Annotated in this window: 54 protein-coding genes, 1 tRNA gene and 1 pseudogene; 33 read left to right on the forward strand and 23 right to left on the reverse strand. The window is 61.3% G+C overall.

Annotation, left to right across the window (positions count from 1 at the left end; genetic code table 11):
- The 3 genes and pseudogenes from AB4Z24_RS18135 to AB4Z24_RS18145 all read right to left on the reverse strand — a co-directional run.
- Positions 1-272: transposase (locus AB4Z24_RS18135; protein ID WP_441710459.1), on the reverse strand; the 272-nt coding region annotated here is incomplete at its 3' end.
- A gap of 64 nt (positions 273-336) precedes the next feature.
- Positions 337-606: pseudogene (locus tag AB4Z24_RS18140) on the reverse strand (integrase core domain-containing protein); the annotation flags it as partial.
- A 52-nt stretch (positions 607-658) separates the two neighbouring features.
- Entirely contained in the window at positions 659-1,453 is a 795-nt protein-coding gene (locus tag AB4Z24_RS18145) for a CDP-diacylglycerol diphosphatase (protein ID WP_441710460.1), read from the reverse strand.
- Positions 1,454-2,338: 885 nt separating this feature from the next.
- Between AB4Z24_RS18145 and AB4Z24_RS18150 the strand changes: the two genes are divergently transcribed.
- Genes AB4Z24_RS18150 through AB4Z24_RS18165 form a run of 4 tightly spaced genes read left to right on the forward strand, consistent with a single transcriptional unit; the run spans position 2,339 to position 6,543 of the window.
- A complete protein-coding gene (locus tag AB4Z24_RS18150; RefSeq protein ID WP_441710461.1) occupies positions 2,339-2,896 on the forward strand; it encodes a DUF5132 domain-containing protein in 558 nt (185 codons plus the stop codon).
- A 7-nt stretch (positions 2,897-2,903) separates the two neighbouring features.
- Entirely contained in the window at positions 2,904-3,542 is a 639-nt protein-coding gene (locus tag AB4Z24_RS18155; protein WP_441710462.1) for an HMA2 domain-containing protein, read from the forward strand.
- 33 nt (positions 3,543-3,575) lie between these two features.
- Positions 3,576-5,879 carry a heavy metal translocating P-type ATPase gene (locus AB4Z24_RS18160; RefSeq protein ID WP_441710463.1) on the forward strand — a complete coding sequence of 768 codons (2,304 nt, stop codon included), beginning with the start codon at positions 3,576-3,578 and terminating at the stop codon, positions 5,877-5,879.
- Between the two features lie 28 nt (positions 5,880-5,907).
- A complete protein-coding gene (locus tag AB4Z24_RS18165) occupies positions 5,908-6,543 on the forward strand; it encodes an EcsC family protein (protein WP_441710649.1) in 636 nt (211 codons plus the stop codon).
- 21 nt (positions 6,544-6,564) lie between these two features.
- Here the strand turns inward: AB4Z24_RS18165 and AB4Z24_RS18170 are convergent, their stop codons facing one another.
- Both AB4Z24_RS18170 and mamC read right to left on the reverse strand, forming a co-directional pair.
- Positions 6,565-7,254, reverse strand: coding sequence for an exopolysaccharide biosynthesis protein (locus AB4Z24_RS18170; RefSeq protein WP_441710464.1), 690 nt, complete (start codon positions 7,252-7,254; stop codon positions 6,565-6,567).
- Positions 7,255-7,315: 61 nt separating this feature from the next.
- The gene (gene mamC / locus AB4Z24_RS18175; protein ID WP_441710465.1) at positions 7,316-7,756 is read right to left on the reverse strand and encodes a magnetosome protein MamC; all 441 of its coding nucleotides are present in this window, start codon (positions 7,754-7,756) and stop codon (positions 7,316-7,318) included.
- Between the two features lie 343 nt (positions 7,757-8,099).
- Here mamC and AB4Z24_RS18180 point away from each other — a divergent pair, with 343 nt between their 5' ends.
- Both AB4Z24_RS18180 and AB4Z24_RS18185 read left to right on the forward strand, forming a co-directional pair.
- Positions 8,100-8,534, forward strand: coding sequence for a hypothetical protein (locus AB4Z24_RS18180; protein ID WP_441710466.1), 435 nt, complete (start codon positions 8,100-8,102; stop codon positions 8,532-8,534).
- Positions 8,531-8,674 carry a hypothetical protein gene (locus tag AB4Z24_RS18185; protein ID WP_441710467.1) on the forward strand — a complete coding sequence of 48 codons (144 nt, stop codon included), beginning with the start codon at positions 8,531-8,533 and terminating at the stop codon, positions 8,672-8,674. The genes AB4Z24_RS18180 and AB4Z24_RS18185 overlap by 4 nt, the downstream gene beginning before the upstream one ends.
- 37 nt (positions 8,675-8,711) lie before the next feature.
- On the opposite strand, the gene AB4Z24_RS18190 is transcribed toward AB4Z24_RS18185, so the two are convergent.
- The 3 genes from AB4Z24_RS18190 to AB4Z24_RS18200 form a co-directional block, all read right to left on the reverse strand.
- Positions 8,712-9,368, reverse strand: coding sequence for a DUF6134 family protein (locus AB4Z24_RS18190; RefSeq protein ID WP_441710468.1), 657 nt, complete (start codon positions 9,366-9,368; stop codon positions 8,712-8,714).
- A 1,196-nt stretch (positions 9,369-10,564) separates the two neighbouring features.
- Positions 10,565-10,638, reverse strand: a tRNA-Gln gene (locus AB4Z24_RS18195).
- A 180-nt stretch (positions 10,639-10,818) separates the two neighbouring features.
- The gene (locus AB4Z24_RS18200) at positions 10,819-11,553 is read right to left on the reverse strand and encodes a M15 family metallopeptidase (protein ID WP_441710469.1); all 735 of its coding nucleotides are present in this window, start codon (positions 11,551-11,553) and stop codon (positions 10,819-10,821) included.
- 243 nt (positions 11,554-11,796) lie between these two features.
- Between AB4Z24_RS18200 and AB4Z24_RS18205 the strand changes: the two genes are divergently transcribed.
- The 6 genes from AB4Z24_RS18205 to AB4Z24_RS18230 all read left to right on the forward strand — a co-directional run bounded on the left by AB4Z24_RS18205 (position 11,797) and on the right by AB4Z24_RS18230 (position 18,399).
- Positions 11,797-13,128: a Ppx/GppA phosphatase family protein gene (locus AB4Z24_RS18205; protein WP_441710470.1), complete on the forward strand. Its 1,332-nt coding sequence runs from the start codon at positions 11,797-11,799 to the stop codon at positions 13,126-13,128.
- Entirely contained in the window at positions 13,125-13,883 is a 759-nt protein-coding gene (locus tag AB4Z24_RS18210) for an RlmE family RNA methyltransferase (protein WP_441710471.1), read from the forward strand. Before AB4Z24_RS18205 ends, AB4Z24_RS18210 begins: the two co-directional genes overlap by 4 nt.
- A gap of 312 nt (positions 13,884-14,195) precedes the next feature.
- Positions 14,196-15,710, forward strand: a complete 1,515-nt coding sequence (gene guaB / locus AB4Z24_RS18215; protein ID WP_441710472.1) for an IMP dehydrogenase — start codon at positions 14,196-14,198, stop codon at positions 15,708-15,710.
- A 51-nt stretch (positions 15,711-15,761) separates the two neighbouring features.
- The gene (locus AB4Z24_RS18220) at positions 15,762-16,184 is read left to right on the forward strand and encodes an MAPEG family protein (protein ID WP_441710473.1); all 423 of its coding nucleotides are present in this window, start codon (positions 15,762-15,764) and stop codon (positions 16,182-16,184) included.
- Positions 16,185-16,222: 38 nt separating this feature from the next.
- Positions 16,223-17,512, forward strand: a complete 1,290-nt coding sequence (locus tag AB4Z24_RS18225; protein WP_441710474.1) for an RsmB/NOP family class I SAM-dependent RNA methyltransferase — start codon at positions 16,223-16,225, stop codon at positions 17,510-17,512.
- Positions 17,513-17,814: 302 nt separating this feature from the next.
- A complete protein-coding gene (locus AB4Z24_RS18230; protein WP_441710475.1) occupies positions 17,815-18,399 on the forward strand; it encodes an SET domain-containing protein in 585 nt (194 codons plus the stop codon).
- Positions 18,400-18,414: 15 nt separating this feature from the next.
- Here the strand turns inward: AB4Z24_RS18230 and AB4Z24_RS18235 are convergent, their stop codons facing one another.
- The gene (locus tag AB4Z24_RS18235) at positions 18,415-18,810 is read right to left on the reverse strand and encodes an SET domain-containing protein (protein ID WP_441710476.1); all 396 of its coding nucleotides are present in this window, start codon (positions 18,808-18,810) and stop codon (positions 18,415-18,417) included.
- 309 nt (positions 18,811-19,119) lie between these two features.
- On the opposite strand from AB4Z24_RS18235, the gene AB4Z24_RS18240 reads away from it, so the two are divergent.
- The 3 genes from AB4Z24_RS18240 to AB4Z24_RS18250 all read left to right on the forward strand — a co-directional run bounded on the left by AB4Z24_RS18240 (position 19,120) and on the right by AB4Z24_RS18250 (position 22,763).
- Positions 19,120-19,569, forward strand: a complete 450-nt coding sequence (locus tag AB4Z24_RS18240) for a TspO/MBR family protein (protein WP_441710477.1) — start codon at positions 19,120-19,122, stop codon at positions 19,567-19,569.
- A gap of 133 nt (positions 19,570-19,702) precedes the next feature.
- Positions 19,703-21,250 (forward strand): glutamine-hydrolyzing GMP synthase, encoded by a 1,548-nt coding sequence (gene guaA, locus AB4Z24_RS18245; protein ID WP_441710478.1) that lies wholly within the window; start codon positions 19,703-19,705, stop codon positions 21,248-21,250.
- A gap of 295 nt (positions 21,251-21,545) precedes the next feature.
- Positions 21,546-22,763, forward strand: coding sequence for a GGDEF domain-containing protein (locus tag AB4Z24_RS18250; RefSeq protein WP_441710479.1), 1,218 nt, complete (start codon positions 21,546-21,548; stop codon positions 22,761-22,763).
- 10 nt (positions 22,764-22,773) lie between these two features.
- Here the strand turns inward: AB4Z24_RS18250 and AB4Z24_RS18255 are convergent, their stop codons facing one another.
- The 8 genes from AB4Z24_RS18255 to AB4Z24_RS18290 form a co-directional block, all read right to left on the reverse strand.
- Positions 22,774-23,391 carry a DNA-3-methyladenine glycosylase gene (locus tag AB4Z24_RS18255; protein ID WP_441710650.1) on the reverse strand — a complete coding sequence of 206 codons (618 nt, stop codon included), beginning with the start codon at positions 23,389-23,391 and terminating at the stop codon, positions 22,774-22,776.
- 117 nt (positions 23,392-23,508) lie between these two features.
- Complete coding sequence (gene aat / locus AB4Z24_RS18260) at positions 23,509-24,192, reverse strand: leucyl/phenylalanyl-tRNA--protein transferase (protein ID WP_441710651.1); 684 nt, start codon at positions 24,190-24,192, stop codon at positions 23,509-23,511.
- Positions 24,193-24,252: 60 nt separating this feature from the next.
- A complete protein-coding gene (gene accC / locus AB4Z24_RS18265) occupies positions 24,253-25,593 on the reverse strand; it encodes an acetyl-CoA carboxylase biotin carboxylase subunit (protein ID WP_441710480.1) in 1,341 nt (446 codons plus the stop codon).
- A 40-nt stretch (positions 25,594-25,633) separates the two neighbouring features.
- Positions 25,634-26,125 (reverse strand): acetyl-CoA carboxylase biotin carboxyl carrier protein, encoded by a 492-nt coding sequence (gene accB, locus AB4Z24_RS18270; RefSeq protein ID WP_441710481.1) that lies wholly within the window; start codon positions 26,123-26,125, stop codon positions 25,634-25,636.
- Between the two features lie 60 nt (positions 26,126-26,185).
- The gene (gene aroQ, locus AB4Z24_RS18275) at positions 26,186-26,641 is read right to left on the reverse strand and encodes a type II 3-dehydroquinate dehydratase (RefSeq protein WP_441710482.1); all 456 of its coding nucleotides are present in this window, start codon (positions 26,639-26,641) and stop codon (positions 26,186-26,188) included.
- A 164-nt stretch (positions 26,642-26,805) separates the two neighbouring features.
- On the reverse strand, positions 26,806-27,657 hold the full coding sequence (locus tag AB4Z24_RS18280; RefSeq protein ID WP_441710483.1) for a DsbA family protein: 852 nt from the start codon (positions 27,655-27,657) through the stop codon (positions 26,806-26,808).
- Positions 27,658-27,692: 35 nt separating this feature from the next.
- On the reverse strand, positions 27,693-29,102 hold the full coding sequence (locus AB4Z24_RS18285; protein ID WP_441710484.1) for a M48 family metalloprotease: 1,410 nt from the start codon (positions 29,100-29,102) through the stop codon (positions 27,693-27,695).
- Between the two features lie 250 nt (positions 29,103-29,352).
- Complete coding sequence (locus AB4Z24_RS18290) at positions 29,353-32,508, reverse strand: Rne/Rng family ribonuclease (protein WP_441710485.1); 3,156 nt, start codon at positions 32,506-32,508, stop codon at positions 29,353-29,355.
- A 794-nt stretch (positions 32,509-33,302) separates the two neighbouring features.
- On the opposite strand from AB4Z24_RS18290, the gene AB4Z24_RS18295 reads away from it, so the two are divergent.
- From AB4Z24_RS18295 to prfB, 3 genes are all read left to right on the forward strand, one after another.
- On the forward strand, positions 33,303-34,538 hold the full coding sequence (locus AB4Z24_RS18295) for an N-acetylmuramoyl-L-alanine amidase (protein WP_441710486.1): 1,236 nt from the start codon (positions 33,303-33,305) through the stop codon (positions 34,536-34,538).
- A gap of 150 nt (positions 34,539-34,688) precedes the next feature.
- Positions 34,689-37,271, forward strand: a complete 2,583-nt coding sequence (locus AB4Z24_RS18300) for a penicillin-binding protein 1A (RefSeq protein ID WP_441710487.1) — start codon at positions 34,689-34,691, stop codon at positions 37,269-37,271.
- A gap of 127 nt (positions 37,272-37,398) precedes the next feature.
- A protein-coding gene (gene prfB / locus AB4Z24_RS18305) for a peptide chain release factor 2 (RefSeq protein ID WP_441710488.1) occupies positions 37,399-38,533 on the forward strand; the annotation gives its coding sequence in 2 pieces (ribosomal slippage) (positions 37,399-37,467 and positions 37,469-38,533; 1,134 coding nt in all).
- Between the two features lie 145 nt (positions 38,534-38,678).
- Here prfB and AB4Z24_RS18310 read toward each other — a convergent pair.
- Positions 38,679-39,005: a hypothetical protein gene (locus AB4Z24_RS18310; RefSeq protein ID WP_441710489.1), complete on the reverse strand. Its 327-nt coding sequence runs from the start codon at positions 39,003-39,005 to the stop codon at positions 38,679-38,681.
- A 141-nt stretch (positions 39,006-39,146) separates the two neighbouring features.
- Positions 39,147-39,587 (reverse strand): winged helix-turn-helix transcriptional regulator, encoded by a 441-nt coding sequence (locus AB4Z24_RS18315; protein ID WP_441710490.1) that lies wholly within the window; start codon positions 39,585-39,587, stop codon positions 39,147-39,149.
- Between the two features lie 128 nt (positions 39,588-39,715).
- Between AB4Z24_RS18315 and AB4Z24_RS18320 the strand changes: the two genes are divergently transcribed.
- The 5 genes from AB4Z24_RS18320 to AB4Z24_RS18340 all read left to right on the forward strand — a co-directional run bounded on the left by AB4Z24_RS18320 (position 39,716) and on the right by AB4Z24_RS18340 (position 43,779).
- Positions 39,716-40,324 (forward strand): FMN-dependent NADH-azoreductase, encoded by a 609-nt coding sequence (locus AB4Z24_RS18320; protein WP_441710491.1) that lies wholly within the window; start codon positions 39,716-39,718, stop codon positions 40,322-40,324.
- A 126-nt stretch (positions 40,325-40,450) separates the two neighbouring features.
- The gene (locus AB4Z24_RS18325; protein ID WP_441710492.1) at positions 40,451-41,377 is read left to right on the forward strand and encodes a class I SAM-dependent methyltransferase; all 927 of its coding nucleotides are present in this window, start codon (positions 40,451-40,453) and stop codon (positions 41,375-41,377) included.
- Positions 41,374-42,183 carry a TrmH family RNA methyltransferase gene (locus AB4Z24_RS18330; protein ID WP_441710493.1) on the forward strand — a complete coding sequence of 270 codons (810 nt, stop codon included), beginning with the start codon at positions 41,374-41,376 and terminating at the stop codon, positions 42,181-42,183. Before AB4Z24_RS18325 ends, AB4Z24_RS18330 begins: the two co-directional genes overlap by 4 nt.
- Before the next feature lies 1 nt (position 42,184).
- Positions 42,185-43,123, forward strand: coding sequence for a 50S ribosomal protein L11 methyltransferase (locus tag AB4Z24_RS18335; protein ID WP_441710494.1), 939 nt, complete (start codon positions 42,185-42,187; stop codon positions 43,121-43,123).
- 71 nt (positions 43,124-43,194) lie between these two features.
- A complete protein-coding gene (locus AB4Z24_RS18340) occupies positions 43,195-43,779 on the forward strand; it encodes an NnrU family protein (RefSeq protein ID WP_441710495.1) in 585 nt (194 codons plus the stop codon).
- A 19-nt stretch (positions 43,780-43,798) separates the two neighbouring features.
- Here AB4Z24_RS18340 and AB4Z24_RS18345 read toward each other — a convergent pair whose 3' ends face one another.
- The 3 genes from AB4Z24_RS18345 to AB4Z24_RS18355 all read right to left on the reverse strand — a co-directional run bounded on the left by AB4Z24_RS18345 (position 43,799) and on the right by AB4Z24_RS18355 (position 47,488).
- Positions 43,799-44,428, reverse strand: a complete 630-nt coding sequence (locus AB4Z24_RS18345; protein ID WP_441710496.1) for a hypothetical protein — start codon at positions 44,426-44,428, stop codon at positions 43,799-43,801.
- Positions 44,425-45,624, reverse strand: coding sequence for a sialidase family protein (locus tag AB4Z24_RS18350; protein ID WP_441710497.1), 1,200 nt, complete (start codon positions 45,622-45,624; stop codon positions 44,425-44,427). The genes AB4Z24_RS18345 and AB4Z24_RS18350 overlap by 4 nt, the downstream gene beginning before the upstream one ends.
- A 124-nt stretch (positions 45,625-45,748) precedes the next feature.
- Positions 45,749-47,488, reverse strand: coding sequence for a L,D-transpeptidase family protein (locus tag AB4Z24_RS18355; protein ID WP_441710498.1), 1,740 nt, complete (start codon positions 47,486-47,488; stop codon positions 45,749-45,751).
- A gap of 376 nt (positions 47,489-47,864) precedes the next feature.
- On the opposite strand from AB4Z24_RS18355, the gene panB reads away from it, so the two are divergent.
- The 9 genes from panB (at position 47,865) to AB4Z24_RS18400 (ending at position 55,602) form a co-directional block, all read left to right on the forward strand.
- Positions 47,865-48,746, forward strand: a complete 882-nt coding sequence (panB, locus tag AB4Z24_RS18360) for a 3-methyl-2-oxobutanoate hydroxymethyltransferase (RefSeq protein ID WP_441710499.1) — start codon at positions 47,865-47,867, stop codon at positions 48,744-48,746.
- A 155-nt stretch (positions 48,747-48,901) separates the two neighbouring features.
- Positions 48,902-49,669, forward strand: coding sequence for a tetratricopeptide repeat protein (locus AB4Z24_RS18365; protein WP_441710500.1), 768 nt, complete (start codon positions 48,902-48,904; stop codon positions 49,667-49,669).
- A 29-nt stretch (positions 49,670-49,698) separates the two neighbouring features.
- Positions 49,699-51,045, forward strand: a complete 1,347-nt coding sequence (locus AB4Z24_RS18370; protein ID WP_441710501.1) for an outer membrane protein assembly factor BamB family protein — start codon at positions 49,699-49,701, stop codon at positions 51,043-51,045.
- Between the two features lie 88 nt (positions 51,046-51,133).
- Positions 51,134-52,543, forward strand: a complete 1,410-nt coding sequence (gene der, locus AB4Z24_RS18375; protein ID WP_441710502.1) for a ribosome biogenesis GTPase Der — start codon at positions 51,134-51,136, stop codon at positions 52,541-52,543.
- Between the two features lie 140 nt (positions 52,544-52,683).
- Positions 52,684-52,944, forward strand: coding sequence for a hypothetical protein (locus tag AB4Z24_RS18380; RefSeq protein WP_441710503.1), 261 nt, complete (start codon positions 52,684-52,686; stop codon positions 52,942-52,944).
- Positions 52,945-53,139: 195 nt separating this feature from the next.
- A complete protein-coding gene (locus AB4Z24_RS18385; RefSeq protein WP_441710653.1) occupies positions 53,140-53,586 on the forward strand; it encodes a DNA polymerase III subunit chi in 447 nt (148 codons plus the stop codon).
- 57 nt (positions 53,587-53,643) lie between these two features.
- Positions 53,644-54,486 (forward strand): 23S rRNA (adenine(2030)-N(6))-methyltransferase RlmJ, encoded by an 843-nt coding sequence (locus AB4Z24_RS18390; RefSeq protein ID WP_441710504.1) that lies wholly within the window; start codon positions 53,644-53,646, stop codon positions 54,484-54,486.
- A 238-nt stretch (positions 54,487-54,724) separates the two neighbouring features.
- Positions 54,725-54,940: a cold-shock protein gene (locus AB4Z24_RS18395; protein WP_013948788.1), complete on the forward strand. Its 216-nt coding sequence runs from the start codon at positions 54,725-54,727 to the stop codon at positions 54,938-54,940.
- Positions 54,941-55,338: 398 nt separating this feature from the next.
- Positions 55,339-55,602 (forward strand): hypothetical protein, encoded by a 264-nt coding sequence (locus AB4Z24_RS18400; protein ID WP_441710505.1) that lies wholly within the window; start codon positions 55,339-55,341, stop codon positions 55,600-55,602.
- 96 nt (positions 55,603-55,698) lie between these two features.
- Here the strand turns inward: AB4Z24_RS18400 and AB4Z24_RS18405 are convergent, their stop codons facing one another.
- Complete coding sequence (locus tag AB4Z24_RS18405) at positions 55,699-55,977, reverse strand: hypothetical protein (protein WP_441710506.1); 279 nt, start codon at positions 55,975-55,977, stop codon at positions 55,699-55,701.
- A 296-nt stretch (positions 55,978-56,273) separates the two neighbouring features.
- On the opposite strand from AB4Z24_RS18405, the gene AB4Z24_RS18410 reads away from it, so the two are divergent.
- On the forward strand, positions 56,274-56,579 hold the full coding sequence (locus AB4Z24_RS18410) for a hypothetical protein (RefSeq protein WP_441710507.1): 306 nt from the start codon (positions 56,274-56,276) through the stop codon (positions 56,577-56,579).
- Positions 56,580-56,706: the final 127 nt, after the last annotated feature.

Raw genomic sequence — 56,706 nt, forward strand, 5'->3', positions numbered from 1 at the left:
TTTCCCTTGGCAGCCTCGGCCAGGATCAACTTGTCGAGCGTCAGATCCGACACTGCCTTGCGAAGGCGCTGGTTCTCGAGTTCGAGGTCCTTCATCCGCTTGACCTGGTCCATCTGCAAACCGCCGTACTCACGCCGCCAGCGGTAATAYGTGACCTCYGTCACCCCAATCGAYCGAACCGCATCCGGRACCTTGGTSYCTTGCGACACYAGAACGTCCACCTGMCGWAGCTTYGMGACGATCTCTTCYGCCTTGTATCTCTTCCTCGCCATGCCTGTCCTCTTCGGGCAAAAAGCCATACTTCGAGTCAGACCACTTCACTGGGGGTGGATCACCATTGAGGCTCGTATGCGGTCGGTTTTGATTGTAGTCGATCCTCCAGTCTTCGATCCGGGTTGGGGCGTCCGCCATATCAACATCAAGCGAACGCACGGCGGCGACGAAATAGGGCGGCACGCAGACTTCGGGATCGGCGTAATTGGACGGAGCTTCGTTCCCGGCCACCACGAAGGGGAGGAACCGTCCTCGTCGTCGTCCATTGCCTCCGCCTCCTTGGACTGGACACCAAATGTTGCCGGAGCGCGGGCATTTTTCAAGTTGGCGCATCCGAACTGGCGGCACCCTTCAAGCATCAGGCACACCTGCCAAATCGTAAGCATCAGTCCTGCCGTGCGAGCGAACACGCATGGTCGAGCAAGTCTTCGCCGTGACCGACGTCGCCTCGCACGGTGTCGGCAAAATCGACAAGGACGAGAAAACCTGGCGTTGCGTTCGCGAAGCTCTCGCCGACAACGACGATCGTCGTCCGTCCCATATTGTCCCTTGCTTCCCGCAAACCCTCCGCAACGAGCTTGAACGGATTGCGCCCTCCCAGATCCGCCCCGTCGATCCGCAAGACCTTGTAGGGCCTGTCGCTTAGAACGATTGGCTCCGGCATCCAGCCGCTTGCAATGCCCGCCACGCGCTTCGCGAGGACATCGCGAACATCAGGGCGCAGGCAATCGACATGAATATGAGCCTGGTCCTGGCTTCGCGCCCATGCCGAGTTGATCGCGAGCCCAACGCCGTCGCGCGGCAGCTCCTTCCCCAAACGTTCGAAAACGAGCCGGCGCGCATCCCAGGCGGCGCCAAAAAGGTCTGGCGCGTCCCCCGCCCCAAGCGCTGGACTCTCAACGCCGGTGATCGCCCGCGTCGGCATCGCCAGAAATTGCGCTTTGCCGTTCCGGTCCTTCAGAACGGCCGTACCGCGCTCCACGCCTTCCTTGACGTCGAGATCGGCGCAGGGCGCGAAATCATGGCGGCTCTCCCAGTTTCGCAGGCACCGGTCGTGAACAATGTGCCACAGCGCACTGCGATCGCGCGAACCGGTCACAACGTAAACCGCGAAAGCAATGAGACTCGCGGCCATCAGGACCGCGAAGATCGCGAAGCCGTAATGTCTTCTTCTTATCATGCCGCAACCCCGCTTCGCCCGCGCCACTCGAACCGTTCGATGCCCGCACCCCTTAGACATGTCTACAAAACGCATTTGACGCTGGATCATTGGCTGCAGATCTTGTCCAATCGGTACTCCGCGCCAGGCGCTAGGCGGGGACATCGTCGTCGAAAGTAGTCGATCCGTTGAGGATGATACGGCGAGAGAGGGTGGCGTCGGTCATGGGAGGATCCCCGTTTTTTGGCCTCTACCCTTATGGCGCCGCCTCCGACTCGCTCAGATGGCCATGTGTCGATGCAACGCAACCTCGATTACTTCCAGCAGTAGCCCTCTTCACTTCCGAAAAATCGCGATGGCGATTGCTGCCCCAAATTTGGCCGCTGGTGGCGATTTTACATTTTCGGCTACCGGTCGTCGATGTGATGGGACGCAGCGCTCGCGGCGGAAGGCAAAGCAGCGTTGAAGCGCGTCGAACACTTCCCGGCAGATTCCAAGACCGGTTTCATCGACCTCATCAGTCTTCGCAATCTCGTCCCGGAAGCGATCCGGGAAATCGAAGTGCTGCGAAGTAGGCAAGCGCAACGCTCAAGATGGGTCTTGCGGATTAGTCTTTGGCGATGGCGTGGACTTTGGTTGTCGCGGCCCTTCTTGTTCGGTCCTTATCCAGTTGCCGCCGTCTTCATAGATGCGCAGAAAGCCCATGCTCCCCATGCCGGCCTCTATTCCGATGCTTTCGATAAAGGCGTTGAGATGCGCGCCGAGAGGGTCCCAATTGAATACCCATTGCCTTATCAGGCAATCAATGAGCCAACGCGGTATTTTCGGTGCCTACGTACGTGTCATGAGACCTTCACAGTCATCCCTTTCAATGGCGGCATTTCGGTCATCACGCGGAGAGAGAGTATGAGCGTCGAAAGCGTGCCCTACAACGCGTCAGGAGCTGCTCACGGCGATCATCCAAGTGATGAGCACGACAATCTTGACGCGGATGCAGATTTTCCGGCGGCCGAACCTGAATCGGTGATGGCAAGCCTCGTCGCTCTTGGCGTCGTGGGGGTAGGTGTGGCGGTCGTCGAGGCTGCGCTGCTGCCGGCCGTGCTGCTCGGAGCCGCGGCCGTCGCCGCGCCGAAGATCATGCCTCGAGCCTTCTCCCTTCTTGACCCGCTCTTTACCACCGCTGTGCGCGGAGCCTACAAGGTCGGTCAGCGTGCGCGCGAGGCGATGGCGGAGGCTCAGGAACGGGTCAACGACATCGTTGCTGAGGTTGATGCCGAAGCTGCGCAGGCCGCAGAAGGAGAGATGGAGTATCCGCCCCACCACGCCACCCCCGACGCACCGCATCCGGAGCATAACGACGTGCACGGATCACAGGCCCATCAGGCGCCAGCCAATTTTGCAGGCAAGCCTGCAAGCGCCGCTCCAAAGCCGGCACAGGGCGTAGCTCAGCGCACCATGGGCTGAGCTCGGCATGTCCCTACCCGATAGTTCGCGGCCTACGGCGACGTCTTTCCTTCCGCCTCCGAGGCCCAAGAAGCACAAGCTGAAGATTGACATTGCCCATCAAGTCCCTGGCCGAATTCGCATGAAGGTTGGAGGAGGCAAGGGTAATCCGGATCTCTTGAAGGAGGTTGGGGACGTGTTCAACGTACTGCCCGGCATCCAGAGGATCACACTTAATCCGCTGACCGGCAGCGTGGTCATGCATTACGACTCAAAGCAGAATTCCAAAGCCACGGCCCAAAACGGTGCTGAGCGGGGAACCGCAGGCATGGCAACGCCGCCATCCACCGATATTGACGTGCTTGCGAACAAGATCGTGAGCCAGGCGCACTACTTGGCAGAGCACTCGCACGCCGCCAAGGCCGTGGTAGATTTCTTCGCCAACATGGATCGGCAGATCAAGAAGACGAGCCACAACACAGTCGACCTCAAGATCGTCTTCGCGCTCGGTGTTATCGCGGTCACGGTATTCGAGATCGGGGCCACGACAGCAACGCCAATCTGGCTGACTCTTGCCGTGTTCTCCATCAATCATTTCATCGAGATGCACCAACCGCCGTCGGCGCTCATGCCGGTGCGCGCGCCAATTGCCTTTAAGGGCGTGTAGTGGTCGGGGAACAATCTCAGGCTTGTTTGCCTCATGAACTTTGAGATCCGCCACTTCATCCGGGGTCGCGTGCGCATGCGAATCTCGGCACTTTGCCGGAATCGCGGGCTGGCCGAAGCGACCCTTCAATGGGTGAATCGCCAGGAGGGAGTTCACACGGCGCGAATAAACTACACGTGCTCGAGCCTGGTTCTGGAGTATGATCCCGTGCATCAGGAGTCCTTCAAGCTGCTGCTGGGTTACTTGGGCGCACTCAGCCTCAACGATTTGCGGACGCTGGTCGGCACGACTGCACTTGCCTCGCCGCCGAAGAACGATCGGACACAGAAGCCGGACCACATGGCGCTTGAGCCGCAGAAGCCACGTATTCCGCTGCTGCTGCCGACCGTGTCGCTCGCCCTCGCCTTCGTCGCCAATCCGCTTGCCATCGCCGTGAACCTGCCGCTGATGGCGTGGAACGCCTATCCGATCGCGCTCAGGGCCTGGCGAGTGTGGTCGCGCGAGGGCCGCCTCAATGTCGATTTCCTCGATACTTTAGCGGTCGTCGCCTCACTCGCGCTCGGCAATCCAGTGGCTGGAGCGCTCGTCATCTGGCTCGTGAAGCTCGGCGACTGGATCCGTGACTTAACAGCAGCGGGCTCAAAACGCGCGATTGGCGAGCTCCTCGAATTTCGGTCGAAGACGGCCTGGATTCGCGTCAACAGTAGCGTCGTTTCCGTCCCCGCCCGCGACGTGAAGGTGGGCGACGAGGTCGTCGTTTATCCCGGCGAGACTATCCCCGTCGATGGCAAAATTATCGAGGGCAGCGGAGCCATCGACCAGAAGACGATTACGGGCGAGGGGCTGCCGGTCACGCGCGGCCAGGGCGAGGACGTTTTCGCCGCAACGGTCATGCGCGAGGGCCAGATCGTCATTCGCGCCACGCGCGTCGGCTCGGAGACCACCGCGGCGCAAATCGTTCGCCTCATCGATTCCGCGCCCATCGGCGACACCCGCATGCAGAACCATGCGGAAAAGCTGGCCGACGGCCTCGTTACGCCCACGCTCGCCCTGGCGGCGGGAACGGCTGCGCTGTCAGGTGATTTCTCGCGTTTCTTGTCTCTCGTGATCGTCGACTACGGCACCGGCATCCGCGTCTCCGCGCCGACCGCCATGCTGGCCTCGATGACCCGCGCCGCGTGCTCCGGTATCATCGTCAAAAGCGGTGGCCACATGGAGCGCCTTGCCGAGGCCGACACAATCGTCTTCGACAAGACCGGAACTCTGACTGTCGGCGCCCCGGTCGTGCTCGACATCATTCCCTATCAACGCCACTTCGATGGCCGGCATCTCCTCGGAATCGCCGCGGCCGCCGAGAGCCGACTTCGACATCCCGTGGCCGAGGCCCTGCGCGCCAAGGCCAGGGACCTGCAGATCAAACTCCCACCATGCGACGACGCCAAATATAGCCTCGGCCTCGGGATCGAAGGGCAGGTCAATGGAAATTACGTTCACATTGGCAACGAGCGCTTCATACGCATGGCCAACATTTGCGTCGAGTCGACCGCGGCTGACCGCAGGGCGCTCGACGAGCGCGGCTGCTCGAGTCTCTACGTCGCCGTTGATGGTGTAATTGCCGGCCTCGTCGCCTATGCCGACCAGATCCGGCCGGAGACACCCCAAATCATCTGCCGACTCAAGGCGCTCGGCTTCAAGGATCTCATCATGCTGACCGGCGACGGCGCGGTTGTCGCCAATGCTGTCAGTCGGCAGCTAGGGCTCGACCGTTACTTCGCCGATATGCTTCCCGCCGACAAAGCGGATGTCATCCAGTCGCTTCAACGCCAAGGCCGCGTCGTGGCGATGGTCGGCGACGGCATCAACGACTCGCCCGCGTTGAGCTTCGCCGACGTGGGCGTCGCGATGAAGCACGGCGCGGACGTTGCCCATGAGTCAGCCGATGTGGTGCTCATGGAGGACTCGCTGTGGAAGCTCGTCGCCGCAATCGAGATCTCGCGTGACGCGGTCTCTCTCATCAAAGAGAATTATGCGATCGTGGCAGGACTGAATACGCTGGCACTCGGTCTTGCCCTGCCCGGCAGCCTGATCAGCCCGTCTTTGGCTGCGCTCATTAGCAATGGATCGGCGATCCTTGCGAGCCTCAATGGCATGCGTCCCCTCTTGAAGGCGCCCTATGCCCATGATCGAGCCCGATACTCTGTTCCCGCCGGCCGACGTCGCTCTGCTGAGCAAGGCCGTCTCGCTGATCGAACAGCGCAGCTTCGCCGCACTTCTGAGCGAGTACTCGGGAAAATCGGTAGTCGGGGTCTTCAGCCTGCTTCCACCGCCCCTGTCTAAGTCGCTCAATCGCGCCGCGACCCTTGCCATCCAAAGATGTTTTGACATTGCGCTGCAATCCCTTGGCAGGTCCAAGCGCCCCCGCGCCCGGACTCGGCTGTCGACGGCAATGGTCGGCATGTCCGGCGGGATCGGTGGCTTTGTCGGAGTGGCCGCGCTTCCCTTCGAGCTTCCACTAACGACAACACTCTTGCTCTATTCGATTGCCGAGATCGCGCGCGAAGAGGGCGAGGACCTGTCACGGATCGATGCGCGCCTCGCGTGTCTGGAGGTGTTCGCATTGGGCGGCGGCGGCAAACGGATGGATGTCGGCTATTACGCCTCCCGTGCTCTCCTCGGTAGGCTGGCGAGCGAAGCCACGGCCGTTTTCGTGGAGCGTGGTGCAACCCGCGCCGCGGGCCCGCTCATGGGCAGCTTCGTCAGCGAGATTGCGGCCCGCTTCGGCATCGTGGTCTCGGAACGCGCGGTGGCCGGTGCCGTGCCCGTGATCGGCGCACTTGGCGGCGCGGGCCTCAATATGATCCTCGCCACACATTTCCATAACGTCGCCCGCGCACATTTCATCGTGCGGCGGCTCGAGCGAACGTATGGCACCGACCGCGTGAAGAGGCTCTACAAGATCCTTGCTGAGGCACAGGCTGGAGGGCCTCTGCAAGATTCTTAGTTTCACTGACGGCCGATTCACTCAAAGACCGGTGCCGAAGACCATGTTGACGAGCGCCACTGACGCCACGCCCATCAGCGCCGCCGCGACGACGGTGAGCAGCAGTCCCGCGGCAATCAGCAAGCCGTCGTTGCGAACGAGCCCGAGGGCCAGCACGAGGACCGTCAGTGCCAGTGGAGCGTTGGTGCCCGGAACTGGCAGCGCGATCAGGAGGGCCAACAGCAGCACCGCCAAGCCGGCGACCCGGCGCCCGGCTGTCCCCGTCAGTACAACACCGCGTTGACGCGTCAGCCCGTCGATGCGCCGCACGGTCGGTAGCATGGCGCGAGCGACCCGCTTCAAGGCAGACGCCGGAACGCGCCGGTTGAGCAGAGACCTCGGGAGCCACAGCCGGTCGCGGTCGACGATCATTTGCGCGCCGACCATGGCCATGGGAACCGATATCACCAGGCTGAAGCCCGGGATGGGTACCGGCACGACCTCACAAGCCGCGAGCACCGCCAGCGGAATGCCGAACGCCCGGGTCTCAAGCCCGCCAAGCAAATCGCGGACCGAGATGTGTGCGTTATCGCGGTAGCGCAGAAGCCCCTCGAGGAACGCGGTCAGCGAGCCGGGCTCGGCCTTCCGAGCTTGGCTGCGAGCTTGACGCTTGACCAAGCGGGGGGGTGCGCGGAGAACCGAGGGGCCGGGAGTTGCGACAAGCGATGCCATCGTCGGTTTCCTCCATCATCCTCGCAGAGTAGCACGGCCCGGCGCCAGCGCGGCGCTGACATCACGCATCAGCCGCAATGACCGGGCGTCGGGCCGCAAATATCGGACTGGTTACGACAGAACGACGCGCGGTGCGGGGGGCCGTGCTGACGGGCCTCCGTACGGCCGGGCCCGCCATGCGGCGGGTCGGTGCCCTAGCCGGCGCGGCCACCTGCTCGAAGCCGCGGTCCCAGAGATATTTAAGCGTCGAGCCGATGATCAACGTCGCACCAACCGAGACGATCAGCTCGCCCCCGATGGAGCCGACGGCCGCGAACGTGAGTGCCGTCGCCAGTCCGTTCTTGAACCCTTCCTGGCCGATATCGAGCAAGGCGTCTTTCCCTGAAACGGTTCTGCGGCTCACCCGCTCGACGTTCTTGGCAATCGCGTTGGTGGTGCCAACGATTCCCCCGAGAATTCCCATGCCGGGAACTGATTCAGCCAGAAAAGGTCCAAGCTGCACGGAACTTCCTCCACTCGAGACAACGGACGCGCCAACCAGCCAAGCTCTTGAGCATAGCGGAACGAATTCGCCGAGACCGAAGCACGCCGATCATAAACACGCAAGGCGGCTTTCTTGGGGATGTAAGGTTTACGAAGAAGCGGGACTTCAATTGTGCGGTGTCGGCAATGGAGCTGGATCATGGTTCGTGCGTGCCGAACGCGCCGGTGCCCGCTTGTCATAAGCCTGTCATCAACCAATCCATATTTGCTGAAGCCAATGCTTTGATCGCTGATCCGATCACACCCACCGGGGCTGCGCGGCGTCAACGATGTTCGTTATGATGAGCTGATCCGAAGTCGCAATGCACCACATTATGGGCACGATGCGCATCGGCGGACGTGCCCTCAGATACAGCCGGTTCGTTCCCCGGCCTTATAATCTCTGCCGCCAGCTCGGTTTTGCGCCGAGGCTCATGATGCCATCGCGCGCGTTCTACTCCGATGAGAGCCAGGGCTACCTGGTCGTACCGATCGCCCAAGACTTCGGAACCTTCCCGTTCGATCATGGCCGCGTTGGCGGCAAGGTGGCGACCGACCGCCACGCGCCCTTTTCGCACCATGGCGAGGACCTCGTCATCGTCCATGCGAGCCACGTCGGCTACGATCCTGAGCAACGCTGTTTCGGACGCTATCGGCGGTCGCGAATGACCACGGAGGCTGGGGCTCGAGCTGCAGGAAGCTCGCTTCTATTCTGGAGTGGTGCCAGGGCGAGTATGCGCTGGCGCGCGAGAATGTGAGCCTTGAAATACGAGATGGGAAGCCGATTGTCGTCATCGACAATGCGCTGCGGCCGAGCGACAATCCGGACCGCATGGCCTTCGATACCGCTATTTCAACGATGGCCTCTTCGTCGACGGTCGAGCTACCGGAAATCTAGGCTAGGTGTGCGGCAACGCCGAAGTGTTCGGGACCGCTCAGCTTGTGATCAGGAAATAGGTGATGAGCGAGCCGTCGACGGCCTTGGCCTTCAGGCCGACCCAGTTCTCGCACTGATCATACCAAAGATCGATCGGCGTGCGTCCACGCAGAGAATAGCGTCTGGCCACGCGATGACCGCCTGCAACAGTGAGCGGCTCGTCCCGATCATGTGTATGGACGTCGTATTTCAGAAGCGCTCCGTTCTGCGGGTGGAGCATAGGTCCGTTCAATTGGGTAATGTTCCAATGCGTGGCCAAGCTTGCAATACGCGAAAATCGCGTCGGGCGGCAACGTGTGCCTTCAACCAACAGGTCGTTGCCGTCTCGCCTAGCCGACATGCTCTCGCGTGACCCGTTGTTATCAGCTCGCATGTGCGCCTGCGCGAGGCGGCCGTCTGTCCAAATCTCATGCCCGCGCAAGGCGTAACGGAACATTGTCAGCGGACCGAGCTTCACTGCAAACTCTACGGCGACGTCGACGCGCAGACTTCCGTCGCGCGCCGCAAAAGAGAGCTCATGATGGCCGACGTGGCTGCCGTTCCGGAACGCCTTGAAAGCGCGCCGCGAGGCAGGGTGGACGCTTGTTAGTGCTGCTCTCTTCAGAAGCCGGTCCATGGAGCTACTGGCAATCGGTGGGCTGGCTTCGATCGTCAAAGTGGCAAGCCCCATCGAACTGCAAGCCGGTTATTTCGGAGTGCATGTGACACGCCGAGCAAATGCAAAGGAAGTTTCGTAACAGAGAGACGTCAATATTATCTAGTCCCTTGCAGCATGTGGTGCATAGAAACAATGTCGATCTGTATTTGTCGTAAATGAACTTGCTGAGTTCGGCATGCCAAAATGTTGACGACCGCATCCGCTGCCAATCTCATCCTGTGCGGCTTTCTCGACTTCCTAGAGACCCGGCAGTCTCTTGCCGGTCCGTGATCAAAACGATCGATTGTAGTGGTCGGGACATCGCGGCTCACGCCACATTCCGAAAAAGGATAGCAGGATCAAATGTGGGACGGAGCGCGAAGTCACAGATAGCTCTATTGAACTGGGGGAGATCAACGCCGATGTCGCGCGAGTGAAGATCGTCGGAGCGCGCCTTCCCAAAGAAGAGGAGAATATGGTCGGCGCGAATACCCCTCCGAAGACCTGAATCCCTTCGGCCCGACAATTGCGTCCAGCCGCTTCCACCGACGATGGCAGTTTACCCGCTTTCGATGCCTCGCGCCTCAAGCGCGCGGTGCGTGATTACGGCAATGTGCGCGCCCGGAAGTTCTTCGGTGAAGTCCTTAAGGCCGGCATGGCGCCGAATGCAGGCTGACTACTCGATGAGGGCCGGATCGAAGCCTTTTTGTTCCGCGACGATGCGGATCAGGTGAAACTCTGGTGCCGGGAGCCCACTTTGGGCTACTTCAACGAATGGCTGGTCCGAACAATAGAAGGGCGGCGGCTTTCACGCTGGCAGAGCCCTGACCCGAGGTTCGCCGGATTGAGAGCCACAGTCTCCTCGAACCCGCCAGCGCCGTTTCGAAAACGCAAAGCCGGACTCAAGTAACAGCCAAGTCGAGATCCAGTATTTCGATGCTTAAAAAAAATCGCCGATCGGAGCGGTCACGACGTCGTATCGAACTTCCGATAGCTAAGTTCGCAGCTCGCGGCTCCTCCGCTGGTCACGCAGTGAAAGCGGAAAGCGAAGGGTCGTAGAACTGCAAACAAAAAATCTGTCGTACTAAGCAAAGTTCCTCAGCAAATGCGTGGGGTTTTCGACAACGGGCGGGCTTCTGTAAGCGTCGTTTCGACAATGAGCCTATGATGGAAATCTAGGCGTCAGCTTAAGTATTTGAAATATAATGGTAATTTGGCTGGGGGACTAGGATTCGAACCTAGACAGGCAGAGTCAGAGTCTGCAGTCCTACCATTAGACGATCCCCCAAAGCCGGGATCAGGCGGTGCGTTGCCCGCCGGAGCGCGGGTCATAGCAGCAGCCTCCCGTGTCTGCAAGCGCGGCAACCGGGGTCTTCCTGACGCGGTTTCCACTTTTCAACGTCGAGCGCTTCGCTGGCGGATTCAGCCGAATCGGGCCGTGTTGGATTTATCGGCTCCACTGGCGAGATTACTTTGGCGCCGCGAGGAGTTCGGGGCGGTACTCGAAGTGCATCGTATCGTAATGGTACCAGCGGCCGCCCCAGATGAAGCCGTGCTTTTCAAAGATATCGACGATCTCCGGAGGGATCTCGTTTCGGAAGGCATAACCCGAAGCGCTTTTTGCCCACCGCCAATAGTGCGAGCGCCGCGTCGCGATATCGATCGCAATGCCATAGCCATGAGCCGAGCGCTGTTCTGTCCCGGCAATCGGCCGGCACATGTAACCTCCGGCGGACGGAACGAGAAAGACATCGAATTTCGCCGGAAGCGCATCGAGCTCGCGGCTGACGGCTTGCAGATGTTCAGCAGCGCCGTTGAGCCGGGAGATGTGGATCCGTTGCCCGGACTTTGACGGAAGCCACGTGATCGTCGTCAGCGCCGAGGCGAACCCGGGCTTCCTGCAATCGCCATAGATCTTCTTGAAGAACGCATCGTTACGCGCGCGACCCGGATCGAAATCGCGGGCAGGGGGATTGGCCGGCGCGCCTCGCGGATAGGAAAATCGAAACATGTCGCGAATATCGGGGTTGGCAAGCCACGCCTCGAACGACTTTTCTTTTCCATCCGAGATCGGCAGCCGTGAACCGTCCCGGAAGACAATCTCGTTCCCTTCGATGCCGGTGATGAATGCCGGATACGCCGAGCGGAGACGCGCTCCAATCTGATCGCTGCCGAGACCGTCCGCGAAAACTGTGGGCTCCATTAGGCAAATGGCCGCCACAACCAATGCTGCGAGCCTTAGGGCCTTTCTCCTCAACATCGATAAATCGCGCCGGATCGAGCCAGATCGCGCCTCTTCTTTGCAGTGTTAAGCAACCGCCCGCTAGAGCTTTACGACGGGGCGCGACCTGCTACACTTGGGTCAACAGAGGTCCAGATCAAACGGCCTGAGGAGCGCGGCTGCATTGCGGCAAGTTAGCGCTATACCAGGTCCTGGAGAGCGACGTTGAAGCCTGCAAATTCAGATCCTGACCGGTCCGACGGCTCAGGTTCCCCCGACAACTCAAACGACGACTTTAGCCTTGTCTCCGGGCAGGAAGAGTTACCGCTGCCGCCGAACCGCTTCGGCAATGGCGGCGAACGCCGGTTTCGCCAGAGAAGCCCGGCGAGGCCCGGCATTCTGTCGAACCGGTTGACGACATCGTCGAGGCTTGAACGCCCCGCCGAATGGCAGCGTCAGAGTTTTGACGAGCGGAGTTTTTCCGCCGGACCCAATCGTCCGAACGATCAGATCTACGGCGCGCTCGATCTCGGTACCAACAACTGTCGCCTGCTTTTGGCGCGCCCGTCGCGGCGAGGGTTCCAGGTCGTCGATGCATTCTCGCGCATTATTCGTCTCGGCGAAGGCGTCAGCCAGACCGGCCGTCTTTCCGAACTTGCCATGAACCGCACGCTGGATGCGCTCCGGGTCTGCGCCGGAAAGCTGCACCGCCATCATGTTTCGAGGACGCGTCTCGTCGCGACGCAAGCCTGCCGCGTTGCCGCCAACGGATCGTCCTTCGTCGACAAGGTCAAAAACATCTTCGACCTCGATATAGAGATACTGACGCCGAAGACCGAGGCGCATCTCGCCGTTGCGGGCTGCGCGACGCTGATCGACCCCGCAGCCGATTACGTCCTGGTGTTCGATATCGGTGGCGGCTCGTCCGAGATCGTATGGCTTGATATGACGCGCCTCGGCTCCCGGCGTGACGTCTGGACCGGCCGCTCCGACGTCAACGATGCGATCGTCGCCTGGGAGTCGCTTCCCGTCGGCGTCGTGACGCTCGCCGAACACTTCGGCGGCCGCGACGTCAACCCGGCAACCTTCGCGGCGATGTCGAAGGCCGTGACGGAGCTGCTTCTGCCATTTGAAGCCCAGCATCGTTTTCGCGATTTAATGGCCGGAAAGCCGGTCCACTTCCTGGGTACATCCGGAACGGTCACGACCATCGCCGGGGTGATGCTCGGGCTCGAGCGCTACGATCGCAAACGCGTCGATGGAATTTGGTTGAACGTCAGCGACATTGACGATGTAACGTCCAAGCTTCTCGGACAAAGCTACGAGGAACGCATCTCGGAGCCCTGCATTGGCCGCGAGCGAGCCGATCTCGTGCTCGCCGGATGCGCGATCCTGGATGCGATACTGAAATTGTGGCCCGCGGATCGCCTGCGTGTTGCCGACCGCGGACTGAGAGAAGGCATTTTGATGCAATTGATGATGGAAGACGGCGTCTGGCGTGCCGGACGCCGCCGGCGTTCTCGCTCGAAGCGGTCGAACGGCGCTGAACAATCGTGACAAGCAAGGGCAACAATAAGGGCGGCGGCGGCATCCGGAGCAGCCTGAGCGGCGGACAGCGCCAGCTTCGCACGAACGTGAAGACGGCGAGGAAGCGCTCCGCATCGTCTGCGCGCTGGCTCGAACGCCAGTTGAACGATCCCTACGTCGCGGCGTCCAAGCAGCAAGGTCTGCGTTCGCGCGCGGCGTTCAAGCTGCGTGAGATCGATGCGCGCTATCATTTCCTGAAACCGGGGCAGCGCATCATCGACCTCGGTGCGGCGCCGGGCGGCTGGTCGCAGGAGGCGGCGGAGCGCGTCAAGGCAGGCGAGGGCAAAGGCCAGGTCGTCGCCATCGACTATTTGGATTTCGAGCCGATCAAGGGCGTCGAGATCATCAAAATGGACTTCACCGATCCGAACGCCGAAGACCTCTTGAAATCGCATCTTCGCGGCGGCCGCGCCGATATCGTTCTCTCCGACATGGCAGCGCCGACGGTCGGGCACGCCAAAACCGATCACATACGCATCATGGGTCTTGCCGAAGCCGCAGCCGCCTTTGCGGCGGATGTCTTGGAGCCGGGCGGAGTCTTTCTCTGCAAAGTCTTCCAGGGCGGTACGGAACGTGATCTGCTAGACGCGCTGAAGCGCGATTTCAAAGTCGTGCGCCACGTGAAGCCGCCGGCCAGCCGTTCCGACAGTTCCGAGCTTTACGTCTTGGCGACGGGCTTTCGGGGAAGGAAGGAAGAGGGATCGGCGGAAGAGGATGCCGGCTAGTGGCCGGTACCGGTTTTGCTCCCCCTTGGCGCCGGGGCAGGGGGCTACGCTCAAATGCCCTGCCAGCGGCCGAATCGGAAGCAAATCTCATGGGGGCTGTGAACCCCGTGCCCTCCATTTGCCAGCGTTCTGCGACACCGCAATGACGACCGGCGAGCATTTTCCGCCCTCCGCTGAATTGGTTACCACGATCCCCATTTGACGCGGCTCGGGCGCTTCCAAGCGCTGAACCTTGGTGCTATAGACCGCGCGACAATGTTCCGCCCCAGGGGGCCTCGAACGTGTCGCCCCCGCAAATTTGGAGAAGTCCGCATGACTTCGAGCCTATCCGCGCTCGATTCGGGGATCGCGCTTACGTTCGACGATGTTCTGCTCGTCCCCGGCCCGTCCGACGTGATGCCGGGTCAGGCGGACGTCTCGACCCAGCTGACCAAAGCCGTCCGTTTGAGCATTCCTCTTTTGTCGTCTGCGATGGACACCGTCACCGAGGCGAGGCTGGCGATCGCGATGGCCCAAGAAGGCGGCATCGGCGTCATCCACCGTAACCTCACCATCGAGGAGCAGGCGCGGCAGGTCGGACTGGTGAAGCGCTACGAAAGCGGCATCGTCCTCGATCCAGTCACGATCCCCCCGCAAATGACGCTCCGCCAAGCCTTGAAGCTGATGGCCGACAAGGGCGTTACCGGTGTTCCGGTCGTTGAGGGCGGCGCCGGAGCGCCGGACGGCAGCGCCGGCAAGGGCAAGCTCGTCGGCATTTTGACCAACCGCGACGTTCGTTTTGCGACACGCTTGGATCAGCCGGTTTCCGAGCTGATGACCCAGCAAAACCTCGTAACCGTCAAGCGCAACGTCTCGCAGGAAGAAGCTAAGCGACTGCTCCACCAGAACCGTATCGAAAAGCTGATCGTCGTCGACGACGCCGGCAATTGCATCGGCCTCATCACCGTCAAGGATATCGAGAAGGCCGCGAAACATCCGAACGCGTCGAAGGATGCCCAGGGACGTCTGCGCGTCGCCGCCGCGACGACGGTTGGCGAAGATGGCTTTGAGCGGACCGAACGCCTCATCGCCGCCGGCTGCGACGTGATCGTGGTCGACACCGCGCACGGTCACTCCGCGAAGGTCATCGATGCGGTCGCACGTATCAAGCGCCAGTCGAACAGCGTGCAGGTGATTGCTGGAAACGTCGCGACGGCCGATGCAACCAAGGCATTGATCGAAGCCGGAGCCGACGCGATCAAGGTCGGTATTGGTCCGGGCTCGATCTGCACGACACGCATCGTGGCGGGCGTCGGCGTTCCACAGCTGACGGCAGTCATGGAATGCGCGAAGGAAGCCGCCCGCTCGGGCGTGCCGGTCATCGCCGACGGCGGCATCCGCTTTTCCGGCGACATCGCCAAGGCCGTTGCAGCCGGAGCATCCTGCGTAATGATCGGATCGCTCCTCGCCGGCACCGATGAGGCGCCGGGCGAAACCTACCTGTACCAGGGCCGCACCTATAAATCCTACCGTGGCATGGGCTCGGTCGGCGCCATGGCGCGCGGCTCGGCAGATCGCTACTTCCAGGCCGAAGTGCGCGATACGCTGAAGCTCGTCCCGGAAGGTATCGAGGGGCAGGTTCCCTACAAGGGTCCGATGGAAGCCGTCGTTCACCAGCTCGTCGGCGGCTTGCGCGCCGGCATGGGGTATCTCGGAGCGAAAACGATCCCCGAGCTGCAGAAGCGCGCCAAGTTCGTCCGCGTCTCTCCGGCAGGAATTCGCGAGAGCCACGCGCACGGCGTCATGATCACGCGCGAAAGTCCCAACTATCCGGGCATCGGTGGTTGATCTATTGAAGTCGAAATTTGAACGAAGCAGACCGGCGAGAGGGGGACACCAATGACGGTTACTGATTTCCTGTTGCCGGTTTTCGTCGAAGTGGGGCTGACGTTCGTGCTCCTCATTATGATGGCGATCGCGCGTACCAGATGTCTCAACAACGGCGAAGTCCGACCCAACGACATTGCGCTCGGTGAGCCGAAGTGGCCGAAGAAGGTGACGCAGTATGCCAACGCCTTCAGAAACCAGTTCGAGCTCCCGGTCCTCTTCTACGCGCTCGTCGCCTTCATCCTGATTACCAAGGTCGGGGACGTGCTGCTGCTCGTACTGGCGTGGCTTTTCGTCATCACGCGCATCATTCACGCTTACATCCACGTGACGTACAACACCGTCCGCGATCGTGGAGGCATTTTCGGCCTTGGAGCGGTGGTGCTGATCACCATGTGGATCGTCTTCGCCATTAAAATCCTGACCGGAATCTGAGACCGGCATCCGAAACTGGCACTTGAAATGATCTCTGCATGAAACCCGGCGCACGCATCGCTGCGGCGATTGAAGTATTGGAATCCATCCTCAATCGCTATCAGCCCGTTTCTATCGCCCTGACCGACTGGGGCAAGGCGCACCGCTTCGCCGGTTCCGGAGACCGCAACGCTATCGGCGGAATGGTCTACGATGCCCTGCGCCGCCGCGCCTCGATCGCCTGGGCGCTCGGCGCCGACACACCGCGTGCGCTCGCGATCGGTGCGGCGCCTTCGGCGCTGGGTCTGACGCCCGAAGCCGTCATCACCGCGTGTGATGGAGCCGATCATTCGCCCGAGCCTTTGACCGATGCCGAAAAAGCTGGCCTGACACGTCCTCTGGACGCAGCGCCTGACTATGCCCAAGCCGACATTCCCGAATGGCTGTGGCCAGCATTTTCCGCCCAGTTCGGAGAGCGGGCTGTCGCCGAAGGCCAAGCCATGGCCCGCCGCGCGCCTGCCGATCTGAGGGTGAATACGCTGAAGGCGACGCGCGAAAAAGTCCTGAAGGCGCTTGCGAGTTTCGGAGCCGAACCGTGCGCCATTTCCCCGATCGGGGTCCGCGTGCCGCCGCCCGTCGGCGCGCAGCGCACGCCCAACCTGCAGGCCGAAGCGGCATTCCAGGCCGGCTGGTTTGAAATCCAGGACGAGGGCTCACAGATCGCCGCGCTGCTCTCGGGCGCCGGCCCGAGAAAGCAGGTGCTCGACCTTTGCGCCGGCGCAGGCGGCAAGACGATGGCGCTCGCCGCGCTGATGCAGAATACCGGTCAGCTCTATGCCTACGATGCCGATCGCAATCAGCTGAAGCCGATCTTCGAGCGAGTGAAACGCGCGGGCGTTCGAAACCTGCAAGTGCTGCGCGCCGGAGACGAAGCCGCGGTCGACGCCCTTGGCCCGCGCTTCGACGTGGTGCTGGCGGATGCCCCCTGCACCGGGACGGGAACTTGGCGGCGGCGCCCCGACGCCAAGTGGAAGCTGAAGCCTGAAGCGCTGAACGCGCGCACGGCCGAGCAAAGGGCAGTATTGAAGCGCGCCGCGGCGCTGGTGAAGCCCGGCGGCCGGCTGGTTTACGTCACGTGCTCGCTTCTTCCTGAAGAGAACACGGAGCAGATCGCCCGTTTTCTAGCCGAAAACGCTGACTTTCTTCCCATCCCGGTCGCGGAAATCTGGGACGCCGAGTCGGGCGATCTTCCGCCGTCCTCAGACGGCCGGACTGATTCGTTACTGCTGACGCCCGAGCGCCATGGCACTGACGGCTTCTTCATCGCCGCTCTAGCGCGCAAGGCCTAAGCCAAGTTTCTGTGGATTGCTCCGCGCAGGACTCCTTCCGTCCCTCCCGGCGGCGAGTGGCAAATATCGTCCGTATTCGAACTCTTCCGGGAACTTTTTTGCCGCTCGTGTACTCCAGACATAAATTGTGAGCCCACAGTCATCACTGAAATGCCTACTTTTCGCCGTTGACATCGGACGCGACGAAACTATCTGATGCAGGCGTTTGTCGCCGGCTCGCGGCAAATCGAGGGACAGGTGTCATGGTTCGCTTTTCGCGGTCACGCCGTGCCCACGCTCGTGAGGCCAATTGAGGTCATTGAATGAGCGACAGGCCCCACTCTTTTCTCACTCCGAAATGCGAAGTTCATTCGACTCCAGATCGCGGCGGCCACACCGTCGTCGCACGAGAAGCCATCGCCAAGGGCGAGCTGATCGTTGTCTGGAGTGGAACGCTGATTTCCGGCGAAGAACTGCACGACATGCCTCAAACCGTGCGGAGATATTCCCTGCAGGTCGAGGAAAACCAATATCTGGTTTCGCTCTCGGACTGTGAGCCGCCGGATTACGTCAACCATAGCTGCGAGCCGAATTCCGGTCTTTCTGGCCAGATCACGCTCGTCGCCATGCGCGATATCCAGCCCGGCGAGGAAATCACCTACGATTACGCGATGAGCGACGGCTCGCCCTACGATGAGTTCGCCTGCTCGTGCGGTTCTCCCCACTGTCGCGGTCACGTTTCGGGAGACGACTGGATGCGGTCGGATCTTTGGCGTCGCTACGCAGGCTATTTCTCACCCTACCTGCAGCGCCGGATCTTGGCAGCCGAAGCGCTTCGGTCGCTGGCAGCCAAGCGCCGCCGTTCGGCGCGGAAGGTCGCAGAACCCGTCGTGGTCCCGGGAGAGTAAGCGGGTTGAAGCTCGCTATTTCTCACCAAGCTTCAACGTGACGTGCGCATCGAAAGTCCGGTAATCGCAGGTCATTTCTTCCCCGGCGCGAATATCGCGGAGGGCAATGTCATATCCCTCGATTGCTCCCGGCTCATGGACGCCCGCTGTGTTGGGTTCGTCCGCGTGGTTCATGAAGCGGGCGTTATCGGCGCAGAGCACGAATAGGCCGCTCGCGGCATCGAGGTAGGTGTGGTCGAGAATGTTCGAGCGGGCGGGCTCCGGCAGGCTGTCGATATCGCCCTCTGTCAGCAGCCTGTCGAAATTGCGCATGAAGCGCCATGTTTCCGCGCCCTTGGGAATATCCTGATCCGCGAAAAGGCCGATGCCGGCAATAGCGCTCTGACCTAGCCGCGTTTTGACCATTAGCATCGCTCAGCTCTCCAACTTCCATGCCGCCAAAAAAATCGCCAGTCCCGAGGGGCTCCTTCTGACCAAAAGTCATTCGGTTGATGCTCGCCCGTGATGGATGGCGTTCTCCTTTACAAGAACGGCGGACACGTCAACCAATTTGGTTCGAGGCTTTTAGAGCGGTTCGTAAAATTTCCCGAGATCGCGGGGGGAGCACCAAATCTCCCGGTCCTAATGTGCGCGCGGCTGGTGCATCCAATTTGCGAAGATTGGCGTTTAGTCTCCCGCCCGGCCTCGCTGGTGGATCGGAAAAAATTGGGAGCAGAGCCGTTGCGCAATATCGGATCACTCATCGTTTTCGCGGCGCTCGTCGCCATCGCGGCATCCTCCGGCGTGACGTTCATGCCCGGCGAATGGTACGCAGCGCTGAAAAAGCCGGCTTGGACCCCTCCCGACTGGGCTTTCCCGGTCGCCTGGACCATCCTCTACATCATGATAGCCATCGCCGGCTGGCTGGCATGGAAAGCCGCGGGGTTCACCCACGCGATGGTGGTTTGGGGTCTGGCGCTGATCCTCAATGCGCTCTGGTCTTACATCATGTTCGGGCAGCACGAGATTTCGCTGGCGTTTCTGGAACTCGCCGGTCTCTGGATCGCAATCGTCCTGTTTATCGTGATGGCCTGGCGCATCGATCCGCGCGCCAGCTGGCTATTCGTGCCGTATCTCGCCTGGGTAACGTTTGCCGGAGCCTTGAATTTCGCGATTTGGCAACTGAATTGATACCCTCTCCGGGCCCAGAAACGGCCATTCCCCAGCCCAGGCCGCACTGTCGCAGCGGAGCGGCCCCGGCAGGCGTTGCGGCAGCCGCCGTCTTCGCGTAGGGGATGGCCTTGAACAGAGGCTCGCCCCGACTTTGACCGACGCCGTTCTCATCATCGATTTTGGAAGCCAGGTGACGCAGCTCATCGCGCGACGCGTGCGCGAAGCGGGCGTTTATTCCGAGATCCATCCCTTTCAGAACGCCGCGGAAGCGTTCGCCAAGCTGAAGCCCAAGGCCGTCATCCTGTCGGGCAGCCCCGCGTCCGTGACCGAGGCGAATTCGCCACGCGCACCTGACGCCGTCTTCGCGTCGGGCGTCCCGGTGTTCGGCATCTGTTACGGCCAGCAAACCATGGCCGAACAACTCGGCGGCAAGGTCGAAAGCGGCCTCGACCGCGAATTCGGCCGCGCCTTCCTCTCGATCGGCAAACCAAGCCCGCTGTTCGACGGCACGTGGACGCCCGGCGAGCGCCATCAGGTCTGGATGAGCCACGGCGACCGCGTCACGCGTTTGCCCGAAGGCTTCGAAGTAATCGCGACGAGCGAGAACGCACCGTTCGCAGCCGTTGCCGACGAGAAGCGTCGCTTCTACGCCGTGCAGTTTCATCCCGAAGTGGTCCACACGCCCGACGGCGCCAAGCTCATAGCCAACTTCGTCCACAACATCGCGGGTCTGAAAGCCGACTGGACGATGGCTGCCTACCGGCGCGAGATGATCGCAAAAATCCGCCGTCAGGTCGGCAAGGGGCGCGTCATCTGCGGATTGTCGGGTGGCGTCGATAGCGCCGTTGCGGCCGTCCTCATTCACGAGGCGATCGGCGATCAACTCACCTGCGTCTTCGTCGATCATGGCCTGATGCGGCAAGGCGAGGCGGACGAAGTTGTCGGGCTCTTCCGCGATCACTACAACATTCCGCTCGTCCACGTTGACGCCTCCGAGCAGTTCCTGAAGGCTCTGGAGGGCGTCTCCGATCCCGAGACGAAGCGCAAAACGATCGGCAAGCACTTCATCGACGTCTTCGAGGCCGAAGCCAAGAAGATCGGCGGCGCCGAGTTCCTTGCGCAGGGCACGCTCTACCCCGACGTCATCGAAAGCGTCTCGTTCACCGGCGGCCCGTCGGTGACGATCAAGTCGCATCACAACGTCGGCGGCTTGCCCGAGCGCATGAACATGAAGCTCGTCGAGCCGCTGCGCGAACTCTTCAAGGATGAAGTCCGCGCGCTCGGCCGCGAACTCGGATTGCCCGAAGCCTTCGTCGGCCGCCACCCGTTCCCGGGACCCGGTCTCGCGATCCGCATCCCCGGAGAGATCACGCGCGACAAGCTCGAGATCCTGCGCAAGGCAGATGCCGTTTATCTCGACGAAATTCGTCGCGCCGGACTTTACGATGCCATCTGGCAAGCCTTCGCCGTTCTCTTGCCGGTACGCACCGTTGGCGTCATGGGCGACGGCAGAACCTACGACCATGTGCTGGGACTTCGCGCCGTAACATCAGTCGACGGCATGACGGCGGACTTCTACCACTTCGACATGGCGTTCCTCGGCCGCGTCGCGACGCGGATCATCAACGAGGTCCGCGGCGTCAATCGCGTCGTCTACGACGTGACCTCGAAGCCCCCCGGCACGATCGAGTGGGAATGAAATCGTTCGCGGCTGCGCCGGACCGGATCGGCAGCGCCTGACCTGGTTGCGTTGCAGGAGGGGTGCGCCCGCAACTGATGCTAGCGGACGTTGATTCCAATTGTTTCCGCCAGCATCTGGGGCATCGGCGGGTCGGGCGGAACAAATCCGAATATGGATGCGTGGAGGGGCATCGCCGCCAAGCGGCATCCTGTCGCGCGATCGATCAGGTTTTCCACGCTGTCGGCTTAAGCTTTTCGCAATGGCCACCAATCGATAATCGACGCGCTTTCGCCAACCGTTTCAGAGTCTTGCCGTGCCGTTGGACTACCATTCGCTCCTGACGGCTTTTGTTCTTTCCGGCTGTGGATTGGCGATCACCTTTTTCGTCAGCTGGCTTGTCTCCAGGACGGAACGCTTCCTGATTGCCTGGAACCTCGGCGTTTCCTTCATGGCACTCGGCGTGCTCATCTATAGCTGGTACGCAAAGACCATGTCTCCGGTGCTGGGCGCGGCCGGATACTCGATCTTGCTGACTGGCCTCGCCTTCGTTTTCGGTGCCGGCCGGGAGTTTCGCACCGGCGTTTTCCCCTCGTGCGGCGTGGGCATCATCGCAGTCACCTCTTCCACTGCCATGGCAGTCCCCATGCTGGCTGGCTACAACGGTGCATCCATCGTCGTGCTCAATATTGCGGCGACGGTGATCCTGCTTGTAACGGCCTGGGACTACTGGCGCGGGCGCGCTGAAGCCCGACTGGCTATCGGGCTGCTGACAGCGCTCTACATCCTGACAGGGCTCTCCTTCGTTCCTTGTGCAATGGTGCTGCTGGATGCCGGCGAATGGCGCCTGTCAGAGATCCCGTCGAACTGGGCAGAGGACCTCAATATCGGCATATGCTTGATCACCCTCGCCGGTATCGGCGCCCTTTCCTTGGCGCTCAACCAGGCACGGTTGGCACGCGGCCATAAGCGCGACGCCGAAACCGATCCTCTCACCGGCTTGCTCAATCGGCGCGCACTGCTCAGCCATATCGCGGACGACATCGAAGGCCCCGCCGCGCTCGTCATTTTCGACGCCGATCATTTCAAGATTATCAACGATGTCCATGGACATCTGGCCGGCGACGAGGTGCTGCGAGCGTTCGGGGAGATCCTCAGGTTGGCCTCTCCGTCGAAAGGTCTCGCAGCGCGGCTCGGTGGCGAGGAGTTCGCGCTGGTGGTGCCTGGCGCCTCACTCGTTACAGCGTCGCTTCTCGCACACGTCGTGCGCATGCGCCTTGCCAAACGCCGATTCACCGGAAATGGCGGCCCATTCAACTGCACCGTCAGCGCTGGCGTTTCCTGTTCTGAGGATGCCGCCTCCGATTTCGAAACGCTGCTACGCGACGCGGACAATGCACTCTATGCTGCCAAGCGGAACGGCCGCGACCGAGTCGCCGTCAATTCAGGCAAGATTGAATTTCTAGCTAACATCCGGCCGTTGCAGGACGGTCACCGCGGTACTATCGACCTCGTCAGACTCAAGACTGGCTAAGCGTAGCCTCCTATTCATTCAGAGATCTTGAGCCACTGACAAACGGACTGTTCCGAAGATAAAATCGCAAGGGACGGTCCGCATCCCGCGAAATGCCGATCCGAATGCTCTGCCCGATTTCGCCGGGTTCGTGGTCACCACGTCCGAGCCATAAAGGGCCCTTTCGGCAAAGATCGAGCCCGTCGAGATGACGGTCAATCCGCAGAGCTGCAGCGAGCCTACCGGGTCCGCGCGCCAAGTCGCGCAGGCGCTCGATGCCGCGATTGAGCCGCATGATCGGGATGCCTTCGAGCGGTTCGAGCGCCCTGATCAGGACGCCCGCTCCGATCCCCGGCGTCTCGCTCGAGACATTCAGCATGTACGAGCTGCCGTAGGCGAAATAAATGTAGGCATGCCCACGCTCGAGAAAGAGCGAACCATTACGCGGGGTCATACCCCGGTAGGCGTGTCCGGCAGCGTCGCCCACAACATACGCCTCGGTCTCGACAATCCGGCCGCTGACGACGCCATCAGGCAGCTCACGCACCACGATCTTGCCGATGAGATAGCGGGCGAGAGAGGCCGTATCGCTCGGCAGACCCGCGCGTGTGAGCAGCCGGTGGCCATCCGCATGTCGGCTAGGTTTCAGGGCAATCGCCCGATCTATCCATATGGGGCCTCCCGTGACGATAACCGTCGATATTGAGCCATCTCGCTGTTCGCTCGGCCGGAACAGCCGCTCGGCGTAAAACACGATCGCGGATAGCTACGCCTGGCGCGAGTGCTCGGATGAGAAAATCGCGGCGACCTCGGCTCCTGAAGCGTCACGGCGCAAGGCGTAGAAATCGGCGTTCTTCTCGAGCGCCAATTCAAGCTGCCTCTGGAACGCCGACCGGTCGAGCTCGATTGTTCCGAATTGTCGCAAATGCTCGGTGACGAACTGGGTGTCGAGCAACGTGAAACCGCCCTTGATCAGCCGTGCGGCCAGATGCACGAGTGCGATCTTCGAAGCATCGCGCTCCGTCGAGAACATGCTCTCGCCGAAGAACGCGCTCTTCAGCGCCACGCCGTAGAGGCCGCCGACCATTTCGTCGCCGTTCCAAACCTCGACGGTATGGCAGGCGCCGATCTCGAAAAGTTCGCGGTAGAGCGTGCGGATGCGGGTGTTGATCCAGGTCGACATCCGCCCGGCCCGCGGCGCCGCGCATCCATCGATGACGCGGTCGTAGTCGCTGTCGATCGCGACCCTAAGCGGCGTCGTCCTGATGGTTTTGAGCAAGCGGCGGGGGACATGCAGTGCATCGAGGGGCAGCACACCGCGCTGCTGCGGCTCGATCCAGTAAAGCGCAGGGTCATCGGCACTTTCCGCCATCGGAAAAATGCCGCAGCTATAGGCCTTCAGGAGAACCTGAGGAGTAATTTCGAACATCGGGTCGTCGCGCGACGCCATGCTACCAATTGCCAAGCGAACTCTCGGACGCGCGCGGAACATATCGCGCAGAGGCAAAGTCTACTTCATCCCTAAATGTTTTTCGAGCCAATGAATATCGTAGACGCCGTTTACAATGTCGGGATCTTTAACAAGATCCTGGAACAACGGGATCGTCGTTTCAATGCCGTCGATGACGAACTCGGCAAGTGCGCGGCGCAAACGCATCAGAGCATCGTTGCGCGTCTTGCCTGTCACAATGAGCTTGCCGATAAGACTGTCGTAGAAGGGCGGAATTTTGTAGCCCTGGTAAACGCCGCTGTCGACCCGAACCCCAAGACCGCCCGGCGGGTGCCAATACGTGATCTGGCCGGGCGACGGGCGGAAATCCTTCGGATTCTCGGCGCAGATACGGCACTCGATCGCGTGACCTCTAAGGTCGATATCCTCCTGCGTGAAGCTTAACGGCAGCCCGGCCGCCACGCGGATTTGCTCAAGCACGAGGTCGGTCCCGGTGACCATCTCGGTAACCGGATGCTCCACCTGCAGGCGCGTGTTCATCTCAATGAAGTAGAATTCGCCATCCTCGAACAGGAACTCGACCGTACCGGCGCCGCGGTACTTGAGCTTCTTCATCGCCTCACTGACCGTCGTGCCGATCTTCTGGCGCTGGGCCGCGTTGAGAGCGGGCGAGGGGCTTTCCTCGAGAACCTTCTGGTGCCGGCGCTGCAGCGAGCAGTCGCGCTCTCCGAGGTGGACGGCGTTGCCTTTGCCGTCGCCGAAAACCTGGATTTCGATATGACGCGGCTTCTGCAGATATTTCTCGATGTAAACCGCATCGTCATTGAAGGCGGCTTTCGCTTCCGAGCGCGCCGTCGATAGCGCGACGCCGAGATCCGCGGCGGACGTCGCGACCTTCATGCCGCGCCCGCCGCCGCCTGCGGCCGCTTTGATGAGGACCGGGAATCCCATCTCCTTGGCAATCTTCATCGCCTCGGTTTCGCTGGTCACCGCGCCGGCCGAACCCGGCACAACCGGAATGCCGAGCTTCTTTGCGGTCTCCTTCGCTTCGATCTTGTCGCCCATGATCCGGATATGTTCGGACGTCGGACCTATGAAGGTGATCTTGTGCTCTTCGAGGATTTCCGCGAACCGCGCGTTCTCGGAAAGGAACCCATAGCCCGGGTGCACGGCGTCCGCGCCGGTGATTTCACAGGCCGTGACGAGCGCCGGAATGTTGAGATAGCTATCGCGCGCCGGCGGCGGCCCAATGCAAACGCTTTCGTCCGCGAGCCTGACGTGCATAGCATCCGCATCGGCTGTCGAATGGACGGCGACCGTTGCGATCCCAAGCTCGCGGCAGGCCCGCTGCACCCGCAGCGCGATCTCTCCTCGGTTGGCAATCAGAATCTTATCGAACATTTGCACTCCAGGCGTCTTTGCCGGGCTTACCGGTAGCGCTCTATTCTATGATGATCAGCGGCTCGCCATATTCGACGGGCTGCGCGTTCTCGATGAGGATGGCTTTGACGGTGCCGGCGCGCGGCGCCGGGATCTGGTTCATCGTCTTCATCGCTTCGATGATCAGAACCGTGTCGCCTTGATTGACCTTGCTGCCGACTTCGCAAAAGACCGGCGCACCGGGCTCAGGCGAGCGATAGGCCGTGCCGACCATCGGCGATTTGACGGCACCGGGATGTTTCGAGAGATCGCCCGAAGACGCAGCCGCCGGCGCGGCCTCGCTGACGGGAGCCGCCGAGGCGGCAACCGGCGCTACGGCATAGGCCTGCGGCGCGGCGGCATTGATCGAAATCTTCTTCGCGACGCGAACCTTGAGGCCGCTCTTCTCGATCTCGATTTCCGTCAGACCCGTAGCGTTCAAAAGCTCGGCAAGCTCGCGGATCATCTGACCTTCGGCGCTTCCCGTCTTCGGCCCTTGGTCTTTTGCGCTCATCAGTCCCGTATCCTCGATTTTGTTGGCGTGCGTCTTATAGCGTAAGCGCGGGGTTCGGCGTCACGCTTTGCTTGTAGATTTATTCAGGATGTTGGCCATGGCATCGATGGCCAGCTCGTAGCCCTTCGCGCCGAGGCCGCAAATCACGCCCGTCGCGGCAAGCGAAATGTAGGAGTGCTGGCGAAACTCGTCCCGCCGAAAGATGTTCGAAAGATGCACCTCGACGACCGGAAGGCTGACGGCTTGCAGGGCATCGAGAATGGCGACGGACGTGTGCGTATACCCGCCCGCGTTGATGATGATGCCTTTCGCCTTGCCGCGCGCCTCCTGCACCCAGCTCACGATTTCCCCCTCGATGTTCGACTGCCGGAAATCTATCGAAAGTCCGTTCTTCGCCGCCGCCTTCTCGGTGCGCGCACGAAGATCGTCAAGCGTTTCGGTACCATAGACTTCCGGTTCCCGAACACCGAGCATATTTAGATTGGGGCCGTTCAGAACGTAAATGAGGGATGTCATGTTTGGAGGCCGTTCGGGCACCGGGCAGATGCCCGAACCAATTGCGCGGAACCCCCGGTCTATCAGCTTTCTACGAATGCGCAAAGTGCGCGGGCATGACCGCGCACTTTGCTGTGAGAATTATGGTAACTAGCTGCGACAACTAGATATTTCCAGTCGCCTCCCTAGCAGGTCGAGCATTTGTTCTTGCGGAATTCCGTCACCAGCGTCTCGAGCTGATCATGAAGGTCATCCGGCGCGCCGGGGATCGATTTGTTGCCGACAAGGAAGTGCGGCGTGCCGTTGACGCCCATCGTCTTCGCAAGCTTCATCTCAGCCAGAAGCTCGTTCTTGACATCGTCGCTCGCCATGTCGGCTTTGACCTTGGCCATGTCGAGACCGAGGCTCTCCGCGACCTTGAGCGCCGACGCCTCGTTTGCCTGCCCCTTGGAGCCGAGCAGGGCCTGGTGGAATTCCCAATATTTGCCCTGGCGCTTCGCGGCGAGTGCGACTTTCGCAGCCTCTTCCGATCCCTTCGACAGGATCGGCAGCTCCTTGAACACGAAGCGCACGTTCTTGTCGTCCTGGATCAGCTTCTGCACTTCGGGAAGTCCGTGCTTGCAATAGCCACAGTTGAAATCGAAGAACTCGACAACCGTGATGTCGCCGTCAGGATTGCCTCCGACCGCGCTGTCGGGTGAGCGATAGATCGACTTGGCGTTCTCGGCCATGAACGCCTTGAGCTTGGCGTCCTGTTCCTTCTGCGTCTTCTCGTCGAGAGCGGTCTGAACCTCGAACATGATCTCCGGGTTCTTGACGAGATAGTCCTTGATGATCTCGCCGAGTGCCTTTTTCTGCTCGTCGGTGAAGGCAGAGCCACCCGCCGTCGGAGCGACCGGCTCGGCACGGACTCCTTCCGGCCCGAAGTGGACGCCCGCAACCGAGGCCAGCAAGGCTAGTCCGAGCAAGGCTGCGGCAAACCTTTTGCTGATCGAAGCCAGCTTGGTGGAATTATCGAATTTGGTCTTCAAGGTCATGGATCCAATCTCGCGTTGTCGCAGACGAAAGCCGCTTACGTCTGCGGTTTGTAATTGATGATGTCGTCATTTTTCAGCCACTCGGGTGAACCCGCACGTAGCTGCAATTGCGCGCGTTTCGCGAAGAGCTGCGCTTGCTTGATGTTTCCTTCGAAGAAGTAAGCCTGCGCCGTCATGGCATCGGCTTCTGCGGACTTGCCCTGCTTATAATAGACATTGGCGAGCAATCTGTAAGCGTGGCCATTTTCGGAATCGTCTACGAGGGATTTACGCAAAAGGTCCACTGCTTCCTTTTGCGCCTCGGCATTATCGCTGTTTTGTAAGGAGCTCGCGAGCTCGACGCGGATCAACGGGCTGCTCGGCGCGAGCTTAAGCGCCTGCCGCAAGCTCGGCACCGCTGCGGCCATTTTTCCCGATCTCATCAAGAAGTCGGCCTTGAGCTCGTAGAAATACGGGTACGACGGGTTCTCGCGGATCATCCCTTCGGCGTCCTGCACTGCCGCTTCCAGCGCGCCAGGACCGCCTTTGAAGAATCTTGCGATAGCCCGCGCATAGCGGGCCGGAAGCGTCGTGTTGCTTTCAGGATAGCGGTTGAACACAGTCGTCGGATTTTCAAGATAGCCCGACAATTTCGCCCGCATCAGGTCGTGACGAAGCTGAAGCGAAGGAGGGTCCTTCTGCGCGAAATACGGACTTGTGGTTGCGAGCTGGTTCAGCCGTGCCAAGCGATCGACGGAAAGGGGATGCGATCGCACGAAAGGATCTTGAAATTGATCCGTCAGATATTCCTGTTCCTTGAAACGCTCGAACGTGTCGAGCATGCCCTTGCCGGATTGCTTCGTGGCGGTGAGATACTTGATGCCGGCTTGATCCGCGGCGGATTCCTGGGAGCGGCGCTCGGCCAGCAGTCCCTTCATGATGACGGACGTGCCGCCCTGCAATAGCGCTTGGCCGCCCTCCATTGTCTGGCGGCCGCCGCTGCCGCCTGACACGCCGCCCGCGACCATCGCGCCGATGCCGAGCACCTGCGTCAGCAATGCGCGCGTTTGATCCTTGGCGATCCGCGCCCTGAGAGCTGCCATGTGACCGCCGGCGATATGGCCGCTTTCATGCGCGATGACGCCGATGACTTCGTTCGGCGTATTCGCCTGCATCAGCGTGCCGGTGTGCACGAACACGTTGCCGCCATCGAGAACGAACGCGTTGAAGGCGTCGTTGTTAACGATCCGGACGGTCACCCGGCCGCCGCCGAATCCGGCCGCTTGGAAAATGGGCTTTGCATAGTCCTGCAACAACGCCTCGATCTCGGCATCGCGGATGAGCGGCAACCCCTGCGCGCGTGCGCAGGGCGCCGGCGAGAGGAACAAGGCGGCCAAGACGGCAGCAATAAGCAAGCCGCTTTTGGCGGCCGAGAACGCCGGAAAAGTCCTCGGGATGTCAGGCATTGGAGTTGCCCCGTTCTCGATGAACCTCGTCGAGACACCACGCGCGGGCAAACTAGGTAGCAAGCCCCCGCTGGGTCAATTACGACGCGGATGATAGCCGCATCAGTCATCACTTTAGGGCATCAGAGTGACAACCGAGAATAGCAAATGTTGAAGAGGGATTTGCTCTTTCCCGGGTGGAGTCGAAGCGCGCGGCGCCGGACGTTTTGAGAAGAGAGGCCAAGACTGCTGCCCTGGCCTCTTAGCCTCGTTATTCGCCGCTGAGCTTTCTCTGCCACCAGCCCTTACGCTGTGGGACCGCTTGAACTTCGGCGACCGTGGTATCTCTCTCTTCGCCGGGCCGAACGACAACGCGTTCGATGCGCGGCTCGCTCGATCCGACTTCGTGACGCCGCCGAAGCCGCGTGACGGGAACGCTTTCCTCCGGCGCTGCGGCGAGCGGCGTTTCGACGGCTCGCTCTGGCTCCTCGACTTTCACCGGAAGATCCGGAGCGGCGGCGGCAGGCTGGGTTTCAGCGCCGCTGTCGTCTCCTGATGCGGAAGGTGCGTCCCAAATGCGCCGCGGGCGCTGATTTGCGCCGCCCGATTTCTCGGCCGAGGCGTTCCGGCCCTCCGATCGGCCGGAAGCCGAGCGCCGCGCCACAGGCTTATCCGATGCTTCGTCCGCCTCGACACCGGCGCCGGCATCGACGGATTCGACATCCACCGACTCCACGTCGATGACCTCGGGCTGGTCTCCGCTGAAACCTTCGCCCTCATGGCCTTCGGCGGTCAGGCTCGAACCTTCCCGGCCACCGCGTTCTCTGCCGCGACGGCCGCCGCGACGACCCCTGCGGCGGCGCCGTCCAGGCTTGTCGCCGTTCCCGGTGCCGGGTTGTTCTCCGAAGTCCCCGGCGTCAACAGTCGGCTGGGCGTCGGCGTCCTCATCGTCGCCATGGCCGGCTTCGACATCGTCGTCGCTATGCGGACCGGAAGCACCGGAGCTCTCGGCATCGGCGCGCGGCTCGAAGCCGCCACGCTCGCGACCCTGACCTTCGCCACCGCGTCCACCGCGCCCACGGCGCCGGCGGCGGCGCCCGCGGCGGTTGCCGCCTTCCTCGCCATCGCCACGACCGGATTCACGACCGGCTGCGGTATCATCGGCTTCGTCGCTATCGGGCGCGATTTCGATCTCGCCGCCTTCAAACGATGGCGCCTCTTCCTCGCCGTCGAAGCCCCAATCCATATTCACCGCAGCCCGCTCGACGCGGCGCACAGGGGCCGCGGCGCCGCCGCGTTCAACCGTGAAGTTCGCGCCCTGGACCCGGTCGCTGCCAAGCACGGTGATCGTGTGGCCGTGACGCGCTTCCATGTCGGTGATGTAGGCACGCTTGCTGTTGAGGATGTAGAGCGCGACAGCCGGCGTCGTCGTTGCCGTCAGAGCACCCGTTGCACCGGCTGTGATCGCGTCTTCGAGACCGCGCAGAACCGCAAGCGCGATACTCTCGGTCGAACGGATGATACCGGTGCCTTGGCAATGCGGACACTGCGAGGTCGAGCCTTCGAGCACGCCTGTTCTGAGCCGCTGCCGCGACATTTCCATGAGGCCGAAGTGCGAAATGCGCCCGAGCTGAATGCGCGCGCGATCGAAACGGAGAGCATCCTTCAACCGGCGCTCGACGGCCCGGTTGTTGCGCTTCTCTTCCATGTCGATGAAGTCGATGACGATGAGGCCCGCAAGGTCGCGAAGCTTCAACTGCCGGGCGATTTCATCGGCCGCTTCGAGGTTCGTCGCGAGCGCCGTTTCTTCGATCGAGAACTCTCGCGTCGATTTTCCGGAGTTCACGTCGATGGCGACCAGCGCTTCCGTCTGATTGATGACGATGTAGCCGCCCGAGCGCAGCGTCACCTGCGGTTGGAACATGGCGTTGAGCTGGCGTTCGACGCCATAGCGCGTGAAGAGCGGCGTCGGTTCCCGGTACGGAATGACGTTCTTCGCGTGGCTCGGCATCAGCATCTTCATGAAGTCGGCGGCTTCCTGATGCCCCGCTTCGCCGGCAACGACGATCTCTTCCACGTCCTTGTTATAGAGGTCGCGGATCGACCGCTTGATCAGATCGCCCTCTTCGTAGACGAGGCTCGGTGCCGTGGACTGCAGCGTCAGCTCGCGCACGCTTTCCCAGAGCCTCAGCAGGTATTCGAAATCGCGTTTAATCTCTTGCTTCGTCCGCGCCGCGCCCGCCGTGCGGATGATAAGGCCCATGCCCTCCGGAACCTCGAGCTCCTGAGCGATGGCCTTGAGGCGGCGACGGTCCTGCGGATTGGTGATCTTGCGCGAAATGCCGCCGCCACGGGCGGTATTGGGCATGAGAACGGTGTACCGGCCGGCAAGCGACAGATACGTCGTCAGAGCCGCGCCTTTGTTGCCGCGCTCTTCCTTGACCACCTGAACGAGAATGATCTGGCGGCGCTTGATGACTTCCTGGATCTTATAGCTGCGCGGACGGCGGCGCTGGCGCTGGGGTGCCTCTTCGCGATCTTCCCGGCCCGAACCTTCCTCCGCATCGGCGCCGCGTTCGTCATGCGATGCGTGCGGCTCGGAATGGTGATGATCGGCATGATCGTGATCGTGTTCTGCGTGATCATGATCATGGTCATGATCGTCATCGTCGCTCTCGCCGCTCGCTGAGTGCTCGTGAGAGTGATCGTGCTCATGCTCGCCATGTTCGTGCGGCGCGTCCGCGTCGCTGGCCGCCGCACTGTCGTGAGCCTTATCGCTCGGACGTGCCGCTTCGTCATCGGCATCGTTGTCGTTGCGGGCTGTGACGGGGGCCTCGGAGTGCTCCTTTATCGCTTCGGAGCGAACGTCGTCGTCCGAACGCGAAACGGACGCAGCGATGACGGTCGGAGCTTCCTCGTCCTCGTCGCCGCCGATTTCTTCGATGTGTTCATCTTCTTCGACGTCGACGATGTGCGCGGACTCGGCGCCGGTGTCATCGGAACCGTGATCGCCGTACTCTTCGTCGCCGTTGGCTTCGCTTTCGCTGTGTTCGGAACTGTCCGAACCGCTGCGGGAAGCGGCGCGCCGCGCAAGAGCTTCTGCACGCCGGTCTGCGGCGGCTTCAAGCTCGGCTTCGGCAGCTGCTTCTTCATCGAGAAGCGCCTGCCGGTCGGCGACCGGAATCTGATAATAATCGGGATGGATTTCATTGAAGGCGAGAAACCCGTGGCGGTTCCCGCCGTAGTCGACGAAAGCGGCCTGAAGTGACGGCTCAACGCGCGTCACCTTTGCGAGATAGATATTACCGCGAAGCAGCTTGCGGGCTGCGCTTTCGAAGTCGAATTCCTCTACCCGGCCGTTGCGTTGAACCACGACCCGAGTCTCCTCGGGGTGGGTGGCATCGATGAGCATTTTCGTGTTGGACATTGCTTATGTTCCTTGGCGCGCCGGGGCGGCGGCTCGCATCTCGAACCGCGAACAACGGAGCGGATTGCGAGATTCGCGCGGCGGCGCGTGCTTTTGGTTGATGGCGCTGAAGAAGTAATTGGTGGCCGCGCCGCTTTCTGCGTCATCCCGGTCCCGCCAGTGCGCCGAAGGCGCGCGGGAACGCATGGGGGTGCCGCGCGGACCGGAGTCCGCTGGGCGCCGTCATGGATGATGCAAGCTCTCGTCATGGCCTGTCGTGAATTGCCCAGCTGCATGTCCGGAATTGGGGGACGTTGGCCGGGGGAAAAAATCCGACGCCTTCCGGCATCGCGGTGGATCAATATGGTCGCCCGGCAATCCGCGCTGTTACCCGACTGACAAATCGGGGCGACCGGCACAAAGTTTTAATGCTTCGTCAAAAGAGCCGCCGGGGGCTCTGAAGTCGAAGCCGTAGAACCTGCTGAGCGACGTGATACTCCCGTACGCTTGCCTCGAGCAGGCCCCATCCGTGCTCACCTAATCGCCTGGAAAAGCAGAGTTTTTTATCTCCGCAGCAGGCCTATCAGGTATCGCAGGCGCCCGTCTGACTCACACCGTCCAGGCGTGTGTCTGGAACGCCACCGAATACAATTCAAACTGTACGAGGTCGCTCCGGCCCTGGCAAGTGCTATAAACCTAGAGTTGGATCGTCCCCGAGTGGTACGAATGAGACTTTTATAATACGAATGAAAACAAAGCTTTAACGATACGCCGGGCATGAGGCGAATGGGGCGACGAAGGGGAACAGTTAAGTAATGCGCCGGCCCAAGGAACTTTTGCAGAACGTGGTGGCGGCGGCATGGATCGGGCTCTTCATGCTGGGCTCCGCGTCCGCGCAGGCGGCCGAAGCGCTCGACGCCCATTTGACCATCACCGGACGCTCCACGATCTTCGAATTGACCATGAGCGAAGGGGTGACCGCTCAGGTCTTCACGCTCGCAAATCCCTATCGCGTCGTGATCGACTTGCCCGATCTCTCGTTCCGGCTCGATCCAGCGGCCGGCAAGAAAAGCGCGGGTCTCGTTTCCGCGTTCCGCTACGGACAGTTCGCCGAGCACAAATCCCGCGTCGTCATCGACACCAAGGGCCCCGTCAAAATCAATTCCGCCAATATGACGAGGCTAAAGGGCTCCTCGGCGGTGAAGCTCGCGATTGCCCTGATGCCGATGGATGCGGAAGCGTTCGGTGCCGGCACCGGAGCCATGACCCACAACGCCGCCTACGAGCCTGAGGCTGTCAACGCCGCACCCGAAAACGCTCCGGCGGCGCGCAAGCCGCACGGCAGACCCGTGATCGTCATTGACCCCGGACACGGCGGCATCGATCCCGGCGCCATCGGCGCCAACAACGTGACAGAAAAAACGATCGTGCTCGCCGTCGCGGTCCAATTGAAGGAAGCGCTGACGAAAACCGGGCTTTACGAGGTCAAAATGACCCGGGCCGACGATGTCTTCGTCTCGCTCGATAGGCGGCTTGCGTTTTCGGCCGAGAACTCGGCCGACCTCTTCATCTCGCTGCACGCCGATTCAATCGAAGAGAAAAGCGCGAGAGGGGCGATCCGCGGCGCGACAATTTATACCCTCTCGGGCCGCGCCTCGGACGAACAGGCCCGTATCATGGCGGAAAAGGAAAACGCCTCCGATCTCATCGCTGGTATCGAGAACATCGATCGGGAGGGCGGCGACCAGGTCAAAAGCATCCTGATAGATCTGCTCAAAAGAGAGACTTCGAACTTTTCAGCGGATTTTTCGCAAGTTTTGTCCAAGCGGTTGGGCAAGACGATTGCGATGTCGAAGATTCCCCGCAGGTCCGCGGCCTTCAAGGTGCTGAAGCAGACCCACGCCCCTTCGGTCCTGGTCGAATTGGGCTATCTCAGCAACCAAACGGACGAAGAGCAGATGTTGACCGCCGAATGGCAATCGAAGGTCGCGGCGTCGATCACCGATGCGGTGCAAATTTACTTCAACAAAAGAACGGCCTCGAAGCCATAGGGCTTTCGGCTATGGACGACGTCCTGCCACATTCCGTGTTAATGTGCGCAGCCTCTGAGGGTATTGTCATTGCTGCGATGCGGCAATAGACGTAAGCCCTTTCGCTCGAAATGACGAAGCCAGCGCCAGACTGACGGAATTACGAATTTGATGCGTGCGCCAACGCTGCCGCCACCCACGGCGCCCCGGAGAAGAAAAAAGCGGCGTCGGAGTCTGCTGCTCAACTTCCTTGGGTTCGTCTTCGGGACCTTCGTTCTGATCTTCATCGCGGGATCGGCCGGCGCTGGATTCTTGATCTGGCAGGCATCGAAAGATCTGCCCGACTACGAAAGCTTGTCGAAGTACGAGCCGCCGGTCATGACGCGCATCCATGCCCATGATGGATCGCTGATCTCCGAGTTCGCGCGCGAGCGGCGCATCTTCGTCCCGATCAATACCGTTCCGAAGCGCGTCCTCGGCGCGTTTCTGTCGGCCGAGGATCGCCGGTTCTACGAGCACGGCGGCATCGACCTTCAGGGTATCGGCCGCGCCGTCTTCGCGGCGGTCGAATCCAAAATCCATGGCTCGAACAAGCGCGCCCAAGGTGCTTCGACCATCACCCAGCAGGTCGCCAAGAACTTCCTGCTGACAAACGAGCGTTCGATGGAACGCAAGATCAAGGAAGCCATCCTCGCGATTCGCATCGAAGGCGCCTATTCGAAGGATCGCATCCTCGAGCTCTACCTGAACGAGATCTTCCTCGGGATGAACTCGTACGGCGTCGGCGCGGCCGCGCTGACCTACTTCAACAAAGAGCTCAAGGACCTCGACATCGAGGAAGCCGCCTATCTCGCGGCGCTTCCGAAGGCCCCGAACAATTACCATCCGTTCCGCCAGAAGGAGAAGGCGACCGAGCGGCGGAACTGGATTATCGGCCAGATGGCCGAAAACGGCTACATCACCAAGGAAGAGGCGGAGATCGCGCGGAAGAAACCGCTCGTCGTCAATCTGCGTCCCAACGCCGTGCATATCTCGACGGCGGAGTTCTTTGCCGAGGAAGTGCGCCGCTCGCTTCTTTCGAAGTACGGCGAGGACAAGCTTTACGGCGGCGGCCTGTCGGTCCGCACGACGCTCGATCCGCAGCTGCAGCAATACGCCAAGAAGGCGCTGATCAATGGCCTCGTGAAGTTCGACCGGACGCAGGGCTATCGCGGACCCGTCTCGAAGATCGACATTTCGGGCGATTGGGGTCTGGCGCTCGGCAAGATTTCGAGCCCGTCCGACATTCAGCCCTGGCGTCTCGGCGTCGTGCTCGAGACCCAGAAGTCGAAAGCCATCATCGGCTTCAAGCCGCAGCGTCAGCAGGATGCGACTTTCGTCAAGGATCGTGAGGCCGTCGAAGTAACGCTCGAAGAAATGAAATGGGCGGCCAAGCGCCCGGGCGCCAAGAGGATCGACGCCAAGTCGACAGCCGACATCCTGCAGCCGGGCGACGTCGTGTATGTCGCGCCGAAGGACCCGAACAAAATCCAGGGCGTCTGGTCCCTGATGCAAATTCCGGAGGTCGGCGGCGGTCTCGTCGCGATGGACCCCTACACGGGGCGCGTCCTCGCAGTCGCCGGTGGTTTTTCCTACGACATGAGCCAGTTTGACCGCGTCATCCAGGCAAAGCGCCAGCCCGGCTCGTCATTCAAGCCGTTCGTCTACGCCGCGGCCATCGACAACGGCTACAAGCCGACGTCGATCATTCTGGACGCGCCGATCGAGATCGATCAGGGCCCGGGCCAGGACGTCTGGCGTCCGAAGAACTATGAAACGAACGACACGACCGGCCCCGAAACGCTGCGCTTCGGCATTGAGCATTCGCGCAACCAGATGACCGCGCGTCTGGCGCAGGATCTCGGCATGCCCGTCATCACCGAATACGCGCGACGGTTCGGCATCTACGACGATCTCTTGCCGGTGCTGTCGATGTCGCTCGGCGCGGGCGAGACGACGTTGCTTCGCTTGGCGACCGCCTATTGCATGCTGGCGAACGGCGGCAAGGAAGTAACGTCGACCCTGGTGGACCGGATTCAGGATCGCTACGGCCATACGATTTGGCGTCATGACGAGCGCCAGTGCATGGGCTGTATGGCAGATCATTGGGCGGGCCAGCCCGAGCCCGAACTCGTCGATGGCCGCCGCCAGATCATCGACCCGCACACCGCCTACCAAATGACCCACATTCTCGAAGGCGTCATCCAGCGGGGCACGGCCACGGTATTGAAATCCCTCAATCGTCCGGTCGCCGGCAAGACCGGCACGACGAACGAAGAAAAGGACGTTTGGTTCCTCGGCTATACGCCGACGATGGTCGTCGGCGTCTTCGTAGGCTACGACACGCCGAAGCCGCTCGGTAAAGGCAACACGGGCGGCGCGATCGCTGCCCCGATTTTCGGTGAGTTCGTTCAGGACGCGCTGGGAGCGACGCCGCCCGCGCCGTTCCGCGTTCCGCCCGGCATCAAGTTCGTGCGCGTCAATCCGAAGACGGGCCTCAGAGCCTCGGCTGACGATCCGGCATCCATCATGGAGGCCTTCAAACCCGACGAAGATCCGGACGACGCCTACGCGATGATCGGCATCGCCAACGCTACCGCTGATGCTTCGCCCCCGCCGCCGCCACTGGCGCCGATGGGCGACCGGGTGGCGCGGCCGACGTCCCCCAGCTCCCGGCCGGACAGCGGATCTCTTTCTCCCAATGGCATGTGGTAGTTAAGCTTGGCGCCGATTGCCGCGTAGGGTCCGTCTGCGTTTACAGCGCCCTCGCACATCTCTATAGCTCCGCACCTGTTTTTTAAGCATCACTTTTTGCCGGCACGAGCCGGCTTCGGAGGCCGCCATGCGCGCTGAAGCGCAAAAACTTTCCGACGGCATCGAGGAGGCGTTTGCCCTCCTGAGGAGGTCTCTTTGACTGGGAGACGGCCGAAGACCGTCTCGCCTCGCTGAACGCGAAAGCTGAAGACCCCAATCTCTGGACCGACGCAAAGAACGCTCAAAAGGTCATGCGCCAGCGGCAATCGCTCGAGCGCTCCGTATCTGAGTTCAAGCGTCTGCAACGCGACTACGACGACGCGCTGACGTTGATCGAGCTCGGCGAGGCCGAGAGCGACGACGCGAGCGTCCGCGAAGGCGAAAGCGCGCTCCAGCGCATCGACCACGAAGCACAGCGCCGGTCGATCGAAGCGATGCTGTCGGGCGAAGCCGACGCCATGAACACCTACATCGAGGTGCACGCCGGCGCCGGCGGCACCGAAAGCCAGGATTGGGCTTCGATGCTGGCGCGCATGTACGTGCGCTGGGCCGAGCGCCGTGGCTACAAGGTCAAGCTGATCGACGAAAGCCCTGGCGAAGAAGCGGGCATCAAGTCGGCGACGTTCGAGATCGAAGGCGAAAACGCTTTCGGCTGGTTGAAGACCGAAGCCGGCGTGCATCGTCTCGTGCGCATCTCGCCGTTCGATTCCAACGCCCGCCGCCATACGAGCTTCGCGTCCGTCACCGTCTATCCGGTCATCGACGACACGATCGACGTCGAAATCAACCCGGCCGACGTCGACATTTCGTTCGCGCGTTCGTCAGGCGCCGGCGGCCAGCACGTCAACAGAACGGAATCTGCCGTCCGCCTCGTCCATAAGCCGTCGGGCATCGTCATCTTTGCCCAGGAACAGCGCTCGCAGCATCAGAACAAGGATATCGCCTTCAAGCGATTGAAGGCGCGCCTTTATGAGATGGAGCTGAAGCGCCGGGAAGCCAAGGCGAACGCCGAGCAGGCCGCGAAGACGGATATCGGTTGGGGCCATCAGATCCGGTCGTACGTCCTGCAGCCGTATCAGCTGGTGAAGGACCTTCGCACGGGCGCCCAGTCGACGAACCCGGACGAGGTCTTGGACGGCGACGTCGATCAATTCATCGAAGCGGCTCTATCGCAACGCATCAAGGGCGGTGGCGAGGCCGTGACGGTCGAGGATCTGGAGTAGCCGCTGTCTCGAGCGGCTTCTCATAGAGCAATTCCAGCAAAAGTGTGCAACGGTTTTGCGTCCGGAATTGCGTCAAAACAAAAGGCTAGAGCGTTTTCGCGATTCAAAGAAAAGCGGAAAGGCTCTAGCGTCGCGTTGGCGGATATCAGTTGCGCTCGCGAAGCAGCGGATTATTGAACCCAGAGGCCGGTTCGGACGATGAATTTTGCGATGACGTGAAACCGAACGCTGACCCGGAGCCAACACCAGCGCCGATAGAGCCCCGCCAGTTGCTCGTGGTGTCCGTGCTCGACTGCGTAGAGCCGGAGCCGAAAGGCGAAAGCAGCGCCGATGCCTCGTCGGGGTCCTGATAGTGCGCAGAGCCGTCCGCGTTCGTTCCTCCAATCGAGGTCGTCTCGAATGCCTGCGCCCCGGCAGAGATCAAGATGGTCGAAAGAAAGACCGCGGCGGCAATACCTCGATCAAATCGCATTAGGAACCCTCCAGCATCGTAACGTGACGCGCACCCTAGCTTTTCCGGCTATCTGCAATTTGCGGAGGGATCTAGGCCAACGACCGCTTTTTGAGACGGTGTTGCATCGATACTACGCTTATCGCGGCACGCAGCTCAGGGTCACGTCGTGCTCCGCCAAATGCCAGGCAGCCGCCGCTTCAGAGCAATTTTTGTGGCGCTGGTGACGGACGACTTCTCCGCTTGGGCATCAAACCTCGCGCGCGCCTTTTCGACCGTCTGGCGGTTCGCGATCGCCCATTGGCTGAGCGGACCGAGGATACAGATCAGCGTCCGGCCAAGCTCCGTCAGCTCGTAGTCCACCCGCGGCGGAATGGTCGGATAGACGGTCCGCGTCACGAGGCCGTCGCGTTCCAGTCCGCGAAGCGTCAGCGTTAGCATTCTCTGCGAAATGCTCCCGACCGACCGCCGGATCTCGTTGAAACGCATCGGTCCGTTCGACAAGAGCCCGACCACGTAAACCGTCCATTTGTCACCGATCCGAGCCAGCACGTCCGCGACCGCACGGCAGTTCTCGGTTTCAGGTTTGATACCGACTTCCAAAAAAGTGCCTCCTTGCGTGGTTTCCGCCAGTGAACAATTTAGCGTTGGTCACAAAATGTGACCGACTGGGGCGCATGTCAACTCATCGCTCCCAGTCTCCGTCAATCCGCTGGATGGAGATCCACCCAATGAAACTTTTGCATGTCGATTCGAGCATCCTTGGCCCGGGCTCCGTAAGCCGCCAGCTCTCGGCCGAGATCGTCGCCGCCGAGCGGCAGCTGCACCCGGGCCTCGAGGTCGTTTACCGGGACCTTGGCCAGCAGCCCGTCGGCCACCTCTCCGGCGCCCACCTCGCCGCCGCCCAGGGGGCCGTTCCGGAGGCCGAAGCCCTACGCCAGGACGTGTCCTCAGGGCAGGCGGCCCTCGACGAGTTCCTCGCTGCCGACATCGTGGTTGTTGGCGCTCCGATGTACAACTTTGGCGTTCCAAGCCAGCTCAAGGCCTGGATCGACAGGCTCGCCGTCGCCGGCAAAACCTTCCGTTACACCGAGAAAGGCGCCGAGGGGCTGGCGGGCGGCAAGAAGGTGATCGTCGCCTCGTCGCGCGGCGGCTTTTACGGGCCCCAGACGCCCATTGCGTTCCTGGATCATCAGGAATCCTATCTTCGCGGAATTTTTGGCTTCTTCGGCGTTACGGACGTGACGTTCATCCGCGCCGAAGGCTTGGCGCTTGGCCCCGACCAGCGGGCGAAGTCCATCGAGGCCGCTCAGACAAGCATCGCTGGCCTCGCCGCCTGATGAAGCGAGAAGGCGGAGATTAGCCAAATCTCCGCCTGCGACCGCGCCCCTCGAGGTTTGATTTCTCGACATGAGCGGCATTCGTGTTAAAGCGCGGGCGATCGTTCGTTCGAAAAACCTGCGCCGATGCCCCCGCTCGAAAACTTGCACCTCATCACCTCTGACGGATTTCCGGATTACACGCTGCTCGATAGCGGCGCTGGGCGGAAGCTTGAGCGCTTCGGCAAGATCATCGTCGACCGCCCTGAGCCGCAGGCGCTCTGGCAGCCGAAGCTCGGCAAGTCGGAATGGGCGAAAGCGAATGCTGTTTTCTCCGCCTCCGGCGAGGACGATGAAAAAGGCAAGTGGCGGATCGACAAGCCGGTGCCCGACGCCTGGCCCGTGAGGCTCTCCCTGGCACAAACGCCAAAACCCGAAGCGCAGGGCGTCACCATGCTCTGCAAGCTCGCGGGGCTCTGGCATCTCGGTCTCTTCCCTGAACAAGAGCCGCATTGGCGCTGGATGCTCGATCACCTCGCGAGCGTCAAAGGCGAGACGCCGCGCGTCCTCAATCTCTTCGGCTACACCGGCGCCGCGTCGCTGCTGGCCGCCGCCGCGGGGGCCGAGGTAACGCACGTCGATGCGTCCAAAAAAGCCATCCAGTGGGGCAAGGAAAACCAGGAAGCATCAAAACTCGGCGCCGCGAAAATCCGCTGGCTGCTCGACGATGCCGCGAAGTTCGCCGCCCGCGATGTCCGCCGCGGCAAGACCTATCACATGATTATCGTCGATCCGCCGAAGTTCGGGCGCGGCCCCGAAGGCGAGATCTGGGATCTCTTCCAAAATCTGCCCCGGCTGCTCGCCGATCTCGCCAAGCTGCTCGCTCCGGAAATGGCCGCGATGGTCCTAACGATTTACGCCATCCGCGCCTCGTCGCTTGCCTTCGATCAGCTCATGCGGGAAGAGCTGAAAGGCCGAGGCGGCACCTTCGATAGCGGAGAGCTGGCGATTCGTTCGCAAGCCGGCCCGCTCGTCCCGACCTCGCTGTTCGTGCGCTGGAAACAGAACGCATGAACGCTCCGAAGTTGATCACCAGCCTGACGAACGACCGGATCAAAGCTATCCGCGCGCTCGAGATGCGCAAGGTCCGCAAGGAAACAGGCTTGTTCGTCGCCGAAGGCACATCGCTGCTCGTGACGGCGCGCGAGCACGGCTTCGTGCCGGAAACTCTCATCTACCAAACAGGAACGGCGACGAGCGGCATCGCTCGCGGCCTCGTGCGGCATGCGCTCGACGCGGGCTCTGAAGTGCTGGAAGTCTCGGAAGCCGTGCTCGCCAAGCTGGCATCGAAAGACAATCCGCAAACGCTGCTCGGCGTCTTTCGCCAGCGCTTTATCGAACCTCCTGCCCCGGCGAAGGTCGGTGAAGGAACGTGGCTTGCGCTCGAGGAAATTCGCGACCCCGGCAACCTGGGAACAATCGTCCGTACGGCGGACGCGGCCGGCTGCGCGGGCGTCATTCTCGTTGGCACCACGTGCGATCCCTACGCCATCGAAGCCATTCGCGCGACCATGGGCTCGATCTTCGCGGTCCCCCTCGTGAAGATGGATCAGCAGGCCTTCGTCGCGTTGGCGCGAGCATGGCCAGGCGACGTCATTGGCACGCATCTCGCCGCGCGCGAAGACTTCCGAAAAGTCGGCTACAAGGATCCGGTCTTGCTGCTCATGGGCGGCGAGGGCCCCGGCCTCTCGTCCGGCGCGGCAGCCTCCTGTACGACCCTTGTGAAAATTCCCATGGCCGGCGAACTCGACTCGCTCAATCTCGCCATCGCCACAGCGCTGATGCTCTATCAGATCCGCGGTCCACATTTAAAGCTTTGAAATGCGCATCGAATATCATCGCACGCTGATCGCCGATCAGGTTCGCAACGAAGCATTCTTCGCGGCGCTGAAGTCCGTCATCGTGCCCGGAAAATCGGTTGTCGCCGATATCGGCGCGGGTACGGGGCTGCTTGGATTGATGGCGTCGAAGCTCGGTGCGAAAGACGTCTTTCTTTTCGAGGCGGCCGAGGTCGCAGGCGTCGCAGCAGCGGTGTTGAAAGCCAACAAGGCGAAGCGCTGCCATCTGATCCCGTGCCACTCGACGGAGTTCCAGGACAAGCTCGCCGTCGACATCATCGTATCGGAAACGCTCGGCAACTACGCGCTCGAGGAGAACATCATTGCGACGCTCGCCGACGCGCGTCAGCGCTTCCTGAAGCCCGGCGGACGCGTCATTCCGAATGGCATCATTCAGTACGTGGCCCCTGTCGTCACGCCGCGCATCGACGAAGAACTTCGCGCCTGGGATCGCGTCGGTCACGGCCTCGATCTCGCCGTTGCGCAAACGATGTCGCTGAACAACGCTTATGTTCGCCATTTGCAACCGGATGAAATTCTCGACGGTTGCCGGAGCGCGATGGTGTGGGACGAGATCGACCTCACATCTGAAACGAAGTCGAAACGACGCGGCGATGCCGAGTGGCGTTTTCCGCGCCCGGCCAAGATCTATGGCTTTGCGACGTGGTGGAAAGTCGAACTCGTGCCCGGTATCGGATTTTCGACGGGACCGTTGTCGCCGCGCACGCACTGGGAGCAACTCTATTTCCCGCTGTTGACGCCGATCGATGCCAAGGCAAGCGATGTCGTCTCGATAGACCTTCGTTCGAGTTCGTCGGAAGAAGCAGGCACCGATCTCGGCTGGACGGCCGTTCATAAAAGTCCTGAAGGCAAAGTCCTTGCGCGCCAGGCGCTCGAACTCGACAAGGGTTACATCCCTTAAATCGAACGCATTTGGCGCTCGCCCATTTTTGATGCTATGCGGTCGGGCGATTATCAGGGAGGGCGCGCGCCATGATGGTTTTAATCGTCGGATTGATCTTATTTCTCGGCGTCCATTTGGTTCCGACCCAACCCGAGCTGCGCGACGGTCTGAAGGCGCGCATCGGTGAAGGGCCTTACAAGATCCTCTTCTCGCTGTTGTCGCTCGCGGGCTTGGTTGTGATCGTGCTCGGCTATCACAAGCTGCAGCTTCATCCAGGCAAGAACCCGATCCTGTGGGAACCGCCGGTGTGGACGCGCCACATCGCCGTTGCCTTGATGCTGCCGGCGATCATCCTGCTCGTCGCCTCGCTCATTCCGTCGCGTATTCGTACGGCGACGCGCAATCCACTGCTTATCGCCATCAAGATCTGGGCGCTTGCGCATTTGCTCGCGAACGGCGACCTCGGTGCGCTCCTGCTTTTCGGATCGTTCCTGGCGTTTGCGGTTTACGACCGTATCTCCGTGAAAAAGCGCGGACTGCTGCCACCTCCCGCGCCGGCGAGCGCGTTGAACGACGTCATCGTCGTTGTCGTTGGTCTAGCGCTTTATGCTTGGCTGCTGCTCGGCGGTCATCAGTGGCTGATCGGCGTCGCGCCGATCCCGCAACTTTCCTGAACAGGAACCTCGTGCTTGGCTAAGCTTGCGCTAGCGCCTTAGCTGGCCGGAAACGCGCGGAGAGAAATTGGGTGACGAGAACGATCCACATGCCGGTCGCGATGATCCAGGCGACCGGGTCCACGACATAGTCCCAGAGATTGCGGCTTTGTCCTGCGTCGGCGAGAAACGCGATGATCGCCGCGTTCAGCGTCAACGCCGTGATGACATAGCCGCGGAAAATCGCGGTGCCGAGAACGATCGCGATTGCGATCGGCAAAAGGTATCCGCTGTAGCCGAGCACGTACGTGTCGTAATTCAGAAAGCCCACGGCCGCCGGATAAAGCGCGAACCCGGCAAGAGCCAGCATCAGCGTGCCGAACCGAAACTCCGCTGATGAGGCGAGCCGCTGATTGTTCAAGGTTGCGATTGCCAGAACGACAAGCACGACCAGTCCCGGCAGCGATGGACGCTCGACGGCTGAAGTCATCCACTCGATCAGGGACCGCGTCGAGATTGCGATCAGGAAAGCGCCGAGACCCCCTGCCAGCCCGAAAACGGCACGCCGCGCCGGCGATTTCGTCACGAAGCCCGCGACCGCGGCCGAAACGATGAAAACGATCAGCATCGCGCTCGTTCGGTTCATCAGAAAATCGAGGGTCGTGGTCATTGCTGCGCCGTCCGCGATTGCGAGCCGTGTTGCACCCAGGCGCTCGAAAACCGGACGTGATTGATGGTTTTCAGCGGCCGCGAATAGACGACATCGAACTGACCGGGCGCCGACTCGATCAGATAGGGATACGTCACCGCGTTTTTCTCGTTTTCGTCATCCATTCGCGCGACGACGCCGACACGTTGAAAAGTTTTGCCCTCGAGATCGGTGAGAGCGAGCGTGATGTTGCGCTCGATCTTGGGATCATCGTTGAACGCCAGCAGAATGTGCGAAGCGTCATAGCGTATCGCGGATATCGGTCCGCCGGGATTTGGGAGATCGATCGGCGACGGCGGTGTCCAGGTCCTTCCGCCGTCGGTGGTTCGCGTGATCAGAATGCTTTGCGGACGCGCGCTCTTCAGGCGCCGGACGAAGGCGATCGCCGTCGCCGGTCCTGTCGGGACGATCGATGGCTGGTATCCGACTTTTCCGCCGTTACCCATCCTGCGCCGATCGACGACGCGTCCGTCTTTGTCGAGCACGAGCAGGACCGGATATTTGCGGTTCATCTCGTGATAGGCGGGAAGGCCGATCCGCCCGTCGGAAAAAAGGATCGGAACGGATTTGGTGAGATGAGACATGTTCAGGAACGGCGACGCCTGCAGCCGCTCGGCCGGTCCCCAAGTCCGGCCATTGTCGAAGCTGCGGATCAGCCCGATCTCGCAGGTCGCCCAGCCGCTGAGCTTGGAGGCAGCGAAGAACAGCCAGATCTCGTTCTCCGAGCGCCGGAAGGAAACAGGATTGGCCAGCGACTTGATCGTGATGCCGAAGTCGCGGCTAACGCGGGCGCTATTCGTGACGACGGACTCGGGCGACCATCGCGAGCCGTCGAAGCGCGACGAAACGAGTTCGGCATCGTAAGCCCCTTCATACGTCGCGCGATACCACGTCGCGAAAAGGCCGTCCGGAGTGGCGATGACCGATGCGCCGTGTACAAATTCTTTCGCGTCAGGGGCCGTGATGACTTCGCTGCGGGTATCGAGAGCGCCGAGCACCGGAATCTCCGGAACGCTGACCGCGAAGGTCCACGGTTCGGTTCGCGGTGACATCTTGTTGAGTAGAACGGCGATGAGACCCGCCGAGCAAATGAGCAATGCCCACTTTGTCCAGGTTGCCCAGCTCGCAAAGGTCTTGGTGCTGGGATTTGTCAGCAAAATCGTGTCCCCGCCGGAATTCGCATTTGGGGTATAGGCGCGCCAATTCCCCTGTCAACGACACTGGAACGGAGTTTTGAGCGAATGCCGTCGCCAAACGGCGAAACGGACTGTGGAGATCTGCTTAGCGCGTCAGGACGACGAATTCCGTACCGCCGCCGTTCTCGTTGAGCGGCAGCTCGCGGTCGGAAACGATCAGCGACGAGCCGGGCCGCGCGAGTTCGCTAATCGTCTGAAGGATATCATCGGGAATGGTGAAGGCACTGAGCGCCTCCGTGGCCATTCGAACGTTCAGGCTGCGTCCGAGTGCCAGCGCCGTTCTATTTTTCTTTCTCTTCCCTTCTTCGTCGAACGGTTGTCCCGGAACCGGCGTCTGCGCGCTGACGAGCCTCCAATCGAACGTATTGGGATCTGCGCCATACCTCATGGCCGTAAAGACGTGCGTTCCAACCTTGTGCGGCAACGGCGCGACGTTGATCGGCGCCTCGAGAAGCGGATCGAACCCTTGCCGAATGTAGAGCCGCTGCGCGCGAAGACTGACCAGCACCGAAATCGGTTTCGATCTGAGCCGCATTTCCTTGTTGGCGTCCGCCAGCGAGGCCTTTGCCGATGAAAGATCCGTTTCCGCGTCGCGCACGGCGTTGGCCGCCCTATCGCGCGCCGTCTGCGCCGCCGAATATGACGCTTGAACTTCTGCGAAGCTCATATCGCTTTGCGCAGCTTGCGCGCGAGCCTTGTCGGCCTCGATCGTCAAATCGAGCAAGGCATCCTCGAGCGCGCTTTCGCGATCCTGGGCGATGCCGGCGTAGCTATTGGATGTTTGGAGATCGGCGACCAACTGCGGCCTTGGCGTTCCACCCGACATATAGGTCTCGAACGCCTTCATGGCATCCTGCTGCCGTGCTTCCGCGGCTGCGAGAGCTTCGCGGATCGGCGCCACCGAGCGCCGCGCCGCTTCATACCGCTGGCTGGTGCTATCGAAGTCTTTTGCCGTCGTTCCCACTCTTTCCTGCGCCGCGGCGAGCGCCGATTCAGCGGACTTCAGGGCTGCGCGCGCGCGATCAAGCTTTTGCTGCATGATCTGGTCGGCTTCGGCGCGCGTCGTCGGACGGCGCTGCGGATCGCGCGGCATGTCGGCAACGGCTCTGATGAGCGCGGGCGAAACGCCGATGAACAGCGGCAATTCCTGCGGTGCATCCGACGTTGAGCTGTCGTCCGCTTGATTGCTGTTGACGGCGAGCTGTGCGGGCTTCGATCGGTCAGACCTCAGCGCCGAAACTTCGTCAGCAGGCAGAGGCTTGAAAAGTTTCGGACTGTCGAACGCGATCGGTTCGACTTCCTCGGAGGTGACGACGACGCGACTGCCGATCTTCGTCAGCCCGTAAAGCTTCTTCGAGAAAGCGAAGGGAAGGCGGATGCAGCCGTGTGATGCGCGAAAGCCGGGAACGACGCCCGCATGAAGCGCAACGCCCGACCACGTGATGCGCTCCTGATAAGGCATCGACGCGCCGGAGTAGATGTTGCTCGTGTGATAGACGTTCTTTTCCAGGATCGAGAAGACGCCGGTTGGCGTATCGAAACCGGGACGGCCCGTTGACACACGAGAAGATGTGATTTCGCCATCCGCATCGTAAACGCGGATCTTCTGCTGGTTGATCGAAACGACGAGAAGAAGCGGCGACGTCGGCGGCGCGATGATCGCGCCTTCACCGGGAGCTTTCAGAGATTTGAGTTTGAGAATGCCGGATTTGGATTTTGCATCGACGGCAGACGGGCCGACGAAAATGCTCAATACGAGAATGCTAGCTGCGATCGAACGCAACGCCGGCGAAACTCTGCCTTTGAACTTGCTGGAACGACGCACGCGACCCACCCGACGTCGAAATGACAACACCCGTCAGAACGCTGGCAGCAGGCTCGTAATTAACCTCAGTCAGCGGTATGAATTGGCTATCAGAGGCCAGTGAGACGACGCAACCACAGTGCCGCACCACCTGAGATTCGGGGCTGGCGATGTGGCGCTAATTCAACGCTTTCGCCGATATTGCCCGATTAACTGTGGAAAGCCAGTGGAGAAATTTACCATGCCGCGGGCTTTTGCCGGGCGCTCGGCGCTAGCGGCTTGCCCCACGGTTTCGTAAACTGTGTTTTCGCCGGACATTGGCGTGCCTGCGGGTGCGTTCAGGCTGGCCCAATTGCTCACTTTGAGAATGCACGGCGCCTGCGCCGATCGGAGTAAAATGTCTATCCACGTCAAGCGCCGCCGGCTCATGGCGCCGGACATCACAGCCTTGAAAGGCGGTGAGCCAATCGTTGCGCTCACGTCCTATCACGCGCACACGGCAGCGATCGCCGACAACCACTGCGATTTCCTGCTCGTCGGCGACAGCCTCGGCATGGTGATGCACGGCTTCGAAACGACCGTGCCTGTGCCGCTCGAATTGATGATCATGCACGGTCAGGCAGTCGTCAGGGGTTCAAAGCGTGCCCTCGTCGTCGTCGACATGCCGTTCGGGACGTACGAAGAAAGTCCCTCCATGGCCTTTCGTAACGCTGCGAAAGTTATGAAAGAAACCGATTGCGGCGCCGTGAAGCTCGAAGGCGGCAGACGCATGGCGGAAACGATCCGTTATCTCGTCGATCGCGGCATACCGGTCATGGCGCACATCGGTTTGACGCCCCAGTCGGTGAACGTGCTCGGCGGATTCAAGACGCAGGGCCGCACGATCGATCAGTGGCATGCGATTGAAGAGGACGCGCGGCTCGTCGCCGAAGCTGGAGCATTCGCCGTCGTTCTCGAAGCGATGACCGCTCCGCTCGCCGAACGGATCACCAAGGCCATACCCATTCCAACCGTCGGCATCGGCGCCTCGGCCGGCTGCGACGGCCAGATTCTCGTCATGGAGGACATGCTGGGCCTGTCGCCGAACGTCCCAAAATTCGTGAAGAAATTCGGCGCGATCGGAGCGGCCATCGACAGCGCGATAGCCTCATATGCCGCGGAGGTCCGGGGCCGGACATTCCCTGCGAAAGAGCATACATACAGTCTGAAGAACGACGAGGCCGAACCGTCGCTGGCCGCGGCCCGAGCCACGAAAAAGCCCAAGACCACGAGCACTTAGCTGTTCAAGGCCAAGGTTTATGTACGCTTGCACAAAGGAAACTTCGGGCGAGGGCTTGCTCGGAGCGCCCGCTCCGCTATCTATGCCCCGCTAGCCGGGCTGATCGTGAGAATATTCTCCGCCAGTCCCGGCGACTGAATGAGGTTTGAGAGTTAATGGCCGACAATGATGACAGTCTGCTCCGCGAGGTCCAGGAGGAACTCCGCCGCGAGCAGATGCAGAAAATCTGGCAGCGTTATAACGGCCTGATCTTGGGCGCCGCAGCGCTCATTGTTCTTGCCGTGGCAGGCTACAAATTCCTCGAAACGCGCCGCATTACGGCCGCAGAGGCGGGCGGAGCTGAATTCACGGCCGCCGAAAGCCTCAGCGATCAGAAAAAGAAGGAAGAGGCGGCAAAGGCCTTCCAGACGATCGCGGAAAGTGGTCCGGCCGGCTACGCCGCACTCGCAAAGCTGCAGCTCGCCGGTGCGCAGGTAAAAGAGGGCAAGACGGCGGATGCCGTTGCAACCTACGATTCGCTTGCGAAGCAGCCAGGCGCCGATGATCTGTTGAAAAACTTCGCCCAACTGCAGGCCGCATCCTTACGGACGGCAGATGCGGACTATCAGGAAATCCAGAATCGCTTGACACCTCTCATCGGCGAGAACGCGCCCTACGACAAGAGCGCGCGCGAATTGCTCGGCGTTGCTGCATTCAAGGCAAAGAAGTTCGATGAGGCGCGCAAGTATCTGGAACCACTGCTTCTCGACCCCAATGCCTCTGATGCGCTCCAGGAGCGTGTAAAAGTCATAATGTCGGGCATAGCTGCCGACGAGGTTGCCGCGAACGCGCCGCCAGCCGCGACGCCGCCGCCGGCAAAGGCAGCCGAGCCTGCAAAGCCGGCCGAGCCGGCAAAGACGGAAGCCGGCGCCGATAAGAAGTAGAGCCGCGAAGCGGTGAGGGGAGAACGGGGTTGAGCAAAGGGGGACTTGAGATACGTTTCGGCGCGTCGTCGCTTTTGGTGATCGCCGCGACCCTGTTGCTTGGCGGTTGCGCCGGCGATGGTCCGTCCCTGCCGAAGATGAGCGAGCTCAACCCGTTCAAGGAAAAGCAGACGCCCTTGCCTGGCCGCCGCATTCCGATCGTCGACACGACGGAAAGCATCTCCGCCAATCTGGCCGCCGCAAACGCGCCGGTCGTAATCCCATCGCCGCGCGCGAACGATACATGGTCCCAGCCGGGCGGCGAACCGGGCAATGCCCCCGGCAATCTCGCGCTTAACGGACCGCTCCATCAGACGTGGAGTGCGAGCGCCGGACAAGGAACTTCAAAAACCGGCCGCGTGACGGCGAGCCCGATCATATTCGACGGCCGCATCTACACGCTCGATGCAGCGGCGAATGTCGCGGCCTTCTCGCTCTCGGGTTCGAGCGTCTTCACGATCTCGACGAAGCCCGAAACGACCGTTGGCCTCGGCGGCTACGGAGGCGGTCTCGCCGCCGAGAACGGCCGCCTGTATGTCGCGAACGGCTACGGCGTCGTCGCCGCGCTCGACCCGGCGTCGGGCAAATCGATCTGGACCAAAAACCTCGACGTCCCGGTGCGCGCCTCGCCGACCGCATCCGGTGACCGGCTCTACATCATTACGATCGATGGCAGATTCTATTGCTTGAACGGAGTTGACGGTGCCGAGATCTGGTCTGCTCGCGGACTGCCGCAGAGCGCCAGCTTGATGACCTCGTCGAGCCCCGCCGTCGATCAGGACGTTGTTGTCGTCCCGTACCCTTCGGGGGACATCATGGCCTTCAAGTTGACGGACGGATCAACCGTCTGGACTGAAAATCTTTCGCGCACCCGCCAGACCTCGCAGATCGCTTCGATGAGCGACGTCGCGCGCCCCGCGATCGATAATGGAACGGTCTACGCCATCGGTCACGCTGGACGTATGATCGCCACTCACGCCAAGAACGGTGATCGTGTGTGGTCCGCGAACATTCCTGGCGCCGAGCCGCCATGGGTCGCAGGCGATGCCGTTTACGTCGTCGATACGAGTGGCCGCCTCATGGCGCTGAACCGCGCCGACGGTAAAACGCGCTGGACGACCCAGCTGCCTGCGGCAAAGAGCTATTCGGGCCCCGTCATGGCGGCTGGTACCCTGTGGCTGGCGTCGAGCAAGGGCGATATCGTCAGCGTTGACGCAGCAACCGGCAAGGTTGGCGGCCAGTTGAGCGTCGGCGAAACGGTTTATATTCCGCCGATCGTGGCCCAGGGCAAAATGTTCGTATTGACCGATTCGGCAAAACTCATCGCCCTCAACTGAGAATTGGGCTAGGAGGTCGACGTTGGCTTTCCGCTTCTGAGCGGCGAGACGGCGATCCCCCAGCAATCATGTTCTTGTCGGCACTCTTTTGACTCTCCCTGATCACATTCCCGTCGTCGCCATCGTGGGCCGTCCCAACGTCGGCAAGTCGACCCTGTTCAACCGTTTGACCGGAACCCGCGCGGCGCTGGTCTCCGATCTGCCGGGCCTGACGCGCGATCGCCGCGAAGGCACTGCGGATATCTTCGGCAACGAAATTCGCCTGGTCGACACAGCGGGCCTCGAAGAGGCGCAGCGCGGCTCGATCGCGGACCGCATGCGCAAGCAATCCGAGCAGGCCATAACCTCGGCCGATCTCATTCTTTTCGTCATCGATGCGCGCGCCGGCGTCACTGCCTCCGACAAGGAATTTGCCCGCATCGCCCGCCAGTCGGGCAAGCCGGTCGTTCTGATTGCGAACAAGGCCGAAGGTCACAAGGGCGCCGACGGCGTACTCGACGCCTTCTCGCTTGGCCTTGGTGCACCGATTGCGATCTCGGCCGAGCACGGCGAAGGCATCGGCGACCTCGCCGACGACGTTCTGGCCGCGCTCGGGCTGAAGGCCGCCCCGGCTTCGCGAAAGCGTCGCTCCGCCGACGCTGAAGCTGCCGCTGGGAAGCCTGAAGAACAGCCGGAACGCGAGAAGCGCATCCGCGTTGCAATCGTCGGCCGCCCGAACGCCGGCAAGTCGACGCTCGTCAACGCGTTGCTGGGCGAGGACCGGATGATCACGGGTCCGGAGCCTGGGCTGACGCGCGACAGCGTCTCGAGCGACTTCGAATACAAGGGGCAAGCTATCCGGCTTTTCGATACCGCCGGACTTCGCCGCAAGGCCAAGATCACGGAGACGGCGGAGAAGCTGTCGGCGAGCGACGCCGTTCGCGCCATCCGCTTCGCCGAGGTCGTCGTGCTTCTGATCGATGCCGAACGGCCCTTCGAGCACCAGGACCTGACGATCGGCCACCGCGTTACCGAAGAAGGCCGCGCGCTTGTCGTTGCGATCAACAAATGGGATCTCGTCCCCGAAAAACAGAAGACGCTGCGGGAACTCAAGGCCCGCGTCGCCGAAAGCCTGGCGCAGGTTCCAGGCGTTCCGCTCATCGCGATATCGGCGCGCTCGGAGAGCGGGCTGGATCATCTGATGTCGGCTATCGCGAAAACGTATGAGACCTGGAACCGCCGGGTTTCGACGCCGCAGCTCAATCGCTGGCTCGAAGGCGCGCTAAGCCGTCACTCGCCGCCCGCCGTACACGGACGCCGCATCAAGATCCGCTATGTTACGCAGCCTTCGACTCGTCCGCCGACGTTCGTCGCCTTCTCGCAGCGCGCGGAGGCCCTGCCTCAGTCCTATGTGAAGTACCTGACGAACTCTCTACGAGAGACGTTCGATCTTCCCGGCGTTCCGATTCGCTTCAGTCTTCGCTCGGGCGACAATCCGTTCGCGCCGACGAAGCGCTGAGCGCGAACTGCGCAACATCCTCTCCGCAAATTGAAATCGTGCGAGCGATATGTCGTGCTCGCAACGAGGAAAAAAGTTAATTTTCGAATCAAGTTCGTTCGCGTAGAGGACGCCAATCACGTAACGACGAGGGAAGACGAATGAGAAAGCTTGATGCGGCGCTGATGTCAGTCGTTTTGGCAGCAGGGACTGCGCTTTTCGCGGGTGCGGCTATGGCCGCTTACACCGCGAAAGTGAGACAGGCTTGCGCAGGAGACTATCAGAATTTCTGTTCGCAATATTCGCCCGAAAGCGCCGAACTTCGCCGGTGCATTGAGGCCAACAGAAAAGGCCTGACGCAGACCTGCGTGACGGCTTTGATCGACGCAGGCGAAGTGCCGGCGAAGTATCTAAAGAAGTAAATCTGTAAGAAGATCGCAGCGGGCGGGAGCGCGCGGCTTTGGCCGTCATGCTCGCCGCCCGCACGGGCGTCAGCCGCATCAACTGGCGCCGCTCCGGACGGGGTTAGATAGGTGCCCCGCACCGCAGTTCAAGACCTTCGTCCGACCAACCCGCAAAATGTTGCGTTCTCGCCTCCGGTGCGCCATGCAAGCGGGATGGACGTCTTTTTCTACCATCTCGAACAGCAGACTCTGGAGCGCGTTCTGCCGAGCCTCCTTGAGAAGACGCTCGCGCGCGGCTGGCGCGCCGTCGTCCAGGTCGGGAACGAGGAACGGCTCGAGGCGCTCGATCAAGCGCTGTGGACCTACGCGGACGATAGTTTTCTGCCGCACGGAACGGCCCGCATCGGCCACGCGAGCGAGCAGCCGGTTTATCTGACGCTGACCGACGAGACGCCGAACGACGCGGGCGTGCGATTTCTCGTCGACGGCGCTGAAGCGCGCGAGTTCAAGGGAGCCGAAAGGTTTGTCTATGTCTTCGACGGACACGATCCTGATGCCGTCGCCACCGCGCGTGCCCAATGGAAAGCCGCGAAGGCCGCGGGATGCACGGTCACGTATTGGCAGCAATCGCAAACCGGGCGCTGGGAACAGAAGGCCTGATGCCGTCGTCCCGCCGCATCGCCGCTTATCGCGGCCCATGAACTCGGTCATCGAAGCATGAACTACCACCACGATTATCACGCCGGAAATTTCGCGGACGTCCTGAAGCACGTCATCCTGGCGCGTGTCGTGACGTACATGAAGCAGAAGCCCAGGCCGTTCCGCGTGATCGATACGCACGGCGGAGCCGGTTGCTACGATCTCGCAGGAACGGAAGCGAGCAAGACCGGCGAATGGCGCGAGGGCATCGCCCGCTTGTTCGAAGCGGAGTTGCCTCAGGCCGCCGCCGAGTTACTTGCGCCCTATCTCGAAACCGTTCGCGCAATGAACGGGGCGGAACTCCGCTACTATCCGGGAAGCCCGCTCATCGCCCGCCATCTCATGCGCCCCGACGATGTGCTAATCGCGAACGAACTCAACGCGGCTGACTTCGCGCGGCTGAAGGAAGAGCTTCGCCCCTTCAAGTCGACGACCGTTCTCAACATCGACGCCCGGCACGCGGTGAAGTCGTTGCTGCCGCCGAAGGAACGGCGTGGTCTCGTTCTGATCGATCCGCCGTTCGAGGAGCGAAGCGAATTCGCCGACCTCGCGACGGCCGTCGGCGAGGCGATGACGCGCTTCGAAACCGGCACCTATGTCATCTGGTATCCGTTGAAGGATGAAGCGGCGGCGGACCGCTTCGTGGCGACGGCTACGTCGCGGGCCGGGCTCGAATTTCTCGATGTCAGGCTCGCTGTCATGAAGTCGTTTGCGGGCCTTGGCCTTACGGCCTCCGGCGTTCTCGTGATCAATCCGCCGTATATGCTCGAAGCGGAACTTGAGACGATTATGCCCGTGCTGAAAGATCAGCTGGCGGAGGGTTCCGGGTCGGCGTTTGAGCTGCGCAGCGCCGTTCAGTAACGGCCCAATGGTTGCTGTGCAGCATTTCATCTTGCAAGGTGCCCCTATTTACAGGATAAATTGCCGCACGTTACGGCGGGCAGCGGCACGGTAGCTCCCGACGCGTTCGACATGACCGGCGCGTATTTTTGCGATCCGGCAGGAGGCGCTTGGGATCATTCGGCTCCGAGGCCCGCCGCGGTGTCGATGCGAAGCTTCAATCGAGCTTCCATCATGCCGGGCCGCCAGGAGAGCATGTATGCGCCAGACAGGTACCGTTAAATTTTATAATTCCCAGAAGGGCTACGGCTTCATCAAGCCGGATGCAGGGGGCAATGACGTTTTTGTGCATGTAACCGCAGTTGAGCGATCCGGCATCGGCGAGCTCAATGAGGGGATGCGAATTTCATTTGAGACCGAGCCTGATAAACGCGGCAAAGGTCCAAAGGCCGTCGATCTCCAAAGAGCCGGCTGAAGTTCGTTGCGACAAGTATTGCTCGCGTCGCGGCCTTGGTCGCGGCGGCGAGATAGTGTTGGTTTGAGCATCGTCTATCGAAATTCCGCGTCGCTTTGACGTACGATTGTGATCCTTTGGCAGCGATTGATCTTCGCATTGCCGCAGATGGGGAACAGCTCTCCGTCTGCTTTGGCGTTATGATGCGAGAGGTCGGTCCGAACGATTCGGGGGTGCACTTCGAAGCATTTGGCCTGTTCCACATTCGGAAGCTTCGAATCCGAGGCTTTGAACAATCGTGCGACGACGGCTGAAACCTCAGATGGGAAGCGGCTCGTCGGACAGCGCAATATCGCAGGCGCTCCATCCGCGAGATCTTAGGTAGCGGCATCACGCACCGGTCCAGGGGAAACTAAAAAATGAAGACTATTATTCGTACGGGGCTCATTGCCTTCGCAGCCACGGTTGGAATGGCTTCGAGTTCGGCTTACGCCGGCTGTGTTCTCGCTGGCGGCGAGTCTGTCATGGTCACGGAAGACCTCGCGAAGTTCATGGCTGGCCAGGCGCTCAAGCACTCGATTGAAAACCACGGCTGGAAACCGCATGGCGCCGTCAGGGTTCAGTGCGATACGTCGTCGATCGGCTTGCCGCATTGCATGGCGCGCCAGAAGGCCTGCGGCTGAGCGGCTGCCATCTTTCTGATTGAAGCGGGCCCTCGAAAAATATGACTCGCCGGTTTAGCGCCGGCGAGTTTTTCTATGTCTCGATGCGAGCCCGTATCACTTGGCCATCGCGTTGCGCGCGGCACCGACGATCGCCACCAAAAGACCGCCGCTGAAGCCGCACCCCAAGATCTGCGTGATGATCGAAGCTTGATCGAGGCCGCCTGCTGTCGTCCGGAACGCGAGTTCCAGAAGCTGGCCGCCGATCCCACCGCCGACGATCCCCGCGATCGCATTGCCGAACGTGCCGAGACTCTGATTCTTGAGCAGAGCACCGGCGACGTTGCCGCCGAGAGCCCCGCTGATGAGCTGAAGGATCAGGAGAGCATAATCCATGCGCGATCTCCTAGACGTCCGGCGGAGCTAATGGCGAACTGTCCGCAATTCCGCATGGACGATGCCTTGCGCAAGAAACCGCGCCGATGGTGGCAATCGTACAACACTTGCCAGGTAAATCGTCCAGTCTCGGTTTGACGCCCGCAAGTGAATTCGCCGATCCGTGGTCAAGAAGTTACAGCCTTGCGCCAATCGAGGCTCGCAACCATTTCTTCAACTCGACCAACGATAATTTCAGTATCTATTCGTTATAGAAACCCACTCCAGGTGAACGCCGGCGCAGAGAGGCTACCGCGATGAAAATCAAATTTATTTCGGCCATCGTCGCCGGTGCTTGGTTATTCGGGATCGCAGCCCCCGTGATTGCTGCCGAAGGCCCCGAGTCTTCGTCGAATGGCTATGCCCTTCGTCATAAGCGCGGCGGCTACTCCTACGACAAGTCGGAGTCGATCAACACCTACGGCAATCCGGCGCGCAGAAAGCGGCCCCCCGGTCCCCCGTCGTTCCGGGAGCAGACGATCGCCGGGCCGTTCGACAATAGCTTCTTCTTCGACTCGGGCGTAGGAAGCATCTACGGCGGTAACTCGCCCTACATGCACTGATCTCTAGCTCATTGGTTTTCCTGAGCATAATGGCGGCCAGACCACACCTGGCCGCCGGGATTCTGTGAATTCTCCCAGCCCCCGGTGACAAACCTGTCAACTGGTGCCGATGCGCCACTCGCCCTCG

This window comes from Hyphomicrobium sp. 2TAF46, from assembly GCF_052114865.1.
Classification (GTDB): domain Bacteria; phylum Pseudomonadota; class Alphaproteobacteria; order Rhizobiales; family Hyphomicrobiaceae; genus Hyphomicrobium_B.

Coding starts and splice junctions, on each gene's coding strand:
- AB4Z24_RS18340 (WP_441710495.1), top strand. CDS start 43,195: ATGATGGTTTTAATCGTCGGATTGATCTTATTTCTCGGCGTCCATTTG.
- AB4Z24_RS18330 (WP_441710493.1), top strand. CDS start 41,374: ATGAACGCTCCGAAGTTGATCACCAGCCTGACGAACGACCGGATCAAA.
- AB4Z24_RS18145 (WP_441710460.1), bottom strand. CDS start 1,453: ATGATAAGAAGAAGACATTACGGCTTCGCGATCTTCGCGGTCCTGATG.
- AB4Z24_RS18155 (WP_441710462.1), top strand. CDS start 2,904: ATGTCCCTACCCGATAGTTCGCGGCCTACGGCGACGTCTTTCCTTCCG.
- AB4Z24_RS18290 (WP_441710485.1), bottom strand. CDS start 32,508: ATGTCCAACACGAAAATGCTCATCGATGCCACCCACCCCGAGGAGACT.
- guaB (WP_441710472.1), top strand. CDS start 14,196: ATGACTTCGAGCCTATCCGCGCTCGATTCGGGGATCGCGCTTACGTTC.
- AB4Z24_RS18300 (WP_441710487.1), top strand. CDS start 34,689: ATGCGTGCGCCAACGCTGCCGCCACCCACGGCGCCCCGGAGAAGAAAA.
- AB4Z24_RS18295 (WP_441710486.1), top strand. CDS start 33,303: ATGCGCCGGCCCAAGGAACTTTTGCAGAACGTGGTGGCGGCGGCATGG.
- AB4Z24_RS18225 (WP_441710474.1), top strand. CDS start 16,223: ATGAAACCCGGCGCACGCATCGCTGCGGCGATTGAAGTATTGGAATCC.
- panB (WP_441710499.1), top strand. CDS start 47,865: ATGTCTATCCACGTCAAGCGCCGCCGGCTCATGGCGCCGGACATCACA.
- AB4Z24_RS18320 (WP_441710491.1), top strand. CDS start 39,716: ATGAAACTTTTGCATGTCGATTCGAGCATCCTTGGCCCGGGCTCCGTA.
- AB4Z24_RS18390 (WP_441710504.1), top strand. CDS start 53,644: ATGAACTACCACCACGATTATCACGCCGGAAATTTCGCGGACGTCCTG.
- aroQ (WP_441710482.1), bottom strand. CDS start 26,641: ATGACATCCCTCATTTACGTTCTGAACGGCCCCAATCTAAATATGCTC.
- AB4Z24_RS18170 (WP_441710464.1), bottom strand. CDS start 7,254: ATGGCATCGCTTGTCGCAACTCCCGGCCCCTCGGTTCTCCGCGCACCC.
- AB4Z24_RS18310 (WP_441710489.1), bottom strand. CDS start 39,005: ATGCGATTTGATCGAGGTATTGCCGCCGCGGTCTTTCTTTCGACCATC.
- AB4Z24_RS18280 (WP_441710483.1), bottom strand. CDS start 27,657: ATGACCTTGAAGACCAAATTCGATAATTCCACCAAGCTGGCTTCGATC.
- AB4Z24_RS18335 (WP_441710494.1), top strand. CDS start 42,185: ATGCGCATCGAATATCATCGCACGCTGATCGCCGATCAGGTTCGCAAC.
- AB4Z24_RS18230 (WP_441710475.1), top strand. CDS start 17,815: ATGAGCGACAGGCCCCACTCTTTTCTCACTCCGAAATGCGAAGTTCAT.
- AB4Z24_RS18365 (WP_441710500.1), top strand. CDS start 48,902: ATGGCCGACAATGATGACAGTCTGCTCCGCGAGGTCCAGGAGGAACTC.
- AB4Z24_RS18150 (WP_441710461.1), top strand. CDS start 2,339: ATGAGCGTCGAAAGCGTGCCCTACAACGCGTCAGGAGCTGCTCACGGC.
- AB4Z24_RS18200 (WP_441710469.1), bottom strand. CDS start 11,553: ATGGAGCCCACAGTTTTCGCGGACGGTCTCGGCAGCGATCAGATTGGA.
- AB4Z24_RS18400 (WP_441710505.1), top strand. CDS start 55,339: ATGAAGACTATTATTCGTACGGGGCTCATTGCCTTCGCAGCCACGGTT.
- AB4Z24_RS18395 (WP_013948788.1), top strand. CDS start 54,725: ATGCGCCAGACAGGTACCGTTAAATTTTATAATTCCCAGAAGGGCTAC.
- accB (WP_441710481.1), bottom strand. CDS start 26,125: ATGAGCGCAAAAGACCAAGGGCCGAAGACGGGAAGCGCCGAAGGTCAG.
- AB4Z24_RS18180 (WP_441710466.1), top strand. CDS start 8,100: ATGCACCACATTATGGGCACGATGCGCATCGGCGGACGTGCCCTCAGA.
- AB4Z24_RS18410 (WP_441710507.1), top strand. CDS start 56,274: ATGAAAATCAAATTTATTTCGGCCATCGTCGCCGGTGCTTGGTTATTC.
- AB4Z24_RS18380 (WP_441710503.1), top strand. CDS start 52,684: ATGAGAAAGCTTGATGCGGCGCTGATGTCAGTCGTTTTGGCAGCAGGG.
- AB4Z24_RS18285 (WP_441710484.1), bottom strand. CDS start 29,102: ATGCCTGACATCCCGAGGACTTTTCCGGCGTTCTCGGCCGCCAAAAGC.
- AB4Z24_RS18345 (WP_441710496.1), bottom strand. CDS start 44,428: ATGACCACGACCCTCGATTTTCTGATGAACCGAACGAGCGCGATGCTG.
- AB4Z24_RS18220 (WP_441710473.1), top strand. CDS start 15,762: ATGACGGTTACTGATTTCCTGTTGCCGGTTTTCGTCGAAGTGGGGCTG.
- AB4Z24_RS18160 (WP_441710463.1), top strand. CDS start 3,576: ATGAACTTTGAGATCCGCCACTTCATCCGGGGTCGCGTGCGCATGCGA.
- AB4Z24_RS18385 (WP_441710653.1), top strand. CDS start 53,140: ATGGACGTCTTTTTCTACCATCTCGAACAGCAGACTCTGGAGCGCGTT.
- aat (WP_441710651.1), bottom strand. CDS start 24,192: ATGGCGTCGCGCGACGACCCGATGTTCGAAATTACTCCTCAGGTTCTC.
- AB4Z24_RS18325 (WP_441710492.1), top strand. CDS start 40,451: ATGCCCCCGCTCGAAAACTTGCACCTCATCACCTCTGACGGATTTCCG.
- AB4Z24_RS18405 (WP_441710506.1), bottom strand. CDS start 55,977: ATGGATTATGCTCTCCTGATCCTTCAGCTCATCAGCGGGGCTCTCGGC.
- AB4Z24_RS18235 (WP_441710476.1), bottom strand. CDS start 18,810: ATGCTAATGGTCAAAACGCGGCTAGGTCAGAGCGCTATTGCCGGCATC.
- accC (WP_441710480.1), bottom strand. CDS start 25,593: ATGTTCGATAAGATTCTGATTGCCAACCGAGGAGAGATCGCGCTGCGG.